Here is a 57671-nt window from a genome sequence, read left to right as displayed (position 1 = left end):
AGAGGGCAAAATATTGTGGTTGACTATGGATATACAATTGTATAAATAAATCATCTTGGGAATTAAGGGTGTGGATAATGAGTTTACTAATTAAAGATTTAACAAAGAAATTTGACGAGCATGTTGCAGTGAATAATTTGAATATCGAGATACCAAAAGGTGAAATATTTGGATTCTTGGGCGGGAATGGAGCAGGTAAAACGACTACATTTCGAATGATACTTGGACTTTTATCGAAATCAAGTGGGACCATTTCATGGAATGGTAAACCTATAAATTATGGTGTTACAGATAAAATTGGGTATCTACCAGAAGAACGTGGTCTTTATGCGAAAATGACTGTCAAAGAACAAGTTAACTTTTTTGCAAAACTAAAGAACATGAAAAGTAAAGATGCAGAAAAAGAACTTCACTATTGGCTGGAGCGTTTTAATATTACTGAGCATCTGAACAAAAAGGTAGGAGAACTTTCTAAAGGCAATCAGCAAAAAATCCAGCTGATAACAGCGATTATACATAAGCCTGAACTCTTAATTTTAGATGAACCATTTAGTGGTTTAGACCCAGTAAATGTTGAAATGTTAAAAGACGCTGTTCTTGATATGCAAAAACAAGGGTCGTCAATTCTTTTTAGTTCACATCGTATGGAACATGTGGAAGAGTTATGCCAACACATTTGTATTATGCACAAAGGTGTACCTGTTGTTCAGGGTGACATTACCAAAATTAAAAGTGATTTTGGTAAAAAGAACGTTGTAATCGTTGGCGATCATAACTTTGACCATTTGAAAGAAATAAAAGGTGTAGAAAGTATGAAGAAACGTAAAAATGCAGTTACTCTTAAAATTTCATATGAAGAAGTTTCACATGTTTTATTTAAAGAGATAACAAAATTAGGGTATGTTAAAAAGTTTGCAGTAGAAGAGCCTACATTAAATGATATCTTTATTGCGAAAGTAGGTGCACAAAATGAATAGTTTCTGGACAATTTTTTTACAAAACTATAAATCTAAAGTGAAATCAAAATCATATTTTGCTATTACAATAATAGTTTCTATGTTAATTATAGGATTGATGAATTTTGACAAGATTTATAACTTGTTTGCAGGTAACGAGGACGATCAAGTTGTTGTTGTTACAGAAAAAGAAGAATTATATTCAACCATTCATCAAGTGTTTAAAAATGTCGATAGTAAGATACAAGTTAAACGTAGCACGGATAAACAAAAAGCAGAATCAGGTGTTAAAAATGGTGATTATACATATGCAATCGTTGTAGAGGAATTGAATAATAAACAATTAAAGGCTACGTATATAACTGAGACGGATGTAAATCAGCAAGATGTTAGCAAGGTTCAAACGATTTTATCTCAAATACAATCTTCTAATTTCGCCCAGCAATTGAATCTATCTCAAGATGAATTAAAGGTGTTAACAACGCCAGTAGAAATTCATACCAAAACGGTTTCAGATAAGGTTAAAGATGGAGAACATACTGAGGGTGTAGGGATTTTAATTAATGTCTTTATCATGCTAAATTATCTAATGATATTAATGTATGCTGCACAATTAGCAACAGATGTTGCAACAGAGAAATCTTCTCGTGTTATGGAGTTAGTTGTTTCAAGTATTTCGCCTACCAAACATTTATATGCGAAGCTATTCTCAACATTATTGGCTGGTATTACGCAAATCATAATTTGGGGCTTGGTCGCAACTGTTGGATATAAAACAGCAATTAATGATTCGAAAAATGATATTTTAAATAGTATTGATTTAAATTCTGTTGCTCCAACTCTAGTGTTTTATGGGATTCTATTCTTCACATTAGGATTCTTATTATATGGCTCATTATCTTGTCTATTTGGCTCTATCATTACGCGTATAGAGGAATCTTCTCAAGCTGTTATGCCGCTGATGTTTATGTTACTTGCTGCTTTGTATATAGCAATTTATGGAATGTCAAACCCAAGCAGCATGGTTGTTACCATTACTAGTTATGTACCTTTCTTCACTCCTATTGTTATGCTTGTACGAATTGGATTCCTCAATATCCCAGTATGGGAGATTGCGCTTGCATTAGCAATTCTAATTGCAACAATATGTATGATGATTGGTTTAACGAGTCGTGTTTACCGCGGTGGCGTATTAATATATGGTAAAGGTGCATTTAGTAATATCAAAAAGGCAATCAAATTAGGGCAAAAATAGGATTCGTCTATTCATTTCTAAACTTAAATTTACAAAGGTCTGCATAGTTAAACTGTGTAGATCTTTTTTGTTGAGAAATTTATATAAATAAATATAAAAATTGCTGTATTAGGCTATTTTTCAAAGAGAATTTTAAAAAGCTCCCAAAAGAGAGTAAAGAATCGAGTTCTAGCGAACAACGTAGAGCGATAATTAATATAATTTATGTCTTTCTCCAAAATGGAGAAAAGAAGTAGGGGAAAATTTAGTTTTAATAATAATCATTTATTTGCTACATAAAGAAAACCCCTTGACTATCAAGGGGTTTTTCATATGACCCCGGAGAGGCTCGAACTCACGACCTCCACCCTGTCAAGGTGGCGCTCTCCCTGCTGAGCTACGGGATCCCAACTATAAATGTTACCATCAGCAATGTATTTTCATTTCATTCGTGTAATCGGAGAATTTGTACAATTTGTTGAGTATTGTAACATTTGATGTATTCCTATAATAGCAACAAACTTTAATGGTGTAAAGGTGCAATTTTCTGAATATTCATATTCTAATTTTTGTATAAAAAAATAAGCCCCGAAGAGCTTATTTTAATAATAATATCAACGCAATTATCAATGATATTTTCAAAAATACAATCATAAATAATGGAGCTTGTTCATAAGCTATCGTCCTGTAACTGTCATTCCTGCTGTGTAAATTGTATCAATAGAACCGTCAGCGCCTTTTATTTCGACTTTATAACGATATGTTCCATCCTCATAAATATCATCGCCATATCCTGTGAAAGTTGCAATTTCATCATTGCTTCCAGCTGGGACCCATTGATTTTGCCAACGGAAGTTGGTTTCAAATTCGCCCCATCTATCGCCATATTTCTTTTCAAGGCTGACATTGTAATGAATTTCTTCAGCTCGGTCATTTGTAATTCTTGCAATTACGCTGTTACCAAAAGTAACTTGTGTAGAGTGTACCTGAACTGTAACACCGTTCACCGTTTCACCAGGACCACAAATGTAATGACAACCATCCCATTCGTCAGCATGTGCTTTTGGTGTTTCAATGTTCATAACCGTTAAACCGCCTAAAGCTAATGCGCCAGTTAATAATACTTTACCAAATGTTTTCACTTGAAATTCCCCCTAAGTATACTCTCAATTCGTTCGATAGATATCACATTAATCTAATGGAACGTTTTTTCCTTAAGTGTATTCGCTATGAATCTTTCATCTTGTAGTAATCTAATCACTACATAAAATTTCATAGTTTTGATTCCATATATGTATCATGATTTACATAGAACAAATCTGTTAATACGCTTTGGTTATTTACTTATTCCACTACTTCTTATTACCTTTTATTGGTAAAACGTTGGTTTTATTATATAACATTATTATCTATTTACAAGAGAAAATAATACTGTATGCAAAAATGCATAATAAAAAACACTGCTTGTATTCTAGATTACAGATTAAATGGAGTGTTGGGTTTCAATTAATATTTGAGTGGAACTTAATGCTAATTTTTTATGCTTAACAGTATGCATATATCATCGTTTATTAAAGTCATAATTGATAAACCTTGTTCAGGGGACGCTCTTCCTGCTGAGCTACAGAATCTTCAAAAGGGAAAGTATAAGCGATTATGCTAGTAATGTATGAAGGAATAATGATGAGAAGCGAATTCAGTAGAAAGTAGTCTTTGGATGTAGTGGTTATATTATTTACGATACCAATCCAAAGGACCTTCAGCACTCAAATCAACAAGAAAAGGGAGTAAGAAATGTAAAGGTAAGCTTATAAGTTCTGGCATAGCGTTCACCGTTTTCTTTGATAGATATTGTCTCATAAAACAATACGGACAATCCTTTTCAAATGTCACGAGTATTGCCCATACATCTTTTATTGTCCACTTCGTTTTACAATACGTACAACGCGTCATGAGGTTCCTCCTCATTTTAAGTTTTCTTCTAGTATACTCCATTCCATTGTAAGAAAGTCATTTGTATTTGGTGTGGTAAAATGTAAGTTGTTTTATTTTTATGTGAATCTATTTAGTCATTTATGAACAATTACATATCATTTGATATTTTTGCAGAATGATAGATTTTCAGTTTCAATATGCCAATTGGCCAATATATCCTTTTTACAATTTACTGAAAATCATGTATAACAGAGATACATGATTATTTTATCTCGCTATTTGCGGGCAGTAAGATCCCTTACTTCGAAATTCAGCAAAAGTAAAGAAGTTAGGTTCGGGTCGGAATGCCTGTAAAAGTCCGATTCGTGAGGGTTGATGAAAGTTTCACTTTATAAATATTCAGAAGTAGAGGGAGAAAAGTTGTAATGGTAAGAAAAACGTTCAAGATGCGCGTGTCTAAAAATAGAACGATTTCGATTAATGGATCGATTCTTGATGTGGATGTTACACATGATGAATTTTTACAAGAGTTTGTTGAGTGGGTTGATTCTAAAGGTTGGTCGTTTATGGGAATAACAGATGAGATTACGCCCGAGGAAGCTAGTCAAAAGTTAATAGATTCGTTGATTGATGAGAAGGATAAGAAAGAGTAATTCCTTCTTATTTTTATTGTATATTTATGTTCTTTATCGTAAAAGTATGATATAGTAAAAAATAGTGAAAATTCTTCCAATATAATACAAATTACATATGATTGGTAGATTTATTATTTTGTTAAGGAGTAAATGGAAAAGGGAGAGTCATATGGTAAATTTTAAGAAAATTTTGGTTTTTATTACAGTTATTTGTTCGTTTTTTTTGACGCCCATAACATTGCGTGCTGAGACGAATATTGGAGTAAATCCAGAACAAGTTGCACCACCACCTGCGGAAGGACCGAATGTTTTTAGTCAGTTTGCAACGACAATTGATGCAAAAACAGGAGATGTTTTGTATGATAAAAACGCATATCACCGAGCATATCCTGCTAGTACGACGAAGGTGTTAACAGCGATTTTACTCATGGAGCATACAAAGCCAGAGGATCAATTTACATTTTCACAATTAGCATTAGATCAAGAGAAGAGTAATTATCAAATTGAGTTTCAACCTGGAGAGACAATTAATAGAAATACTGCGCTTATAATTTTAATGGTGCTGAGTGCGAATGATGTGTCGTATGCGATTGCGGAGCGGATTGGCGGGAGTGTTGAGAATTTCGCTAATATGATGAATGAGAAAGCGAAGCAATTAGGGGCGAAAGATAGCCACTTTGTAACACCGAATGGATTGCATGATCCGAACCATTATACGACGCCGTATGATATGGCTATGATTACGAAGGGTGTGCAAAAGTATCCTGAAATTTTACAAGCGATGAATACGAAAAGAACGACAGTTACGACGTCTAGGCAGACGGTGTCTATTTTTAATAAATCTAATTTTTTTGAAAATCCATATAGCGTTGGCGGTAAGACAGGGTTTACGAATGAAGCACGTAATACACTTGTTTTATTAAATGAGAAAGATGGAAATCGTATTATAAGCGTAGTAATGGCTTCTCAAAGACCTGAAATTTATGAAGATTTGAAGCAGATGGCGGAATATTCTTTCGGTCAATTTACGAAGCAAATGGTGCTTGATAAACATAATTGGCATCAAAAAACAACATATTTAAATAAAGATGTTAATTCTGAGTTGGAACAAAGTGCGGAGCTTATGCTTAAGAAAGATGAAGGGAAAAATGTGAAAACTATTTTCCGGGCGGCTTCATTAGATAAAGAATCTTTATATCATAAAGGAATACATCGTGGTGAGGTAGTTGGTGCAGTTGATATTACGAAAAATAATCAAACAATTGCGACGGTAAATGTTCTTTCAACAGAAGATGTCACTTTTACGATGCCTAAAAAAGATACAACTATGCCTGAAGTAAAAGACTCAAATGTGAAAGTAATAAGTGTTGGGATAGGTGCGATTATATTATTTGGAGCAATTTTATATGTAGTGTTGCGCCGAAATACAAAAGGAATGAAATCAGAAGGTAAATAAATTACTAATAAAAAGACTGTGTAAAATTTTGGCACAGTCTTTTTTCTATATTTTAAATAACTAATAATTGTAAATTTTCTTATTGCAATAACTTAAAGTTCGTTATATCATTTACTTGTGTTCTTATTAAAGAACAAAGTGGATATTGCATACTTCAAATAATATAAAACAACGGAGAGGGAGAGAGACGATGAAATTAATATGGAAGATAATTAGCAACGCGATCTCATTTGTTTTATTTGCATTGATGGTTTTTTTAGCTTTTGTAGTTATTTCTTCAAAAGCAAGCGGTGGTGATCCGACAGTGATGGGATATCAATTTAAGAGCGTTCTTTCAGGATCAATGGAGCCGACGTTTTTAACAGGATCAATCATTGCAATAGAACCAAACAAAGATGGTTCTAAATATCAAAAAGGTGATGTTATTACCTTTAAAGAGAAAGATCAAAAAATTATCACTCACCGTATTATCGGTGTGAAAGATACAAATGGAAAAGTAATTTATGAAACAAAAGGGGATAACAACAACGGACCAGATTTAGAGCCAGTACTTGCAGAAAATGTAGTTGGAAAGTATGCAGATATTACAGTTCCGTATGTTGGTTATTTACTGAATTATGCGAATTCAAAAGCGGGAGCAGCATTGCTTCTTATTATTCCAGGAGTCTTTTTACTTGGGTATTCCGCGATTTCTATTTTTGGTGCTATTCGTAGCATTGACGGAGAAAAGAAAGATAAAAAAGTAGAACAATCCGTCTAGTTCGTTTGGTTATACTTTCCGTTTAGGAAGTTAACAAATATATATTAAGGGGATATGGACATGACTTTAAAGAAAAAATTAGGAATGGGTATTACATCAGCAGTATTAGGAGCAGCTTTAGTTGGTGGAGGAACATTTGCATTTTTCAGTGATAAAGAAGTGTCAAATAATACATTTGCGGCTGGAACACTGGATTTAGCATTAAATCCATCAACAGTTGTTAACGTATCGAATTTAAAACCTGGGGATACAATTGAAAAAGAATTTAAACTAGAAAACAAAGGCTCTTTAAATATTAAAAAGGTTCTACTGAAAACAGATTATAATGTAGAAGATGTAAAGAAAGACAATAAAGATGATTTTGGTAAACATATTAAAGTAACATTCTTAAAAAATGTAGATAAGCATGAGACAATTGTGAAACAAACTACTTTAGATAAATTAAAAGGTGACACACTTACAGCTGTAGATAATGATTTATCGGCTTGGTTCTGGGATGAAAAAGGTATTTCAGCAGGTAAATCTGATAAATTCAAAGTGAAATTTGAGTTCGTTGATAATGGAAAAGATCAAAATCAATTCCAAGGCGATAAGTTACAATTAAATTGGACGTTTGATGCACAACAAACAGCAGGTGAAGAAAGATAATAAGAAAAAGGGCTATCACATGGATAGCCCTTTTTCTATTTTTCTAGTATTTGTCTATCAATTTTAATAGTTCTTTACTATAATATAGATAATGTTCTGTATAAAGAACGTAATGTTCGATGGGAGAGATTAAGATGCTGAAAAGACCGCGTAATTTTAAAAAGATGCTTATATTGCCGTGTATGTGTTCTATTACGTTTTATTTAGGATCTCAAATTATGACGCATACAGAAGCGGCGTTCATTCATGAAACGAAAGTAGAAGCGACGCTTTCTACAGCAATTATATTTCCGAAAACAGTTAATACGTTAAAAGAGCAATCTGAGAAACATAAACAGTTTATTGAGCGTGAGTATGGAACGATGAAGGGAAAATCGAAAGCAACTTCTATTGAAGAAATAAAACAGGCGATTTCTGTATGGCAACAAGGGCGTGAGAAAATTGTTGCTGAGAAGGAAGCCCTGCAAAATGTATATACTGAAATAGAAGCTCCTTACAATCAAATACAAGAAGAATTAAAGGTAAATAAAGATGAATCGATGCAGCAAGTGTCCATATATGTAAATGAAGGCTTCCGCAGTATCAAAGAGAAGCGTGACTATATTGAGAAAGAAATTAGCTTGAAAGCTATTGATGAGCAAATTCAGGCTCTTCAGCAACAATTAAACGTTGCAATTGAAGCGGAAGGACAAAAGAAAGCAGAAGAACAGAAGAAAGCAGAAGAACAGAAGAAAGCAGAAGAACAGAAGAAAGCAGAAGAACAGAAGAAAGTAGAAGAACAGAAGAAAGCAGAGGAACAGAAGAAAGTAGAAGAACAGAAGAAAGCAGAAGAACAGAAGAAAGTAGAAGAGCAAAAGAAAGCGGAAGAACAGAAAAAGCTAGAAGAGCAGAAGAAAGCGGAAGAACAGAAAAAGCTAGAAGAGCAAAAGAAAGCGGAAGAACAGAAAAAGCTAGAAGAGCAAAAGAAAGCGGAGTAACTGCTTTAGTGAAACAGCCGGAAAACAAGAATGTGTTGTAAGAGAGAGTGAACGAATAGGCAAGACTAGTAATATTTATACGAGTGTGAGGGAACGTTAGCCCTCACCTCTTTGTTTTTCTTTTTTCTTATAGTATTAAATGATTTGAGTGTGAAAAAAGTTATAAATTATCATTATTTTTTTTCTGAAAAGTCTAAATGATATTGAGAAATAAAAATAACTGAAAATATTAATAAATATGTGTTGTGTTTATATAGGTTTGTTCGTTATAATGAACATAAGGTTTTTAAAAAAGAACACATATTAGCTAAGCTAATATAGTTTTCTTTACATCTCTTATTGAAAAATAAGTGATAAAAATATAAAAAAAAGCTAGGGGGAATTGATTGTGAGTCTGAAAAAGAAATTAGGTATGGGAGTTGCATCAGCAGCATTGGGGTTAGCTTTAATTGGTGGAGGAACATTTGCATTCTTTAGCGATAAAGAAGTATCAAACAATACATTTGCAGCTGGGACGTTAGACCTTACATTAAACCCTAAGACGCTTGTAGATATTAAAGATTTAAAACCAGGGGATTCTGTTAAGAAAGAGTTCTTATTACAAAACAGCGGTTCGTTAACTATTAAAGACGTTAAATTAGCAACAAAGTATACTGTTAAAGATGCAAAAGGTGATAATGCTGGTGAAGACTTTGGTAAGCACGTTAAAGTAAAATTCCTTTGGAACTGGGATAAACAAAGTGAGCCTGTATACGAAACAACTTTAGCAGACTTACAAAAAGTTGATCCAGATCTTTTAGCTAAAGATATCTTTGCTCCTGAGTGGGGAGAAAAGGGTGGATTAGCAGCTGGTACAGAGGATTATCTATGGGTACAATTTGAATTTGTAGATGATGGAAAAGACCAAAATATCTTCCAAGGTGATACATTGAATTTAGAATGGACATTCAATGCTAACCAAGAAGCTGGGGAAGAAAAATAATAAAAAAAGCGGGTATTCCCGCTTTTTTTTATAAAGAAAAAGAAGTGCTGGTTGTAAGCACTTCTTTCTATTATTATTTTTGATTTTGCTTCCACTTTGTAAATTCAAGAAATTCACGAAATTGTTCTTTGGAGACACCAGAGTTCATTGCATCTTTAACGAGTTGTGTCCATTCGGAGTCTAGGTTAGTTTCCTTTGTTGTTTCATCATGAAGTAAAGTATCAACTGGAATTTGTAGAACTGCTGCGATCTTTTCAAGAAACTGAATGGAAGGGTTTTTTTGTAAATTTCGTTCTATAGAACTAATGTAAGATTTAGCAACGCCAGCTTTTTCGGCAAGTTCAGTTAATGAAATCCCTTTTTGTAAACGAAGGCGTTTTATACGTTCTCCAATCATATTTGCGCACCTTTCTATCAATATGTAGTTGTCTTATGATGTCATTATTATAACATAAACTTCGTTAAAAAGAACAAACCTATTGAGCCTGACTGGATGGCTTCATACGTTGGAAAAATTGCTCGATGTCTTGCATGGCGATACCAGCATCTAGAGCTTCAAGTATTAAATCAATCCATTCTTGATCCAGTGCGTCTGTCTTATCTTTGTACAAATGTAATTCCTCCCTAATTATCGGTCATAATTGCTGCTACAGAATACATGATAATGAAATCCGATTTTGTGTTTTATATAGTGAATTATCAAATATTGTGTAGATGAAACAAAGATAAAATCCCCATTAAACTCCCTCTATGGAAATTATAAATTGTTCGATAAAAACTTTCAATATTTTCAGAAAACATTGTTGAATTGTGATATATTCGTATGCTAACTATGAAATTTTTACAAATATATTAAAAACATTACATAATATGACTAAATATTGAAAAAATATTGAATTTTTAATAAAATTTAATTTGTAATACATATTATTTATTAGGGGAGGAAATAAGGGATGAACAAGAAACCGTTCAAAGTTTTGTCATCAATCGCATTGACAGCTGTATTAGGCCTTTCATTCGGAGCTGGCACTCAATCTGCATATGCTGAAACGCCTGTGAATAAAACAGCTACGAGCCCAGTGGATGATCATTTAATTCCGGAAGAACGTTTAGCAGATGCATTAAAAAAACGTGGGGTAATTGATTCGAAGGCTTCAGAGACAGAAACAAAGAAAGCAGTCGAAAAGTATGTAGAGAACAAAAAGGGTGAAAATCCTGGGAAAGAAGCAGCGAATGGGGACCAACTTACGAAAGATGCATCTGACTTTTTAAAGAAAGTGAAAGATGCGAAAGCAGACACGAAAGAAAAATTAAATCAACCAGCAACAGGCACACCTGCAGCGACAGGCCCAGTTAAAGGCGGTCTAAATGGTAAAGTACCAACTTCTCCAGCGAAACAAAAAGACTATAACGGTGAAGTTCGTAAAGACAAAGTACTCGTTTTACTTGTAGAGTACGCTGACTTTAAACATAATAATATCGACAAAGAGCCTGGATATATGTATTCTAACGATTTTAATAAAGAACATTATGAAAAAATGTTATTCGGCAACGAGCCATTCACATTAGATGATGGAAGTAAAATTGAAACGTTTAAACAATATTACGAAGAGCAATCTGGTGGTAGTTATACTGTAGACGGAACAGTTACAAAATGGTTAACAGTTCCTGGTAAAGCTGCTGATTACGGTGCAGATGCTCCGGGCGGAGGCCATGATAATAAAGGACCAAAAGGGCCACGTGATTTAGTAAAAGATGCATTAAAAGCAGCTGTAGATAGTGGTATTGATTTATCAGAGTTCGACCAATTTGATCAATACGATGTAAATGGTGATGGGAATAAAAATCAACCAGACGGTTTAATCGATCATTTAATGATTATTCATGCGGGTGTTGGACAAGAAGCAGGCGGTGGTAAATTAGGCGATGATGCAATTTGGTCGCACCGTTGGACAGTTGGACCAAAGCCATTCCCAATTGAAGGTACACAAGCGAAAGTACCATATTGGGGTGGAAAGATGGCAGCATTCGACTACACAATTGAACCAGAAGATGGAGCAGTTGGTGTATTCGCACATGAATATGGTCACGATTTAGGTCTTCCAGATGAGTACGATACACAATATAGTGGTCAAGGTGAGCCGATTGAAGCTTGGTCTATTATGAGTGGCGGAAGCTGGGCTGGTAAAATCGCTGGAACGACGCCAACGAGTTTCTCACCACAAAATAAAGAGTTTTTCCAAAAAACAATCGGTGGTAACTGGGCAAATATCGTAGAAGTAGATTACGAGAAATTAAATAAAGGTATCGGTCTAGCGACATATTTGGATCAAAGTGTTACGAAATCAGCAAGACCAGGTATGATCCGTGTTAACTTACCAGATAAAGATGTTAAAACAATTGAGCCAGCATTTGGAAAACAGTATTACTACAGCACAAAAGGTGACGATCTTCATACGAAGATGGAAACACCGTTGTTCGATTTAACGAATGCAACGAATGCAAAATTTGATTTCAAGTCATTATATGAGATTGAAGCAGGTTATGATTTCCTTGAAGTACACGCTGTAACAGAAGATGGTAAACAAACGTTAATTGAAAGACTTGGTGAGAAAGCAAATAGTGGAAATGCAGATTCGACAAATGGAAAATGGATTGACAAATCATATGATTTAAGTCAATTCAAAGGCAAGAAAGTAAAATTAACATTTGATTACATTACTGATGGTGGTTTAGCATTAAATGGATTCGCTCTTGATAATGCTTCATTAACAGTAGATGGTAAAGTAGTATTCTCTGATGACGCAGAAGGTACACCACAATTAAAATTAGATGGTTTCGTTGTATCTAACGGAACAGAGAAGAAAAAACATAACTACTATGTTGAGTGGAGAAACTATGCTGGGGCAGATAACGCGTTGAAATTTGCTCGCGGTCCAGTATTTAACACTGGTATGGTTGTATGGTATGCAGATTCAGCTTATACAGATAACTGGGTTGGTGTACATCCAGGACACGGTTTCCTTGGTGTAGTTGATTCTCATCCAGAAGCAATTGTTGGTACTTTAAATGGTAAACCAACAGTTAAGAGTAGTACACGATTCCAAATCGCTGATGCAGCGTTTTCATTTGACAAAACGCCAGCTTGGAAAGTCGTATCTCCAACGCGTGGAACATTTACGTATGATGGCTTAGCAGGCGTACCGAAGTTTGATGATTCTAAAACGTATATTAATCAACAGATTCCAGATGCAGGACGTATTTTACCGAAGCTTGGTTTGAAATTTGAAGTAGTAGGACAAGCTGATGATAATTCTGCAGGTGCTGTTCGTTTATATCGTTAATACTGTAAAACTACCGAGAGATTTTCTTTCGGTAGTTTTTTTGTGAGCAATGAATTTTATATAGCTGAAAAAGTCATATATAATGTAACCTTAAGAATAGAAATTTGTTATATATGAAGTTTATATAAATAATGAAAGAATTGGATAAAAATAGTGGGAGAAGGTGAGTGAATGAGTATTTCCTCTATTGTAAGTAGGCAAAAGGAATATTTTTTAAAAGGGCATACGAGAAGCATCGAAATGAGAAAGAATAATTTGAAGAAGCTTTATGAAGGCATTCAGCGTTTTGAAGAAGAAATATTTCAGGCATTGAAATTAGATTTAAATAAGTCAGTTCACGAGTCGTTTACAACGGAAGTTGGATATGTATTAAAAGAAATTTCCTTTCAATTGAAACATATGTCATCGTGGAGTAAACCGAAACGAGTTCGAACAGCACTTACTCATTTTGGATCAAAAGGAAAAGTAGTGCCAGAACCGTATGGTGTGACGCTTATTATTGCACCGTGGAACTATCCTTTTCAATTAGCAATTGCACCACTTGTAGGAGCACTGGCAGCTGGAAATACAATCGTTTTAAAGCCGTCAGAGTTAACGCCAAGCGTTTCAAAAGTGCTTAAGAGAATGTTAGATGAATTATTCCCAGAAGAGCTTGTAGCGGTAGTAGAAGGTGGCGTTGAAGAGAGTACATCTTTGCTGAAGGAACCGTTTGATTATATTTTCTTTACTGGTAGTGTTGGCGTTGGAAAAGTTGTAATGGAAGCAGCAGCGAAACAGTTGACGCCGCTCACTTTAGAACTTGGCGGGAAAAGTCCTTGTATTGTACATAAAGATGCAAAGATAGAGATGACAGCAAGAAGAATTGTTTGGGGTAAGTTTTTAAATGCAGGGCAGACGTGTGTAGCGCCTGATTATATGTACGTGCATTCTTCCGTGAAAGAAAAGCTAATTGAGGCACTGCGACATGAAATTACAGAGCAGTATAGTAAAGAACCTTTGCAAAATGAAAATTATGTGCGTATTGTCAGTGAGCGTCATTTTGAACGATTATGTGGATTTTTACAAGATGGTCAAGTCGTAATTGGTGGAAACTATAAGAAAGATACATTACATATTGAACCGACAGTACTAGCGGATATTACATGGCAAGATGCTGTTATGGAAGATGAAATTTTTGGTCCGATTTTACCAATCATAGAGTACGACAATATAGAAAATGTAATTGGCACAATCCAGCAACATCCGAAGCCGTTAGCGTTATATGTATTTTCTGAAGATAAAGAAGTACAAAAGAAAGTGACGAGTAATATTTCATATGGTGGAGGCTGTATTAATGATGTTGTCTATCACCTTGCTACGCCATATTTACCTTTTGGGGGTGTTGGAAGTAGTGGATTAGGGGGTTATCATGGGAAAGAAAGTTTTCGGACTTTTTCACATTATAAAAGCATTTTAGCCCAATCTACAGCATTCGACATGAAAATTCGTTACTCTTCTACAAAAAGTGCTTTAAAATTCATACGAAAGTTGTTAAAATGATGATGGTGTTTATCAGTAGGCGTAGCCGTATGATAATAGCCCCTTCGCAATGGAAGGGGTTTTTCTGTTCGACGTTATGTATCAGGCGAAAATGAATCAAACATACTACATAAAGAATAGAAACGAACGCTTGCTAAATAACCATTTTTGTTTGGATCGAAACAAAAAATAGTCTATAGAACATAAATATTTATTCATGAATATAAAAATTTAAAATTTAAGGTAGATAGGACGGGAAAATGAAAAAGATTATTAAAGTTGAAGCAGTTGAAAAACATTTTGGAAATCAAGTGATTATCCCACCTCTTTCTTTAGATATTAAAGAGGGAGAGTTTTTAACAATTTTAGGGCCGAGTGGCTGCGGGAAAACGACGTTACTTCGTATGATCGCAGGATTTGAAACTCCAACTAAAGGGAATCTTTTATTAGATGATGAAAGAATTAACGATTTGCCGCCATATAAGCGTCATATGAACCTAGTGTTCCAACATTACGCACTATTCCCACATATGACAGTAGAGAAGAATATTTGTTTTGGTATGAAAATGCAGAAAGTATCAGCAGCAGAGCAGAAAGAGCGTGCTGAAGAGGCAATGCGTTTAACGCAGTTACTTGAGTTCCGTAATCGTAAACCTGCGAAGCTTTCTGGTGGACAACAGCAGCGTGTTGCAATTGCAAGAGCGATTGTAAATAATCCGCGTGTATTACTATTAGATGAGCCACTTGGAGCGCTTGACTTTAAGTTACGAAAAGACTTGCAACGTGAATTGAAAAACTTACAACGTAATTTAGGAATTACGTTCATATACGTAACGCACGATCAAGAAGAAGCAATGAGCATGAGCGATCGTATTGTAGTTATGAATAAAGGACATATCGAACAAATCGGAACACCGAAAGAAATTTACAATAAGCCGAAAACATTGTTCGTTGCGACATTCATCGGTGAAAATAATATTGTGAAAAACGGGGAAGGCTATGTAGCAATTCGCCCTGAAAATGTAAAAGTACGTTCGGTTGAAGAGTCAATTTTAAAAGAATACCATCTTGGACATATTGAAGATATCGAGTTTGTCGGAAATATGGAGAAGCTTTATGTACGTGATGAGAAAACATCAGAATTACTAATGGCATATCAAACTGCTGAAGAGGCAGCACAGTGGAGCATTGGAGATAATGTATATGTAGGCTGGGAGCAAGAGGACGAGGTGACCTTAAATTGAAAAAAGGGAAATTACTCGCACTACCTACAGTCGCGTGGCTGTTAATTTTCTTCCTAATCCCGCTCGTATTCGTATTAGGATTCGCCTTCATGCAGCGCGGAGCTTACGGGACAGTAGAAATGCAATTTACGCTGGAGAATATATCCCGTGTGTTTGATCCATTATACTTAGGAACGTTATGGGAAACTGTTAAAATTGCAGTTATTACAACAGTAATATGTTTATTAATTGGTTATCCGTTTGCGTATACAATTACAATTGTTGACCGCAAATACCGCTCTATTCTTTTATTATTGGCAACGATCCCGTTTTGGATTAACTTTCTTGTTCGTTCATACGCATGGATTGTTATTTTACGTTCACAAGGTCTTGTGAATACGTTGTTATTAAAGCTTGGCATTATTAGTGAACCGTTAAATTTATTATATAATACTCCTTCTGTAATACTCGGAATGGTCTATTCTTTATTACCATTTATGATTTTACCAGTGTATGCAGCAATTGAGCAGTTGGATAAGCGTAAGCTAGAAGCGGCTTATGATTTAGGAGCAACACCAATAAAGGCATTTTGGAATATAACAGTGCCGATGACGATGTCAGGAATTGCGACTGGTTCTATTTTAGTATTCGTTTCTTCTATCGGAATGTTTGTTGTATCAGACGTGATGGGCGGATCGAAAGTAGCATTAATTGGAAACGTTATTCAAAATCAATTCTTAGGTGCACGTGACTGGCCGTTTGGATCTGCGTTATCGATTATCGTTGTTCTATTCTCTGTTCTGTTAATTTACTTATATTATCGTGCAACGAAAGTATATAAATATAATGAGAACGGAGGGGAATAGGCAAAGATGAAGAAGTTTTTAGTTTCTTATTCTTGGTTAATTTTGTTATTCTTGTATTTTCCAATGATGGTTTTAATGGTCTATTCTTTCAACGACTCTCGCATTAATGCGGAGTGGGAAGGTTTTACATTCCATTGGTATACAGATTTATTTCAAAAACAAGATGTTATTGATGCATTTGTAAATAGTATTACGATTGCAGTTATAACAACGATTGTGACAACGGTACTTGGTGTATTCTTTGCAATCGCTTTACATCGTTATAAATATCGTTTTGAAGGGGCTATTAATGGCCTTGTATATTTACCAATTTTAATTCCTGATATTTTAATGGGATTATCATTACTAATTCTTTTCAGCCAGTTAGGAATGGAACTTGGACAAACAACGATTATTATTGCACATATTACATTTAGTATTTCGTTTGTTGTTGTTATTTTAGCTGCGCGTCTTTCAAGTATGGGACGTGACTTAGAAGAAGCTGCAAATGATTTAGGAGCAACGCCTTGGCAAACGTTTCGTTATGTAACGTTCCCAGCAATTGCACCGGGAGTTATTTCGGCAGCATTATTAACATTCACATTATCAATTGATGATTTTGTAATTAGTTTCTTCGTATCAGGACCAGGATCAACAACATTGCCACTATACATTTACAGTATGGTTAAGCGCGGAGTATCACCAGAAATCAATGCTCTTTCTACAATTTTAATTGTTGCTATCGTAGGATTAATGGTTCTATCTGAAATCTTCCGGAATAAAGGTGCAGATGGTGAAGAAAACTCTGGAGGACACCTTCCTTTATAATACGAACGATATAGAAAGTACAAGGGGGTAATAAACCGATGAAATTAATGAAAAGAATAGCTGGCGCAGCAATTAGTTTTAGCCTTGTTGCTGGTGTGCTTGCTGGTTGTGGTGAAAAGAAAGAAGAATTAAATATTTATAGCTGGGCTGACAATTTTGATGAGCAAGTGCTAAAAGATTTTGAAAAGAAATATAATGTGAAAATTAACTATGACAAGTACGCAAGTAATGAAGAAATGCTTGCGAAATTACAAGCTGGTGGCGCAAAGTATGACTTAATCCAGCCGTCTGATTACATGGTTAAAACAATGGCGAAAATGGACTTATTAGCGCCGTTAGATAAAAAGAATATCCCGAATATCGAAAATATGGTTTCTAATTTCAAAACACCTGCGTTTGATCCAGAGAATAAATATTCTTTAGTGTACACTTGGGGTGTAACAGGGATTGCATACAATAAAAAGTATGTGAAAGAAGCACCTACAAGCTGGGCGGACTTATGGAATGAGAAATATAAAGGACATGTAACGTTACTGAACGATTCTCGTGAAGTATTAGGAGTGGGTCTTAAGAAGCACGGGTTCTCAAACAGTACGAAAGACGATGCACAATTAAAGACAGCAGCAGATGATTTAAAGAAGCTGCTTCCAAACTTATTAGCATTTGATACAGATAACATTAAACAAAAATTCATTACAGAAGATGCTTGGATCGGAACAGTTTGGTCTGGAGATGCAGCATTTATCGCAAAAGATAATAAAGATGTAGAATATGTTGTACCGAAAGAAGGCGGCACAATTTGGGCTGATACGTTAGCAATTCCAAAAGGTGCAAAACATAAAGAGCTTGCTGAGAAATTTATGAACTACTTACTAGATGAAAAAGTAAGTGTGAAAAACTACGAGTCAATTGGTTACAGTAATCCAAATGAAAAAGCTCATCCTCTTCATAGTAAAGAATACCGTGATAATCACATGATTTTCTTAACGAAAGAAGAGTTAGATCGTACAGAATGGCTTGTTGATGTAGACGATAAGTTAAAAGACTATGATCGTTACTGGACAGAGCTAAAAACAAAAGGTAAATAAGTAAGGAAATGCGGTTTCTAAAGTAGAAATCGCATTTTTTCATAGTAGGAGGAAATCGTTTGAAGAAGAAGTTACATCAGTATGAGGTAATGTGTATCGGTTTGTTATTTGCTGTATTTGGTATTGTTGCTTGGCGCGTACATGCAGGTGGCGTTACAGTGATGGATACATATGTCCGTGGATTAGTAAGAGGGCTACAAACGGAAAGTTCTCTTATATTTTTCTCGTACTTTACAAAATTGGGATCAGCAATTGGGATAGTCACTACGCTCGTTATAAGTTTGCTTGTTTTTTGGAAGAAGCGTTATTATGCTGCGATGATTGTATATCCAATGGGGATTTTAATAACACATCTTGTGAATAAAGGGATAAAAGAGATTGTAAAGAGAGAACGTCCGTCATTAAATGAAGCGCTAGATGCACTTGGATATAGTTTTCCTAGTGGACATGCAATGCTATCGATTATGACATTTGGATTTCTTACTTATATCATTGCTGCTAATTTGAAAAGCGTAGCTGGGAAATGTGTCACAACGATTTTGATGGGTATAGTAATTTTATCGATTGGATTAAGTAGAGTCATTTTAAATGTACATTACCCAACTGATATTTTAGCTGGTTACTGCGTAGGTGGTATTTTGTTAATTATCGCGATTTACTACCATCGTTTACTTACTGAGAGATTAGGGCTTAATAAAGAGAGATAGAAAAACGTCTGGAAAAACTATTATTATAGTTTTTCCAGACGTTTTTTGTTTATATCAAGATGTGATACAGTATAAGTGACAATTGAATTATTTAAAGTAGGTGAAAATGTGTGAAGACAAACGTACATAAAGTTGATAAGTGGGGGAAGTTAGGAGCCTTTTTGTATCAGTTTCGTTATACAGTAATTGTAGCGTTACTGTTGCTCGCAATCGCACTTGGGATTTTTGCTCCAAGGCTACCGGGAGTATTAGGTGGTGACGGTTTCCAAACGGAAGGCGACTATCAAAAAACAAAAGAAATTTTAGATCAAGATTTTAAGAAGTCTCAAGATACGCTTCTGCTCGTTTTTGAGAAAAATAAAGATGCTTCGCATGAGGAATTTAAAAAGCGAATAGATGAAATTGTAAAGAATGTTCAAGAGAAAGAGAGCTATGAATCTTTCCATCACCCAATCCAAAATAAAGAAATGCTACAAGATGACATCGGTTATGCGACAATTTTATTTTCCGGGAAAACAAATAAAGAAAGAATGGAAAAGACATTACAATTTGCTGATGAGATTGAGAAAGAAAGTAATGTAGCATTAAAAGTAACACCTACAGGATTTCCGAAAATTAATCAAGAGATTAATGAAAGAACGCAAAATGATTTAAAAGTAGCAGAAATGATTGGATTACCAATTGCGTTTCTTGTATTACTATTTTCGTTTGGTAGTCTTTTGGCATCAATTTTACCGATTTTGAATGGGACGCTTAGTGTTATTAGTACGATGGGGATATTGTATTTCATCGGTGTTGATAAAGAACTATCTATTTTCGTGTTAAACGTTGCACCGATGATTGGACTTGCATTATCTATTGATTTTGCGCTATTATTTGTGAACCGTTTTCGAGAGGAAGTTGCTAAACGAACGGTAAAAGAAGCGATAGCAATTACATATCAAACGGCAGGACGTGCGATTGTATTTTCAGGATTATGCGTATTTGTTGGGTTATCCGGTTTGTTTTTCTTTAAGATAGATTATATTCAATCTGTCGCGATTAGCGGAATGATTGTTGTCATTATGAGCATTTTATTCTCACTCACACTTCTTCCAGCACTATTATCGTTAATAGGTAAAAGAATATTAAAAAAGAATCAAGTAGCACATACGCCGGCAAAAGCATGGCGTAAATTTGCACAATTTGTGATGAAACATCCAATTGCAATGATTATTGTTGTTACAACATTTATTGTTATTTGCTTATTACCGTTACGTACAGCTAATTTGCAGTTCCCTGGTGTTGAAGCTTTACCTGAAAAGAGTGATACAAGGATTGCATATGAAAAGTATGAAGAAGCATTTAATGAAACTGTCAAAACACACGCTGATGTTACGTTAGTTGTAGAGACGAAAAAAGATATGAAAGAAAAAGAAAGTCTACAAAAGATAGAAGAAGTCGTTCGAAAGTTAAAAGATGATAAGAAAGTACATGAAGTAAGAAGTTTATACGACGGGTTAACTGGAATGAAAGCAGATCAAGTTGTTGGAATATTGCAGTCGCCAGAATCAGCGAAACTAACTCCTGTATTTGAAGCATACACGCAAGGGAATAAGACGACGATAGAAATCTTTTTGAAAACAAAACCACGTACAGAGACTGCAAAACAGTGGGTACGTGACTTTAAAAAGAACTATAAAGAAACGGATGTTACGTATTATCTAGGCGGAATGACGACGTTTCAACAAGAATTAGAAGATGAAATTAAAGATAAAGTTGTAATTGGTATGTCTGTTATATTTGGATCGACCTTTGTTATATTATTATTTGCATTCCGATCTATACTCATTCCAATTAAGGCAATTGTTATGAATATACTTAGTTTAAGTGCAACCATTGGAATTGTTGTTTGGTTATTTGAAGGTGGTCATTTCGGTTTAGAAGCAAGTCCGGTTCTGTTTGTCTTACCAATCTTCATTTTTGGCCTCGTATTTGGGCTTAGTATGGATTATGAAGTATTTCTTATTTCACGTATTCATGAGCTCTATGAAGAAACAGGAGATAACGATCAAGCAACGTTAGAAGGGCTCGTTTCAACAAGTAGAATCATTACATCAGCTGCTTTAATAATGATTGTTGTAACTGGTGCATTCGCATTTACTGATATTTTACCAGTAAAGCAGATGGGTCTTGGCGTTGCATTAGCAATATTTCTTGATGCAACAATTATTCGTCTTATGCTCGTACCAAGCTTAATGAAGTTATTTGGAGACTGGAACTGGTGGTTACCATTTCGAAAAAAACGAGAAAAAGCATCGTAAAAAATGCTCATCAATATGATGAGCATTTTTTATGAATAGCAAAGCCTACATTTTGCAAATAGTATGTGATAAGAACATTACATAATAAGTAGGTGAAGGCAATGTTTCGTTATTTTAAGTTTAAGTTAAATGATACAGTACAGTTTGCCGAGAACGATGGGCATATGTATCGCATTGTCGGTTATCGGTTAGAAAAAGGATTTTATCCAAAAGATGAATGGACTCATATCATTTATGAACTACTTAGAGAATTTGACGGGTATACGATGGATGCAGAAGAGGAAGAACTTGTAAAGGTCGTTCAAGTAGAGGATGAGTATTACAAAATACAAGAAGTATCAGGTTATCGCTATCCAGTAAAAATGAAACAAAAACAACAAGTGATGAAAATAGAAAAGATGGACGATTTATTAGATGCTTACAATGATTATAAAAGGTTGGCGGATTTCTTTAAAGATTTATCGTATGAACAAAAAGCTGAAGAAGTATTATTAGAAATGAAAAGACTTAGAGCTTGAGGGGCAGTCTATTATAAGACTGTCCTCTATTTTTGACAGTGCATCAAAGTGTGTTTTCCGTTACAATGAGAGAATCAATAGAAATAAGGTGATAAACAGTATGGAAACAAAGAAAAAGGGCGAATGGTGTGAAATTATCGTTCCAGCTAAATGGAATGGTATAAGTATTGAATCGGTATTAAAAGTAGAATGGGAAATACCGAAAAAGCTATTACATCAGCTTCGTATGGAAAAAGGTGTTACGGTTAACGGGGAACAAAGAAGATGGAATGAGCTTTTAAAAGAGAACGATAAGTTACAAGTCCATATGTTTGCGGAGGAAGAGTACGGTGTAGATCCAGAATATGGTGAATTACATGTAGTATACGAAGATGATCACGTACTTATCGTAAATAAACCAGAGCAAATGGACACACACCCTGCTGAAAAAGGTGGAACCGGGACGCTTGCAAATCTTGTTGCTTTTCATTTTCAAATGCAAGGTTTAGAGACGAAGGTGCGTCATATTCATCGTTTAGATAAAGATACGACAGGTGGTGTCGTGTTTGCTAAGCATAGAATTGCTGGTGCAATTATGGATCGTCTATTAATGGAAAGAAAAATTAAAAGAACGTACGCAGCGCTCGTTGAAGGGAAAGTAAAGAAGAAACAAGGGAAGATTGATGCTGCTATCGGAAGGGATCGCCATCATGCTACAAGGCGTCGTATTTCTCCAAAAGGTGACCAAGCTATCACATATTATAAAGTAGAAAAGTATTTTAAGAAGCAAAACACGACTTTCGTAACGTTACAATTAGAAACGGGTAGAACACATCAAATTCGTGTTCATATGAGTCATAATGGTAATCCACTAGTTGGGGATGTATTATATGGTGGACAAACAAAATATATGTCCAGTCAAGCATTGCATGCGATGAAGATAAATTTCTTGCATCCAATTACGAAAGAAGCAATTGAAGTTGATGTGCCGTTTCCTACAAAGTTAAATAAAAAAATAAAAGAATTTCAAAAAGAAAATGCGTAAAGTATAAGTTTTAACTTGAAAAAAGTAGATTTTTGCAGGGATTTCTCTAAAAGAAGCGAAGCCGTTAAGAGAAAAGAGAGGTGAGAATCACTTGATCAAATATAAGTATGTACTTGGAATATTTTTCGCTTGTCTTTTACTTACTCTATTTCTCTATCCCTATTTACCAAATCGTATGGCAGTACATTGGAATGTAAATGGTGAGCCAAACGAGTTTATGAGTAAACAAGTTGTTGTAGCATTTATTCCCTGTTTTATTATTTTTTCATATGGATTTTTGTATATTATTTCACATAATATATTTAAGTTTAATGAAAGAGGGCATGGTATTATAGGCGGCTTTATAAAGAAAATTACGTTATTTATGTTGTTTATTCATATGCTTATCCTCTTTATTAATTTTAGGAAGGTGATATCCTTTCAAACAGGATTAACGATTGGGATTAGTATGTTTCTTTTTATGCTGAGTAAAGAATTTAAGAAAATAAAAGGCAAAGAAAAAGATCCAATTAAATTACAAAAAATTCGTTTAGTGAGTAGACGAATTTTTCAAGTGATGGCATGGGGCATATTGTTTTCATTGTTTTTGAACTTAGAGTGGGGATTTTATGTATTGCTTAGTATAATAAGCTGTGGATCTATGTTGTTTATGTTATATATTTTCTATTCATACATAATAGAAAGCTATGAAACTTAAAAAAGAGTCTTCTCATTATGAGAAGACTCTTTTAATCTATTTACTTCGTAATAAATTGTTGTGTCCAGTAGTTGCCGCTTTCTACATAACCAACACCGATGTGAGTGAAGCCGTTATTTAAAATGTTTGCACGGTGTCCAGCGCTGTTCATCCAAGCTTGTACTACTTCTTCAGGTGTACGTTGGCCTTGAGCGATGTTTTCACCTGCAGATGTATAAGAAATACCAAATTTCTTCATCATATCAAACGGAGATCCGTATGTAGGGCTGTTATGATCAAAGTAGTTGTTTTTTTGCATATCTTCAGACTTAATACGTGCTACTTTGCTTAATTCAGTATCGATTTTTAGTGCTGGTAAGCCTTGTTTTGCACGCTCAGCGTTTGTTAATTCAACAACACGTTGTTCGAACTCACTTAAAGATTTTGCTTCTTCAGCAGGCTTTTGCTCAGCTGGTTTTTGAGTATTGTTGTTTTCAGCAGGTTTTTGAGCTTCTGGTTTTTGAACTTCTTCAGCAGGCTTTTGCTCGGCTGGTTTTTGTTCAACTGGCTTTTGAGTTTCTGGCTTAGCTGTTGGTTGCTCAGTTACAACATTTTCAGTAGGTTGTTGACCAGGAATGAAGCAGTTTGGTTGGAAGTTTCCTTGTTGCCATTGTGCTAATGATTCAACTCCCATAGATTGTAAGAATGCTTGTAATTCTTGTTGGTTCATTTGTTTCATCATCACTTTTGAATGCTGAATATTTTGAACCTTTACGTTAGATGGTTGTACTGTTGCAGCTTGTGCATCTAGAGAAGATACTCCTAAAGTAAGAGCTGTTGCAGCAGCTACAGATAATAAAACACGTTTTTTCATGATGTGTGTCCCCCTATATAAAGTTTTAATTTGTTTTCACACGATTTGTTTTTGACAGCCTGTCTGACTGACAAATTCATCGTAGCATACAATTTGCGAGAAAAAAGATGGAAAAAAATTCATAGACTTTAAAATTACCTAATTTATCCTAAGAGAAGGAGGGAGCAAAAATAAGAGAAATATAGAGTATAAAAGGAATTTATAGTGTTTTTATACTTGGTTTTAAGAGGGGGTTTTTGGATAAAGTTACCTAAATAGAAAATGAAGAATCCTATTGTATCAATGGTTTGAGCGATTTTTTGAGGAATATAATGGATTGATTTTTACAAAACTGTAATGTTTCTGTTGTTCTTTTTTATAATAAAGTAACATATTTTTAATGTTGTAGCAGACAAAAAAGCGGCTATCTCTTTACATAGACGAAGGAGATAGCCGTTTTCCTATTATTACGTATGTTACGAGTTATTACGAGTTAGTTTCAATTGCTTCTAATAATAAATCCACAATGTGAATTCCTCTTATCTTATGAGAAAGCCCTTCTCGCTCAATACCCAATTTCATTTGTAATAAACAACCTGGATTTGCAGTAACAATGGTTGTTGCTTCTGTTTCATGCACACGGTCCATTTTGTAATCTAGAAATTCCATTGATAACTCTGAATGAACAATATTGTAAATACCAGCAGAGCCACAGCAACGATCGGCATCTTTCATTTCTCGATATGTTGCACCTTGGATAGCCTCTAGTAACATACGAGGTTCAGAAGATGTGCGCATAACATTGCGTAAATGACAAGAGTCTTGATACGTAATAACTTGCGGCGTGAGTCGTAAGTCAGTTCGCTTATGGAAGTCTAGTTCTACTAGTATAGCAGTAATATCTTTAATCTTAGAAACAAACTGCTTAGCACGTTCAGCCCAATCCGGATCATCCTTTAAAAGATAATCATAGTCTACGAGGTAAGCTCCGCAACCACCTGCATTCGTAATAATATAGTCGATGTTTAAGTCTTCGAATGCTTTTATATTGCGCTTTGCTAATTCTTTTGCTCCACTCTTTTCACCAGCATGTCCATGTAATGCACCGCAGCAACTTTGTGTTTTCGGAATAACGATATCACAACCAGCTAATTGAAGAAGTTTCATCGTTGCGTTATTTGTTTCTAAAAACATCGTATCCATTAAGCAGCCTGTGAAGAATGCAACTTGTTTTTTCTTTGTACTTTCTGCAGGTAAAAATGAAGGACGATCTTTCATCGCTTTCATTTTAGGGACTTTTGGTAAAACGAGATCCATCGTTGCAAGTGTTTCGGGGAATAACTTCATAATCCCTGTTTTATGTGTTAGCGTTTGTAAACCAGAACGTTGATAAAATCCGATTAGTCCAGTTAATGTTCTCATTCGATTTTGATGGGGGAATAATCCTTCAAAAACGACTTTTCGAACAGCTTTCACTGGCACCGAGAATTTTTTATTTTGATTAATAATATCACGAGCTTCTTCTAATAAATGCCCATAATTTACACCAGATGGACAAACAGGCTCACAAGCACGGCAACCAAGACAAACGTTTAATGTATTCTCAACATCTTCATCTGGTTCGATTAAACCATCAACGACAGCTTTCATTAATGCGATACGTCCGCGCGGTGAATGTGACTCTTTATATTCGGATTGAATGTAGGTAGGACAAGTAGGTAAACAAAAACCGCATCGCATACAGTTTAGTAATTCATCTTCACTTAATCGTTCTTTAAATTCTTTTTGAATATTTTCTTTATTTAATGTGGTCATCGCTCAACCACCACTCTTTTTCGGGTGTCTTTCGCGAACATTTTTCCAGGATTCATAATGTTATTTGGATCGAAAGCCTGCTTTATTCCTTGCATAGCTGCAATACCTTCCTTACCTAATTTCATTTCTAAATATGGAGCTTTCATCGCACCAACACCATGTTCACCAGTAATTGTGCCACCAAGTTCAATTGCTTTCGCAAATATTTCAGCAAAAGCTTGTTCAGCTCGGTGCATTTCTTCTGCATTACGAGCGTCTGTCATACAAGTTGGATGTAAGTTACCATCACCAGCGTGTCCAAACGTACAAATAGGAATATTATATTTTTTTGCAATGGTATTAATAGCTTCAACCATCGGAGCTATTTGTGAACGTGGTACAGTTGCATCTTCTAATATTGTAGTAGGTTTTAATCGTGCGAGCGCTGATAGGGCACTACGGCGAGCGGTACGAAGCGCATCTGCTTCCGTCTCATCTTTTGCAACGCGAACATCAACTGCATTCATAGAGTGACAAACGTTAGCCATTTTTTCAATATCTCGATTGACTACTTCGGGTGGACCGTCTTGTTCGATTAATAAAATTGCTTTTACATCTGTAGGTAAACCGATTTGTGCAAACTCTTCTACTACTTCAATTGTCGGTTGGTCTAAAAACTCCAGTGTTGCTGGAATGATTTTATTTGCAATAATAGAAGAAACAGCACGTGCAGCTTCATTAATATCTTCATATAATGCAAGCATTGTTTTCTTTGTTTCAGGCATAGGAACAAGTTTTAATATGGCTTCTGTTACCACGCCAAGTGTTCCTTCAGAACCGATAAATAAACGAGTTAAATCGTAACCAGCTACATCTTTTGCTAATTTACCACCAGTGCGAATAATATCACCATTTGGTAAGACAAGTTCAAGCCCCATTACATAATCACGTGTTACGCCATATTTCAAACCGCGTAATCCACCTGAGTTTTCATTAATATTACCGCCGATTGTAGAAATTTTCATCGAGCTTGGATCTGGTGGATAAAATAAACCTTTTTCTTCTACCGCTTTAATAATATCAAGTGTAATGACACCAGCTTGTACAGTAATTGTTAAGTTTTCTTCATCAATTTCTAAAATATTGTTCATATGGCGGAAAATAAGGACGATACCGCCTTCAAGTGGACATGTTCCTGCGCAAAGATTTGTTCCAGACCCGCGCACATACACAGGAATTTTGTGAGTGTTACATACTTTTAACACTTCAGCTACTTCATTTGTATTACGAGGAGCAATGACTGCATCAGGCATTGCTTGGAAGTTTGGAGTGGCATCATAACTATAAGTTAAACGCCCCATATTGGATGTATCTACATTATCTTCGCCAACAATAGATACGAATGAATGAATAATTTGTTTTTCTAACATTGGAAATCCCCCTCAAACTGTTAACGTGTTTAGTTATAATAAACAACGTGGTAACAGTGCTTTCGTTATAATGATAAAAAAGTCGAGGGATTCTTTCTATGTATAATCATCTAAAGATTAATCTGTTTTATCGTTCTTTTTTGTATGATTATCTAATAGGAGGAGTGCGAAGTATAAAACGTTTAAGTCTTTGAATTGTTTTGGATCAAGTCCTGTATGTTCTTCAATCTTTTTTAGCCTATAATGTAAGGTGTTAATGTGTATATGTAATTGTTTAGCTGTCTGTTTATAAGATTGGTTATAATCGATAAATAAGCGTAAAGTGTGCATAAGCTCAGGAGATGATAGTAAGCTTTCGATGGTACGCTCTAGAAATTGTTCACGCGTTTCGGCAGAAATATCTTGTAAACACATTTCTAAACGTAAATCTTCATTAAATACAATTTTTTTCGTTTCCAATGATACAGAAAGAGCACGTAATGCTTGTTCGTAACATATGTTCATATTGTTTGGGGTAACTGTTTGCCCAATCCCGATATATAAAGGAATAGAAAATAAAGCTTCGCAGTCTTGTTTTAACCGTTTTAAAAACTGATAAGTTTGTTCTTTGGAGCTCATCGCTGTAAATAAAATAAAACGATCATTTCCCCAGCGAACAAATAGATGCTCTTTTGTTAAAATATTTCGTACATGTTGCCATATTTTACGCTGGAGCATTGTGTCATTTTTGCCAATAGAAAACAAAACAAGTTGTTTTTTCTTATATAAATCAATGCCAAGTGTTTTGGCACGATCAAGAAAACTCGGGGACCACTCTGTATTTTGAAGCCAATCAAAGACAAAAGCTTCATAAGAACGGTGCTCAAGTTCTAATTGCTCTAAAAAGTAGTTTTCATGAATTAATAATTCGGTCATCTTACGCAATATTTCTCCGTAGCGTGAAATATTTTCAGGTTCTCCGGTAATCCCAATGACACCAATTACTTCATCATGAAATAATAAAGGAAGATTCATCCCAGCCTTTACACCTTGCAATCGCCTTTCATCTTCTTTTGTAATGATGACGGTTTTCTTTTGTTTAGCGCAGCGGAGTGCACCTTCATGAAATTGGCCAATTCTTTCTGTATCTGTACTTGCGATAATAACGCCTTCTATATTAATGATAATTATATTTTCTGTAATTAGTCTGCGTACTTCTCGTACAATTTTATTCGCTAAATCAGGAAATAGCATAATTGACACACCTCAAATTCTATTTGTTGTATATTATATATGTAAATTGAGTAAGAAAGGGGAATTTCACACTTTCCACACATTTATTTGTTATTTTACAATTATAACGAAATCATCTGAAGATGGAGGGAATCTTTTGAGAAAGTATGTTTTTCTTCTCTGTTTTTTATTTCTATTAGTAGGGTGTCAAGGAAGTTCATATACACCAATTGCTAAAGATAAAAATGTTATTATAACTACGAATATAAAAGAAGGCAGTATTAGTTTTATTGATAAAAAGGATAAAAAGTTAATTACGACATGGGAACTAAATGAGCCAATGGCCGGAATCACACTGCTTCCAAATGGCGATGAAATACTTGTATACGGTAAGCAATTAGAATATATGTATGTATATTCACTAGCGGAAGGAAGGCAAGTGGAAAAATATAAAACTGGAAAGGGCATTGTAAATGTAGTCGTATCAGCAGATAAAAAACAATTATTTGCTGCTGATCAAAATGTTCAAAAGGTAAGGTTCTTTACGATAAATGGGAAAGAGACAGGAAATGTTTCAACAGGAAAAGGGCCTATAACGATGGTAGAGTATCAGAATCGGTTATCTGTACTAAACTTTTATGATACGAAACTAACGACAATTGATACGAAGAAAAAAGAAGTTGTTCAATCCTTTATGATTCCGCCAGCATCAACAGGAGCGACGATTAGTCCTGATGGGAAAGAAATATGGATTGGCGGGCATGGTGATGGAAATCAAGTGAATGAGAAAGTATTAGTGTATTCTTTACAGAGCGGTGAAATGGTACGTTCTTTACACGCTCCATTTATGCCTGTGAACATAACGAAAGATAATAAGTACGTATATGCATTAAGCCACGGTTCGAATATGCTTAGAAAATTTGATACTAGTACGTATAAAGAGGTAGCTTCCGTTGAAATAGGCTCAAATCCATTTGCATTTTTGAAAAGCGGAGCAGAAGGATATGTAGCAAGTTATGATAGTGATGAAGTGTGTGTTATGGATATGAAGAGTATGAAAATAAAACAAACAATTAAAGTCGGAAAAGGACCGTTTCAACTCATAGAGAGGGAAGGGAAGGACAATGAATAAATATAGAGTGCTAGTTGTAGATGATGAAAGTGATATGAGGCAGCTTGTTGGAATGTATTTGGATAACTTTGGATATGAGTGGGGAGAAGCTGAAAACGGAAAAGAGGCTCTTAAAAAACTAGAAACGAATCATTATGATTTCGTTGTATTAGATATAATGATGCCAGAAATGGATGGACTTTCAGTTTGTAAAGAAATTAGAAAAACGTCAGATGTGCCGATTATATTTTTAACCGCAAAAGGTGAAGAGTGGAATAGGGTGAATGGCTTACGTATGGGAGCAGATGATTATATTGTAAAACCGTTTAGTCCTGGTGAATTGGTTGCCCGTATGGAAGCTGTACTAAGAAGATATACAAAGCAAGAACAGCAAGAAGAGATTCAATTTGGACCAATTCTTATCAATGAAAAAAGCAGACGAATTGAGGCGAATGGTGAGTCGATTTCTCTTACTGTAAAAGAGTTTGATTTACTATATTTTCTTTGTCAGCATACAGGACAAGTATTTAGCCGGGAGCAATTACTTGAAAAGGTATGGGGATATGATTATGCCGGAAGTACAAGAACAGTAGATACGCACGTGAAAACGATGCGCTTGAAGCTTGGAGAAAGTGGAAACTACATTCAAACTGTTTGGGGTGTAGGCTATAAATTTGAGGTGTAACATATGTTTACGATGGTACAAAAACTTTGGCTTACAGTAGTATGTGCAGTATGTGTAACAGTGTCCTTTCTTTATTTCGTATCTTTATACTCGTATGAAAAGTTATACGTTGATAATTTAAAAACTTCGTTAGTAATGGAAGGGAAAAGTCTTGCTGCTCAATATGATAAGCGTGAAGGAATATCAACTTTTGAAGAGAAAGTAAGATCGTTTGATCAAATATCTAGTTCAGATGTTATTTTCGTATCTAATCCGCGTGATTTAAGCGCATGTTTGCCTTTTGATGTGCATCATCATTCTCTTATAAGTGAAGGAGATAGGCAAACGCTATTAGATGGGGAAACTGTGACAAAAATAGGATATGAAGAACATTTTGACCGTAATATTATGGGGGTTGTCATTCCTGTATTGGAAAATAAAAAATTAGTCGGAATTGTCTATTCGTATATTCCTTTAAAAAGTATAAAAGATTTAATCTATGATATGGGTCTTATTTTAGCACCGTTAGCAATTGCTATGATTTTAATTACGATATGGGTTGGAAGAAAAATTATAATTGCAATTACGAAGCCACTTTCGCAAATGGAGCGGGTTGCAAATCATTTGGCTACGGGAGATTTTTCGGAGCGGATTACAGTTTCTTCAGAGGATGAAATTGGACGATTAGGAAAAGCATTTAATAAAATGGCAAATTCATTAGAAACAGAAGATGTAAAGCGTAAGGAATTTTTAGCAAATGTTTCGCATGAACTTAGAACACCACTTAGTTATATAAAAGGGTATAGCGAGGCTATTTTAGATGGTGTTGCAAAGGGAGCTCAGCAGGAAAAAGTAACTCAGCTAATTCATAAAGAAGCAGGTCGTATGCAGCGTCTCGTTCATGACTTGTTAGACTTAGCACAATTAGAAGGTGAGCACTTTCCGTTAAAGAAGCAACCTATCGTTTTTTCACAGCTGATTGAAGACGTATTAGATACGTATGAGATTAAGTTTATAGAAAAGGAAATTCATATTTCAACCAATTTAAATCCAGAGGTCATTGTCATGATTGATGAGGATCGTATGCAACAAGTGCTTCATAATGTGTTAGATAATGCGATACGATATACAAATCAAAAAGGAAATATCGTTATAACTTTAGAGCAAATCGATGATTACTGTGAATTAAAAATAAAAGATACAGGAATTGGCATTGATATAGAGCATTTGGAGAATCTTGGGGAACGCTTTTACAGAGTTGATAAAGCGAGAAGTCGTCAACATGGTGGAACAGGTTTAGGCCTTGCTATTGTGAAACAAATTGTTCATATACATGGTGGACAGTGGAAAATTGAAAGTGAAAAAGATAAGGGAACAACGGTTATTATTAAACTGAATGTACAGGATGAGGGGGGCATGTTCTAATTTTTAGGGCATGTTCTTTATATTGAAGAAAATATTTATCCCGCTATTCGCCGGTCAGTAAGACCCTCACCTCAAAATTCAGCAGAAGCAAAGAAGTTAGGTGGAGGCACTGCTGCCCGTAAAAGCCCGATTGGTGAGGGCTAATAATCAGTGGGGGATGAACAAAACCCTCACTGATTAAAGTTTCACTTTATACGTAAAAATATAAATTAATATGTAATAAATATCGAAAATTTGACTATTTTATGAACAAAACATTTGTACTTCTTATCAATTCGGTCTAAAATAGTTATGATGCAAAGTTCTTATAAATCGTTTCAATTGTTGTTTGGAAGATACTGAGGTGATTTAACTGGAGTACAAATCTATTAAACCGAAAAAAATTTACGAAGAAGTATCTGAAGCTATTTTAACAATGATTAAAAATGGTACGTTAAAACCTGGTGACAAACTACTTCCTGTGCATCAATTAGCTGAGCAGTTTCAAGTTGGCAGATCTGCTGTTCGTGAAGCGCTAAGTGCGCTAAGAGCGATGGGCTTAATTGAGATGAAACAAGGAGAAGGTACATATGTGAAGAACTTCGATTCTTCTTCATTAACGAAATCATTAAACAATAGATTATTAATGAAGAAAGAAGATATTTTGAATTTATTAGAAGTACGAAAGGTGCTTGAAGTGGGGGCAGTTCGAGTAGCGGCGGCAAAACGTACGGAAGATAATTTACAAAATATGAAACATTGGTTAGATGAAATGGCAAAGAGCATTGGAGATGAAAAGGCTGGCGAAAAAGCCGATTTTCAATTTCATATGGGAATTGCAGAGTCTTCGCATAATAGCATTTTGCTTGAACTCATGAATCATGTTTCAGAGATGATTGCTGAAACGATTGGTGAATCAAGACGCATTATTTTATATGGTGAACAAACGACATCAGAACGACTTATAGAAGAGCATCAAGTTATATATGATGCGGTGTTAAAACAAGATGTAGAATTAGCGCAGCAAGCAATGCTAGATCACTTAACAAATGTAGAAAATATTGTCACAGGTAAAAACGATATAAATTCGTAATTTAATCTTTTAAAAATTTAATTTTCTGATAAAATAGAGAAAGATTAAGTAAGCGTTTTCTTTAGAAGAGGGAGAGGATAGGCCATGGTTGAGCCTATTTCTTCTCTGCTAAGTCATCTGATGACCATATGTTTGTTGGTGAAGTTGTAAAAAGGGGGAGTAATAGTTATGAAAGTTACTTTATTTGTTACTTGTTTAGTCGATATGTTTGAAACAAATGTCGGCAAAGCAACGGTTGAAGTGTTGGAGCGTTTAGGTTGTGAAATTGAATTTCCAGAAGCGCAAGTTTGTTGTGGTCAGCCTGCTTATAATAGCGGCCATGTAGAAGCAGCAAAAGAAGCAATGAAACATATGATTGAAACTTTCGAAGATGCAGAATATATTGTTACGCCATCTGGTTCTTGTGCGACAATGTTTCATGAGTATCCACATGTTTTCAAAGATGATCCAAAGTGGGCTAAACGTGCACAAAAAGTTGCTGATAAAACTTATGAATTTACACAGTTTATTGTGGATGTTTTAAAGGTTACTGATGTTGGTGCAAGTTTACCAGGGGTCGCTACTATTCATAAATCATGTCATATGACACGTATGCTTGGAATAAAAGAAGCACCAGGAATTTTATTATCAAATGTAAAAGGATTAACTGTGAGAGATTTGCCAAACGTGCAAAATTGTTGCGGGTTTGGGGGAACGTTTTCAGTTAAGATGACTCCAATTTCTGAGCAAATGGTAGACGAAAAAGTAGATAGTGTAATGGAAACAGGTGCAGATTATTTAATTGGTGCAGATTGTGGGTGTTTGTTAAACATTGGCGGACGTATTGAGCGTTTAGGAAAAGAAGTAAAAGTAATGCATATTGCTGAGGTACTGAATAGTCGCTCATGAAGGGGGAACATAAGCTATGTCTATGAAAATCAGTGAGAAAAAATTTAATGATCGCGTTGGTGATGGAATTCAAGATTCGTTTATGCGCGGAGCAGTATCTTCTGCACAAACGCGTTTATATACGAATCGCTTAAAAGCCGCAGATGAACTAGGAAACTGGGAAGAGTGGCGTGAACTAGGTGAACAAATTCGTCAACATACGTTAGAAAATCTTGATTATTACTTAATGCAGTTAAGTGAAAATGTATCAAAAAGAGGCGGACACGTGTACTTTGCGAAAACGAAAGAGGAAGCAGCAAAGTATATTCAAGACGTTGCAAAAAAGAAGCAGGCAAAAAAGGTAGTAAAATCAAAGTCGATGGTAACAGAAGAAATTAGTATGAACCATGCGCTTGAAGAGATTGGCTGTGAAGTGTTAGAGAGTGACTTAGGAGAGTATATCTTGCAAGTAGATAACGATCCACCTTCACATATTATTGCACCTGCACTTCATAAAAATAGAACGCAAATTCGCGACGTATTTAAAGAAAAGCTAGGCTATGAAAATTCTGATGACCCGTATGAAATGACAAAGTTTGTTCGTAAACAACTTCGTGAGAAATTTATGGATGCAGAAATTGGTGTAACTGGTTGTAACTTTGCTGTTGCAAATACTGGCTCTCTTTGTTTAGTAACGAATGAAGGTAATGCAGATCTTGTTATGTCAATTCCTAAAACACAAATAACGGTAATGGGTATGGAACGTATGGTTCCGACAATGGAAGAATTAGATGTTTTAGTTGGTTTACTATGTCGTAGTGCAGTAGGTCAAAAATTAACAAGTTATGTAACAGTAGCGGGGCCAATTCAAGAAGAGGAAGTTGATGGACCTGAAGAATTTCATTTAGTTGTTGTTGATAATGGTCGCTCTCAAATTCTTGGATCTGAATTCCGTTCAGTATTACAATGTATTCGTTGCGCTGCTTGTGTTAATGTATGTCCTGTATATCGTCACGTTGGTGGACATTCATATGGATCGATTTACTCAGGACCAATCGGTGCGGTATTAACACCGCTTCTAGGTGGATATGATGATTACAAAGAGCTTCCTTATGCATCTAGTTTATGCGGAGCATGTACAGAAGCTTGTCCAGTAAAAATTCCATTGCATGATTTATTATTAAAACATCGTCAAGTCATCGTTGAGCAAGAAGGTCGTGCACCACTTGCAGAAAAACTGGCTATGAAAATGTTTAGTATGGGTGCTTCTTCAGCTGCTTTATATAAAATGGGTTCAAAAATGGCACCAGCGGCAATGAGTCCATTTACATCTGGTAATCGTGTATCAAAAGGTGTTGGACCACTTAAAAACTGGACGGATATTCGTGAATTTCCAGCTCCAAGTAAAGAACGATTCCGTGATTGGTATAAAGATCATAAGAAAGGCGGGGATAAATAATGACAGGATTAATTCAAAACCGTGATGCCTTTCTAGATAACATTGCAAAAGAACTTGGGCGCGCGCGTAAAACAGAAGGTGTAGAGCGTCCAGTATGGAAAAGTAATGTGAATATAGAAACGTTAAAAGATTATTCACAAGAAGAATTACTAGAAGTGTTTAAAGAGCAATGTACAAACATTCATACAACTGTAGTAGAAACGACAAACGACCGTTTAGGTGAAGACCTTCAAAAAGTAATCATGGAAAACGGCGGGGGACCTATTTTATTATCAGCAGATGCGCGTTTTGATGCATATGGTTTAACATCTTTATTTAAAGAAGAACTTCCAAAACGAGATGTTGAAGTAAATGTATGGGATCCAGTGAGAAAAGACGAAAATATGCGTTTAGCTGAAAAAGCGAATATTGGTATTGCATTTAGTGATTATACATTAGCTGAATCTGGTACAATTGTTGTACAAAGTCATAAAGGTCAAGGGCGTTCTTTACACTTTTTACCGACTGTATATTTTGCTATTATTCCACGTGAAACACTTGTGCCTCGTATTACACAAGCAGTTCAGGATATGAACTCACGCGTAGAAAATGGGGAGACAGCGGCATCTTGTATTAACTTTATTACAGGGCCAAGTAACTCGGCTGACATCGAGATGAATCTTGTTGTCGGAGTACATGGACCATTAAAAGCAGTTTATTTCATCGTATAAAAGAGGGGAAAGCAGGCCTGGAAATGGCCTGCTTTTTAGTAGAATAAAGGATAATATGAAGTAGAAGTTCTCTCCTTTTTTTGCTATGTTTTTTGGGAAAGGAGAGGAAGGGATGTTCACTTATTTATATGCACTGTTAGCAGGGATGGTGTTTGGTTCTTTTTTTATGCTAGTTGCGATGAGGGTTCCATTAGGTGCTTCTATTATTACCCCGCGTTCACATTGTGATTATTGCAAATATGTGCTAAGGACAAAAGAACTAATCCCCATCATTTCATTTTATATACAAAGAGGCTGTTGTACGAATTGTAAGAGGAAAATTCCAATTATGTATGTAGCATTTGAATGTATAACAGGAGGTATATTTCTTCTTACAGTGTATATGATTGGAATAGAACGAGAGCTTATTATTATTTTATCCCTTTTTTCGCTACTTCTTATTATTTCAGTTACAGATTACTTATATATGTTAATTCCTGATTGTATTTTAATTTCGTTTGCCTTTTTACTCATTCTCGAAAGTGTTTTTGTACAATTAGTTACTTGGACAGATAGTATAGCTGGTAGTGGTGTTATATTTATTTTGTTATATTGCATGCAAAAGATATATCCAGAAGGGCTTGGCGGAGGAGATATAAAACTACTTTCGTTACTTGGATTTATAGTAGGAGTGAAAGGAGTTTTTATCGTTTTATTTTTAGCATCTTGTTTTAGTCTTTGTTTTTTCGGGATTGGTATCGGATTAAAACGTATAGAAGTACGAAAGCCAATTCCATTTGGTCCTTTTATTAGTCTCGGGGCAATATGTTATGTATTGGCCGCATATTCAAATTAGAGAGGGAATCGAAAATGAACGTATATATGGATGATCAAAGAAGTTGCCCGTTCGGGTATGTGCCCGCAACTACAGTAGAATGTGCTTTGCAAATGGTTCGGGATTATGATGTGAATATTCTTTCTCTTGATTTTAATATGGGATGGGGAGCGAAAAATGGACTAGATTTTGTAGAAGCTTTTTGTACAGAGGGGTTATATGTAAATGAAATTCACTTTCATACGAATGATGTCATCGGTATGCACAAGATGAAACAGAGAATGGATAAGGGAAAGGAAGAAGGAGAAATTACTCCTCACCTTGTTATTAAATACGTGGGAAGCTAAAAACTCCAAAGTAAAACTTTGGAGTTTTTAATGTTTCATATGGGCTTGTAAAGGAATAATCTCTTCTTGTTGAGCTGTTGCGATTTCAGTTTCTTCCTGTTGAACTTCAGGCGTTTTCTTTGTTAAGTAGTGGTATACCATACCGACAAATACTGATCCGCCAATAATGTTACCAATTGTAACAGGAATTAAGTTATGAATAGCACCTGAAAAAGAAATTGTCTCAGGATGCGGTGAAACTAAAGATAAAGCAAAGAGTGATAAGTTTGCAATACTATGTTCGTAACCAGATAAGAAGAATGTGAAAACAAGTAGCATCATGACCATTATTTTTGCTGTGTCACCTTTAACCTGAGAAGGTAAGAAGCAAGCAAGACATACGAGCCAGTTACATAAAATGGCTTTAAAGAATAACTGCATCGTAGGTGTATTCATCTTTCCTTCAACGACTTTACTCATTAAGTGACCGTGATCAATTGCTTCAAAAATTCCAGTTGCGTAAAATAGTAAGGCAAAGAATAATGCGCCGGCTAAGTTACCTGCATAACAAGCAACCCAGTTACGAAGTGTATCAGAAATCGTTGTTTCTTTTCTTAAAGTTGCGACAGTAAAGTACATTGTGTTCCCAGTAAACAATTCAGCACCGCCATATATAATAAGTACGAGAGCAATCCCGAAAAACATAGAAGCGGCTAAATAAGTTGCTGGTGAATCTGCAATGTGAAAAAAGTTACCTAATTTAAAACATAGTACAATAATAAAACCGATATAAATACCAGCAAGTGCAGCACGAATGAAATATTGCATTGGGTTTGTATCTAGTATTTTCTTTTTGCTTTTAGCCAGTTTGACAACATAATCTAGTCCTTGTTCTAGCATGAGTAATACGCTCCTTTAGTAAATCTTCTATAAATACTCCTTATATGAATAAAGTACATGGAATTGTTCTTACTTTCAACAAGTTTGTGCAATGTTTCACAAAAAGGACATACATACATTAAGAAAACGTTTACAAAAGGTAGTATAATGGAATTTTTTCTGGACATTGCGAGGAAGAAAGGAAAAAGAAAAAGCGCTGTAATTACAGCGCTTTTTCGTCTAAATTCTTTTCCACTTTTACTTCTACTTCTTTTGAGAAGAACCAACCACCAACTGCGATTCCGACTAATACAATCCAGAATGTAAGCTTCCACGGAGTGGATTCTGGGAATGAATGTGGAATTACATTTAATGCAGGATGTGCTAATGTATAAACTGCTAGCTTCACACCAACCCAACCTACAATTAAGAATGCTGCAGTTTCAAGCCCTGGTTTACGTTTTAAGATTTGTACGAAAGCAGTTGCTGCAAATCGCATAATGATTAATCCGATAAGTCCACCTACAAAGATAACAACGAATTGCCCAGTATCAAGACTACCAATTGTACCTAGTCCTGTTTTTGGTAAAGTCATTGCTAGTGCAACAGCAGCTAAAATTGAATCAACTGCGAAGGCGATATCAGCAACCTCAACTTTAAATACAGTCCACCAAAAGTTCTCTTGTTTTTTCTTTGCTTCTTTTTCTTCTGTTTCTTCATCTGTATTCTTTTTAACATATGTTTTAAATAAGTGATTACCAGCGATAAACATAAGGTAGATGGCACCGATTGCTTGCACTTGCCATACATCGACTAAGAACGAAATCATAAATAACGATCCAAATCGGAAAACGAATGCCCCCGCTAATCCGTAAAATAGTGCTTTCTTTCGTTTTTCTTCTGGTAAATGTTTTACCATAATTGCAAGAACAAGAGCGTTATCAGCCGCTAAAATCCCTTCAAGTGCAATTAGGATGAGTAATACCCAACCATACTCCAATAATAATGATACATCCATGTACATTCTCCTCTCATCTCTATAACTTCTAAATAAGTGAAGAATTTCCCCACTATTTAGTTTCCCCATACTCCTGCCTATTAACTTTGGGAGAATCTGGAAATGAATGCAAAAAAGACCTCTGCCGTTAATAGGCAAAGGTCTTGCTAGACATATGTAATAAAAATGCCAACAAAGCCGGAAGAACTAAGTTCTACGTAATGACGACTTTGTTTCCAAGATATATTCTTGGACGCTACTCCCCTTTGGAGATATGTTATTGTATTCTCATTATATGGATAATTTATACGGTTGTCAACCTGTTAAAATATCTTCATTCGGATATTTTATTTTTCGGTTCTTTTTACGAGCAAATGAAAATGCCAATGTTAAAGGACCCATTTTCCCAAAAAACATCATAAAAATAATAATCGCTTTTCCAATTATAGTTAAGTGGGGTGTTAAGTTCATACTGAGGCCAACAGTCCCAAATGCTGAAAATACTTCGAAAGCACTCATCAATAGAGGAACTCGTTCAGTAATACTCAAAATTAAAATAGCAAAAAAGATAAATGAAATAGAAATAATAGTAATGGTTAATGATTTGACAATGAGAGTATCTTTAATGGATTTTTTAAATACGACAATATCTTCTTGTTGTTGTAAAAATTTAAATACGCCAAAAAATATGATTAAAAATGTTGTTAACTTAATCCCCCCACCCGTTGAAGCACTACCAGCACCAATAAACATAAGTAGCATCATTAATAGTAGGGAAGGTTTTGACAATGTAGAAATATCAACTGTATTAAAACCGGCAGTTCGCGTTGAAATTGCTTGGAAATAAGAGGCCATTCCTTCTTCAAATGGGGTAAACCCTCTCATAGAAAGGGAGTTATGGAACTCGAATATAAAAATAAAAAGGGTAGCAATAATGTTGATGATTAGAGTAGAAGAGAGCATAAGTTTTGAATGTAGTGTAAGGTTTTTAAAGTTTTTCTTTCTTTTTATGTCTACGATCACTGTAAAACCAATTCCACCTAAAATGATGAGAGAGGAAATGACGAAATTGACAATAATGCTATGAGAATGGGACATTAAATTATCGCTCCACACAGAAAAACCAGCATTGTTAAAGGCTGAGATTGAATGGAAAAAACTATAATAGATCCCTTTGGTAACCCCGTATTTTGGTACCCACTCAAAAGAAAGAATTAAAGTAGCGATACATTCGACTGTAAAAGAGAATAAAAATAATGCTTTGGCAAGACGGATGACGCCGCCTATATTCGTTTGATTTAATGCTTGTTGCAGTAAAATCCGATTTTGAAGACCGATTTTTCTTCCGAGCATAATCGCAATTAAGACAGCAAAGCTCATAATACCAAGCCCGCCAACTTGTATAAGCGTTAAAATGATACATTGTCCAAACAAAGTAAATACTTTTCCAGTGTCCACAACACCAAGCCCTGTAACCGTACAAGCAGAAACTGTTGTAAATAAAGCATCGAGCCATGAAATAGACGTTGTTGTAGCAATTGGAAGCTTTAATAAGCATGTACCTATAATTGATAACATGATAAAAGACAAAGTAAGAACGCGGGGAGGACTCATACGAATGTTAATCCGTTTCATGTTATATATCGTTCCTTTCTGTTTGCTCTTACTAGTATGTGAAAAAGTCCGATTATGTATGTGAAAAATAGAAAGAGGCAGAGAATATCTGCCTCTAAGCCATATGTTATATTATTATCCACGTAATTGTTGTTGAGCTAAAGAAACAAGACGTTTTGTTACTTCACCGCCAACTGATCCGTTAGAACGAGATGCTGTATTAGACCCTAAGCTTACGCCGAATTCTTGTGCAATTTCATATTTAAATTGATCAAGTGCTTGTTCAGCACCTGGAACTAGTAATTTGTTTGTTTTTGCCATGATGATACACATCCTTATGAGTAATCCAGTCCAGATAAGTACTTATCTGAATTGGTACTGTTATTTTATGTGGAACCGGCGTGCTCATACGCGGAAGTAATCGGTGTGATTAGAAGTTATTGGATAGAAAAAAGAGTAGCAAATTTGCTACTCTTTTTTTAGTATTGTCGCTGTACCTTCCACGACAATATCATCCGATTGATTATATATATTTGTTTGCAACGTAATGATTTTTTTATCGTCACGCTTCTTAATAACCTCTGCCACAACGCGAAGTGTATCACCGATTTTGACAGGGGCACGGAATGAAACATTTTGGGATAAATAAATCGTATTTTTGCCTGGGAGTTTCGTTCCAAGGATGGTAGAAATAAAACTCGAAACGAGCATACCATGGGCAATACGTTCTTTAAACATTGTCGTTTTCGCAAAAGAATCTAAAATGTGAATAGGATTCACATCTCCAGTCAATTTTGCAAAATTGATAATATCTTCATCTGTAATTGTTTTTGTAAGGGATGCTTGATCACCGACTTGAATCTCATCATAGCGAAGCTCCGGAACAGTTTGTGCTTCTTGAAATGGATTCATTTTGTCCTCCTTCTTTTCCATATCGAAAAATGTTAGCCATCTTGATGTAGTAGGAGGAAGAAAGAGTTTTGTTTGTGCTGCGGTTAGCTCCCACATTTTTCTTACTTGATGGAAGTAAATAGATTTTTTGAGTTTTCCTCGAACTTTTTTGCGAGTTCCAACTGTTTTGACTTGAACTCTTCCAAAAAACCCTCTAACTGTTTTTGAGCCTCTTCACGTTGTAATTGTTGTTGCTCAATAAATTGTTTTGTTGTTTCTTCAAATTGACCGCTTGTTTGTGTAAGAATTGACAAAGATGTTTTTGTAGGAGAAACAGTAAGTTGATGCATATGAGCAGAAAGTTCCTTCCATTTGTCCTGCCACTCGTTAATTTGATCATTTAAGGAGTTTCCAGTTAATTGTTTCACGTAATCTGTATATTGGTTGTTGAACTGAGCAGTGAGTTGTTGTAGTTCTTTTTCTAGTTCATCTACTCCTGATGTTAATTTATGCAAAGCGTCTTGTTGTTGTTTTAATGTTTCTAAAGTAAGCTGCTCTAATTGTTTCCCAGCTGAAGAGAAAAGGGAAAGTGATTGAGACCAGTTTTTCCAAAATGCATCGACTAATTCGTATGGTTTAGTTTCCATTGTTTGACCCCCAAATGTTTTTTTGCATATTGTGAACGCAGATTACTCTGCTGTACCACCAGGTGAAGATGAAGAATCCTTTTCATCCTTTTCTGGAGAAGTAGAAAATGGAAAGAATGCATTGGTGTATAACGTGAAAAACGTTCGCAACATATTTTGATAATGTTCAAAAGAAGTCGCACATGTTGTTAAATATTGCTCTCCATATTCAGTTAAAGAATAAATTCTTTTTGCCGGCCCTCCATCGCTTGTATCCCAAGTAGAAGAAATAAGGTTTTCTTTTTCTAATTTGCGTAGTGTTCTATAAACATTACCTTGGTCAACAGAAGAAAAGCCGATATCCATTAGCATTTGAATAAGTTTGTAACCATGAAGACTCCAGTCTTTTAGACAGAGAAGTAAGAAGGGAACTAAGAAGTTTTTTGGCATGGAGTTTGGTTGCTTCGCTTGGTTGCTCTCCAAACTTTCGCGTTGTTCTGGTTCATTTTGTAGCATGATTGTGCATCACCTCATGAATCAGTTAGATGGAATTTTTTGCTTATAAGTGCAATTTACACCTATCTGTTTTTAAAGTCAACACATTTGTTAGAAAATAGAAAAAAATAAAATATAGACTTGAAGTTTTATTCAGAATATCAGAAAATAGTGAATAGGTTGAATTGTTTCAAAAACGAAAAAGGGAGTGTAGGTAAAGTGATTGATCAAAAATTCGATCCACTACAAGCATGGAAAAATGCTTATGAACAAACCGAAACATTTTGGGGAAAAGCGCTCAATGAAACAATTAAAACAGAAGAATATTCTGCTTGGATGGGCAGCGTTCTAGATTTGAATTTGTTTTATCAAAAAGCATTAAATGATACGACAAAAAACTATTTAGAACAAGTAAATGTGCCGACGAAAGAGGATATCGCAAGAGTAGCTACGCTAGTTATTAACTTAGAAAATAAAGTAGATAACATTGAGGAGTTTCTAGAGGAGAAAGTCGATTCTTTAGGACAAGCTCCTACATTAAAGCGTGATGTGACGAAAGTGAAACAAGATATTCGTACGCTTGAAACAAAAGTAGATCAAATTTTAGAATTGCTAGAAAAGCAAAATGCAGTACTAGCTAAACTACAAGTACCTGTAAAAGAAGAGGTAAAGCCTGCGAATAAGCCAGAAAATAAAAAATGATAAAAGCGCTTGTTTATAACAGATAAAAGAGAGAGGGAGAATCTCTTTTCACGTATAAACAGCGAAACATAATTATATATGGACTCTATAGTATGAGTACCAAAATGATTCATAACAATCGTTCACAAATTCATTTAAGGGGGAAAAGAAATGGTTCAATTAAATGGAAAAGTAGCAATCGTAACAGGTGGAGCAAAAGGAATTGGAAAAGCAATTACAGTAGCATTAGCACAAGAGGGAGCAAAAGTAGTTATTAACTATAATAGCAGTAAAGAAGCAGCTGAAAATTTAGTGAATGAATTAGGAAAAGACGGACATGATGTTTATGCAGTGCAAGCGGATGTTTCTAAGGTAGAAGATGCAAACCGACTTGTAGAAGAAGCTGTGAATCATTTTGGTAAAGTTGATATTCTTGTTAATAATGCTGGTATTACAAGAGATCGTACATTCAAAAAGTTAAATCGTGAAGATTGGGAGCGCGTAATTGACGTGAATTTAAGTAGCGTATTTAATACGACAAGCGCTGTTCTTCCATACATAACAGAAGCGGAAGAAGGAAGAATTATTAGCATTTCTTCTATTATTGGTCAAGCAGGTGGATTTGGCCAAACAAACTACTCAGCAGCAAAAGCGGGTATGTTAGGATTTACAAAATCATTAGCGTTAGAACTTGCAAAAACAAATGTCACTGTAAACGCTATTTGCCCAGGATTTATTGATACTGAAATGGTAGCAGAAGTACCAGAAGAAGTACGTCAAAAAATTGTTGCAAAAATCCCGAAAAAACGTTTTGGTCAAGCTGATGAAATTGCAAAAGGTGTAGTATACCTATGCCGTGACGGTGCGTATATCACAGGTCAACAATTAAACATTAACGGCGGATTATATATGTAATGAAGTAAGAAAAAAGTGCATATCCATAGCAGGAATGCACTTCTTTTTTTAGAAGGAAATCGACCAAAAAGGAGATAGAAAAATGACTACATTCGCAACAGAATGGGAAAAGCAATTAGAGCTATACCCAGAAGAGTACCGAAAAGCATACCGCCGAGTGAAAAGGGCGAGTGAAATTTTATTACGTGAACCAGAGCCGCAAGTCGGTTTAACGCCGAAAGAGGTTATTTGGACGAAGAATAAGACGAAGCTTTATCGCTACATTCCAAAACAAGAAAAAACACAGAGAGTTCCAATTCTATTAATATATGCTCTTATTAATAAACCATATATTATGGATTTAACTCCTGGAAATAGTTTAGTGGAATATCTAGTGGATCGTGGTTTTGATGTGTATATGCTTGATTGGGGCACATTTGGTTTAGAAGATAGTCATTTGAAATTTGATGATTTTGTGTTTGATTATATTGCAAAAGCAGTAAAAAAAGTAATGCGAACTGCAAAATCGGACGAGATTTCTTTACTTGGTTATTGCATGGGTGGAACGCTAACTTCTATTTATGCAGCACTTCATCCGCACATGCCAATTCGTAATTTAATTTTCATGACAAGTCCTTTTGATTTCTCTGAAACAGGATTGTATGGCCCTTTATTAGATGAGAAATACTTCAATTTAGATAAAGCGGTTGATACATTTGGAAATATTCCGCCAGAAATGATTGATTTCGGAAACAAAATGTTAAAGCCAATTACGAACTTTGTTGGTCCATATGTTGCTTTAGTAGATCGTTCAGAGAATGAGCGCTTCGTCGAAAGCTGGAGATTGGTTCAAAAGTGGGTTGGTGATGGTATTCCGTTCCCAGGTGAATCATACAGACAGTGGATTCGTGATTTTTATCAAAATAATAAGTTGGTTAAGGGTGAACTCGTTATTCGCGGACAAAAGGTAGACCTTGCAAATATTAAGGCGAATGTCTTAAATATTTCCGGGAAACGTGATCATATCGCTTTGCCATGTCAAGTAGAAGCATTACTAGACCATATTTCTAGCACAGATAAACAATATGTATGTTTACCAACAGGGCATATGTCTATCGTTTACGGTGGAACAGCTGTAAAACAAACATATCCGACGATTGGAAATTGGCTTGAAGAGCGTTCTAATTAAAAATAAAAAAATCCAACTAGCCTATGTTAGTTGGATTTTTTTATGAAAAATAACAAAACATAGAAAGGAGAAATTTATATTTTAGGAGTATAATTATGAAACTTATGATGGGTAAGTTGTTTTGGAATACAGGAGTTTCTGTACCTTGTTATCCACTGTTAGAAAATGATATGATATGTGATGTGCTCGTAGTTGGAAGCGGCGAAGCCGGTGCTCATATAGCGCATTCGTTAGCGAAAATTGGCATGAGTGTTACACTTATTGAAAAAAGAGCAATTGCGTGTGGTAGCACAGCTGCTAATACAGGTTTACTACAATTTCTTCATGATAAATCGTTAACCTCTCTTATCCATACATTTGGTAAAGAAAAAGGGGTACGAGCATATAAGCTTTGTTATGAAGCGCTAAGAACAATGGAAGAGGTTATACCGACTCTTGATATTAATCCCCATTTTATTCCGCGAAATAGTTTATATTATGCAAGTAAAAGTGAGGATGTCTCATTTTTACAAGAGGAATATAATACGTTACAGAATTATGGATTTCCAGTTGAATATTTTACAGAAGCTGATATTAAGAAACGTTATTCTTTTGCAAAACAAGCAGCGTTATATACGCAAGGTGATGCTGAGGTGAATCCGTATTTACTAGCGTATAGTTTTTTGCATAAAGCAAACCAAATGGGAGCTAATATATATGAACATACAGAGGCAATACATATAAAAAAACGCAAAAATGATTTAATTTGTTACACGAAAACAGGAAATCAAATTGTAGCAAAGAATATTATTATGGCGACAGGTTATGAGGCGCTTTTTGGAAAGAAAGAAAAAAATACAACAGTAGACACCTCTTATGCAATTGTAACAAATGAAATAGATCAATTTGAAGGCTGGCATGAGCGATCGTTAATTTGGGAAACGGCACGGCCCTACTTATATTTTCGAACGTATCGAAACCGCATTATTGTAGGCGGATTAGATGAAGCGCTACAAATTCAAACAATTGGTGATACGAAATTATTGCATAAGCGTGATATCCTTATTAATATTGTAAAAGAGATGTTCCCGCAGTATAAAAATATACAGGCAGACTACTATTGGGCAGCCGCATTTGGTGGTACTCATGATGGTCTCCCCATTTTAAAAGAAGACGAAAAGATACATAATTTGTTTTATGCATTGCCGTATGGAGGTAATGGAACTGTATATGGAATGGTCTTTGCCAAATTATTTGAGCAGTTATTTACAAATAAAGAAAGTAAAGATTTTTCTTTATTTAATCGATAGAAAAAAGGTAGCGAAGTGATGGAATGAGAGATATAAAAAAGTTTTTACAAAAATTACGTCCTGTACAACTCATCGTTTTGTTTTATTTATTAGCGGTAGTTGTATCGGTGATATTGCTTAGTTTACCGTTTGTTACGAAGCCTGGTGTGAAATGGACATTTATAGATGCGCTTTTTACATCGGTTAGTGCGGTAAGTGTTACGGGACTGTCTGTTATTACGATTTCAGATACGTTTACTACAGCAGGAATTATTGTTTTAGCTCTTATTTTACAATTAGGCGGCTTAGGAATTATGGCGCTTGGGACATTTGTTTGGATCATTACGGGGAAAAAGATTGGTTTGCAAAGAAGAAGATTAATTATGGCAGACCATAATCAAGGAAATTTATCGGGTCTCGTAGAATTGATGCGTTCTATTTTAATTGTAATTATTTCAATAGAACTTATTGGAGCAATCTTATTGGGGACAAGATTTTTACTTTACTTTCCGACTTGGCAAGAAGCTTATTTTCACGGTTTCTTTGCAGCTGTTAGTGCGACTACGAACGGCGGATTTGATTTAACAGGACAATCATTAATTCCGTATAAAAAAGATTATATTGTTCAAATGATTCATATGTTACTAATTATTTTAGGAGCGATTGGTTTCCCTGTGCTAATGGAAGTGAAACAATTCCTTAGTAAAAGGAGACAACAATTATTCCGTTTTTCATTATTTACAAAATTGACGACAACAACATTTTTTGCACTCGTTGTTGTTGGTACAATTATGATTTTTTTACTGGAGAGAAATCATTTTTTAGTAGGAAAGTCATGGCATGAAACTGTATTTTATACATTATTCCAATCTGTGACGACGCGAAGTGGTGGACTTGCAACAATGGATATACGTGAATTATCACAACCGACGCTTTTATTTATGAGTATATTAATGTTTATAGGGGCATCTCCAAGTTCGGTTGGGGGCGGAATACGTACAACTACATTTGCTGTTAGTATATTGTCACTATACACCTTTGCAAGGGGCGGTAGAACAGTTAGAGTCTTCAAACGTCAGCTACATGAAGAGGATGTACTGAAAGCATCTGTCGTTATGACGATGGGGATTTTGTTATGTGCTACTGCGCTATTCATTTTATCTATTACGGAAAATGTACCGCTTATGAGCTTAATTGTTGAAGTTTGTTCTGCTTTTGGAACGACGGGACTATCAACAGGTGTTACGCCTGATTTAACAACTGTTGGGAAACTTGTACTTATTGTGCTTATGTTTATCGGACGCGTTGGTATTTTAACATTTATTTTAGCTAGTGGTGGAAGGGAACAACCACCTCGCTATAAATACCCGAAAGAGCGGATTATTATTGGATAGTATGAAACCATTCTACCTACGTTAGGTAGAATGGTTTTTTAGTCGTTAATGCCAAATTGTGGATGCATAAAAGCTTCATTTTTATTATCCACTTCGTTTTTTAGTAACTCTTGATTTTCTTCTGAAATCCACCCAATATCATTTGTCGGATGGATCCACTCATCGCCAGCCATAATGGCAGGATCTACTTCATCACTCCAATTGTTAAGCGGACTGTTCTCGGAATTATATTTACTGTCTCCAATTACAACATTATATTGATTCACAAAAGGTTGTTGCATCGTTTTTCCTGTTCCTTTAAAAGATGGAAAATTCATTTGATGCGGGAGCGTTTCGTCTAAAATGGGTGATTGAATCTTTTCTTTTTTCTTCAAAATTATCGCTCCTTTTTATAATGATTTCTTCATATGTAGTATTTCCATCTAACGCCTCTTATGTACTTGTTAACACTTGCCAGTAATAATTATTTTAAGTTGTTTCAAACTAGAGTAGAAAGTGATTTCTTGAGAGCAGGTGAATGTATTGGTAAAAAGAAAAGTGAAACAAAATGCGGCAATCAATAATAATAAAACTCCGAAAGAAAGCTTACCAGATGCAGAATTTGCATTAGAGTATGAAGGAGAAAATAGCGCAAAGTATGCGAATCGTAATTCAAAAAAAGGGAAACAAAAATGAGGCGTTTTTTACAAACGCCTCATTTTTTTGTGGGATTATAAAGGTTTTTTTAATTATTTGTAAATTTAGTGTTTTCTATTAGCAGAAAAATGCGAAAAAACATAGAAGTAGCAACGTATTACACAAAAACAAACAACAAACAAAAGATTAATGTTGGTTTAATACTGCTTTTACACTAGTTGTTTATATTTGAGTTGTACATAAGATTTGTAAAAGGAGAGAGAAACAGTGAAAAAAACAATCTTTAAAGCTGTAGCGACTGGAATGGTATTTTCGTTATTAATGGGGTGTGGTGCAAAGAAGGAAGAAAGTGCTGGAGCGAAAGTGAAAGATGACAAATTATCTGGATCATTAACTGTTTACACAGCAATTGAAGAAGAGCTTGTACCAATTTATCTTGATTCCTTTAAAAAGAAATATCCTGATGTGAAATTGAACATTGTACGTGATTCAACAGGAGTTATTACTGCGAAATTACTAGCTGAAGGGAAAAATACACAAGCCGATGTTGTATGGGGAACTGCGGCATCAAGTCTATTAGCTTTAGATAAAAAAGATATGTTAAAAGGATACTCTCCAAAAGGAGCAGATCGTGTTCTTCCACAATTTAAAGATGATAAGCAACCTGAAAAATGGGTAGGAAATACTGCATTTATGACGGGGATTGCTGTAAATAAAGAAGAGTTAAAGAAGAAAAATTTACCGATGCCAGAATCATATGAAGATTTAACGAAACCAGAGTATAAAGGAACACTTGTTATGCCACATCCAGCATCATCTGGAACAGGATTTTTAACAGTTTCTGCATGGCTACAAATCATGGGTGAAGATAAAGGCTGGGATTACATGAAGAAACTTCATGATAATATGGCAAGTTATACGCATTCAGGATCAAAACCAGCGAAATTAGCAGGAGCGGGTGAATATCCAGTTGGCGTATCAATGGTTTATAGTGCTTTGAAAGAGAAACAAAAAGGTGCACCAGTTGAAGTTGTATTGCCGAAAGAAGGATTAGGTTGGGAAGTAGAAGCGAACGCACTTATTAAAAAAGATAATGCAAAAAATGAAAAATTAGCGCAAGCATTTTTAGATTGGGCGATTACTGATGATGTAATGAAGTTATACTTCGAGAAAAATGGATTTGCGACAATTAAAAATGATTATAAACTTCCAGATGGATTCCCTAAAGATGTAACAGAAAAGTTATACAAAAAGAATGACTTTAAGTGGGCAGCAGAAAATCGTGACAAAATTTTAGAAAAATGGGAAAAAGAGTTTGGCCAAAAAGCAGAACCGAAAAAGTAAGTGAGTGGGAGAGAGAAAAAATGAGCGAATATTTATCAATTCAACACATTCAAAAACAGTTTGATGCATTTACAGCGTTAAAAGATATTTCTTTTACTGTGAACAAAAATGAGTTTGTATGTTTATTAGGCCCAAGTGGTTGTGGGAAAACGACATTGCTTCGAATTTTAGCAGGTCTAGAAGAGGCAACAACAGGTAGTATAGCTGTGAATGGAAAAGATATTACAGCATTACCTCCTGGAAAGAGAAACTTCGGAATGGTGTTTCAATCGTATGCATTATTTCCGAATTTAACAGCACTTGAAAATATTGAATACGGCTTAAAGACAAAAAAATATGGAAAAGCAGAAGTAAAAGAGAAAGCGCTAGAGGCGTTAAAACTTGTAGATTTACTGAATGTAAAAGATAAATATCCTGCTCAAATGTCTGGTGGACAACAGCAGCGAGTGGCACTTGCACGTGCGCTCGCTCTGTCTCCAGATATTTTGTTACTTGATGAGCCGTTATCTGCTTTAGATGCGAAAGTACGTGAAAAGTTACGTAGAGAAATGCGTGATTTGCAAGAGAAAGTAGGAGTAACAACTATTATGGTCACGCATGATCAAGAAGAGGCATTAACGATGGCTGATAAAATTGTTGTAATGAATCATGCGGAAATTATGCAGATTGGAACACCAGAGGAGATTTATCAAAGACCAGCCAATCCGTTTGTGGCAGATTTTATTGGTTCTATTAATTTCTTTTCGAAAAATAACGAAGAGCATGCAATTCGTCCTGAACATGTAACAATTGTACAAAAGGACGGTATTAAAACAGTTGTGGAAAGTATGGAATTTCGTGGATCTGTATATCGAACGGAAGTGCGAGTCGTAGAAGAAAACACACACCTTTATAATGAGAAAATTGTAGTGGATATATTAGCATCAGAAGTAGCTGATATTAGAAAAGGAGAGCCGATTCAAATCTCTTTCTCAGAAAATCATATGTTGTCATATGGAAAGAAGGTCATTGTATAGATGGAGATGTTAGAAAACTACAAGGTAGAAAGTGCGAAAAAAAAGATTAAGAGAAGTATAGGGAAAGAGGAATGGATCCAAAGGCTTGTAATTATCGGTATGATTCTTTCCTTCCTTGTCATACTTGTATTACCACTATTACAACTATTTACACAAGCTTTTTATAATAAAGATGGAGTTTTCATTGGTTTAGCGAATTTCAGTAAATATTTTACAACACCAACTTTAGTTCAGTCTTTACAAAATACGGTATGGATTTCGGGCGCAACAACAATTATTTCAGTTTCAATTGCATTCGTTTACGCATATGCAATTGCCCGTACGAATGTTTTTGGAAAGCGTGTATTTCAGTATGTAGCGTTATTACCATTGTTTGCACCAACGATGATGCACGGTATAGCACTTACATATTTATTTGGTAATCAAGGGCTAGTAACGAAAGGAATGTTTGGGTTATTTGAAGGTATACAAATCCCTTTATATGGACCAGTAGGAATTGTAATAGCTGAAGTTATGTATACATTTCCGCAAGCCTTTCTCATATTACTAATTGCCTTTCAAGGATCCGATTATCGTTTATATGAAGCTTCTAATATGCTAGGGGCGAGTAAAACAAAACAATTTTTCACGGTTACTTTACCTAGTGTAAAGTACGGATTAATTAGTGCAATGTTTGTTGTGTTTACACTTAGTTTCACTGATTTTGGGGCACCAAAAATTGTTGGTGGACAATATAATGTGCTTGCTACTGACGTATACAAACAAGTAATTGGACAGCAAAATATGTCGATGGGTGCAACAGTTGGAATGATTTTATTAATCCCAGCTATATTCGCATTTGCAGTTGATCGTATTACGCAAAGAAAGCAGGCGAATTTCTTATCTTCAAAAGCAGTACCATACAGAATAATAGCTAATAAGAAAAGAGATGTCATCTCATTCATATACTGTAGTGTGATTACATTTATGATCATTCTGTTATTTGTGGCAGTTGGTATTGCTGCAAGTGTGAAAGTATGGCCATATAATATGAGTTTTACATTTGAGCATTTTAATTTTTCGAGTTTAACAGGAGATGGACTTGAAGCATTTAAAAATAGCGTAATTGTTTCAGCAGTTACAGCAGTTATTGGGGCGATTTTAACATTTGTATTTGCATATGCAATTGAGAAAATAGACCAGCTACAATTCTTCCGAAAAACAGGTTACTTTTTCTCTATCGTTCCTTTAGCCATACCAGGTTTAGTACTCGGATTAGGATATGTCTTTTTCTTTAGTCAACCAACGATTCAAATTTTGGGACTATCAGTAACGAACCCGTTTCATTCTTTATACGGAACAATCGCTGTGTTAGTACTAGTAAATATCATTCATTTTTATTCTGTAACATTTGTCACGGCAACGACTGCTTTAAAGAAATTAGATCGAGAGTTTGAGCTTGTTTCGCAGTCGATGGGTATTCCGTTTTATAAAACATTCTTTAGAGTAACGGTACCAATGTGTTTACCAGCAATTTTAGAAATGGTAATGTACTACTTCGTAAATTCAATGGTAACTGTATCGGCAGTTGTATTCCTATATGCAGCTGATTTTAAACTAGCTGCCGTATCAATCGTAAATATGGATGATGCAGGAAATGTGGCGCCAGCAGCTGCAATGAGTGTGCTTATTGTTGTTACAAATATTGTAGTAAGAGTTGTATATGAATGGGGAACGAAAGCACTTCGTAACCGAACTTCACAATGGCAAAAAAGATAAGTAAGAAAGGTGATGGACAGAATGAAAATTGAAGCAGTTATTTTTGATTGGGCAGGGACAACAGTTGATTACGGATGTTTTGCACCACTAGAAGTATTCATGGAGATTTTTCATAAACGGGGTGTAGCAATTACAGCAGAAGAAGCTCGTAAGCCAATGGGGTTATTAAAAATAGATCATGTAAGGGCACTTACTGAGATGCCTCGTATTGCGAGTGAGTGGAATCGTGTTTTCCGACAATTACCAACAGAAGCAGACATTCAGGAGATGTATGAAGAATTTGAAGAGATTCTCTTCGCTATTTTACCGCGCTATGCTTCGCCGATTAATGGAGTAAAAGAAGTGATTGCTTCTTTACGTGAAAGAGGAATTAAAATTGGTTCAACGACTGGTTATACGAGAGAAATGATGGATATTGTAGCAAAGGAAGCAGCGTTACAAGGATATAAACCTGATTTTCTTGTTACGCCAGATGATGTTCCAGCAGGCCGTCCATATCCATGGATGTGCTATAAAAATGCAATGGAACTTGGTGTGTATCCGATGAACCATATGATAAAAGTTGGGGACACAGTATCAGATATGAAAGAAGGTAGAAATGCTGGAATGTGGACAGTTGGTGTAATTCTTGGCAGTAGCGAGCTCGGTTTAACGGAAGAAGAAGTGGAGAAGATGGATTCGGTAGAACTTCGTGAAAAAATAGAAGTAGTTCGCAATCGTTTCGTTGAAAATGGGGCGCACTTTACGATAGAAACGATGCAGGAACTCGAAAGCGTAATGGAACATATCGAGAAACAAGAACTTATTATTTCATAAAAGGGGAATAGGATCATGACTGAAAATCACTACTTATTATTAACACCAGGACCATTAACGACAACAAAATCAGTAAAAGAAGTTATGCTATACGATTGGTGTACGTGGGATGATGAATATAATACGATGGTGCAAGAAGTAAGAGCTAAACTTGTATCGTTAGCGACGAAGGAAGAAGAGAAATATACAACAGTGTTAATGCAAGGAAGCGGTACGTTTTCAGTTGAAGCAGTAATTGGTTCTGTTATTCCGGCAAATGGGAAGATTCTCGTTTGTACAAATGGTGCGTACGGTAAGCGCATTGTGCAAATGGCAGAGATGTTACAGATTGATGTAGTGGTCAGTCAAACAGAAGAGTGGGAACCTACTAATATTGTAGAAGTAGAGAAGTTATTGCAAGAAGATAAAGAGATTACGCATATTGCAGTTGTTCATTGCGAAACGACGACAGGCATTATAAATCCAATTGTAGATGTATGTAAATTAGGAAAACAGTATGGAAAGGTTACAATTGTTGATGCGATGAGTAGTTTCGGCGGGATTGAAATAGACATTGCTGATTTACAAATTGATTTTTTAATTAGTAGTGCGAATAAGTGTATTCAAGGGGTTCCTGGATTCGGATTTGTAATCGCAAAACGTGATGAATTATTGAAGTGTAAAGGGCAAGGACGCTCTTTATCTCTTGATTTATATGATCAATGGGAAACGATGGAAAAACAAAATGGGAAATGGCGTTTTACTTCACCTACACATGTTGTACATGCTTTTTATCAAGCACTACTTGAACTAGAAAAAGAGGGAGGAGTAAGAGCGCGTTACAATCGATATTACAACAATCAAAAACTACTAGTAAATAGAATGGGAGAAATCGGATTTAAGCCACTAGTAGATGAGGAATACCAATCTCCTATTATTACATCTTTCATTTATCCAAAAGAGGGATTCGAGTTTCAACAGTTATATAACGAATTAAAGCGTTATGGATTTGTTATTTACCCTGGGAAAATTTCGAAAGTAGATACGTTCCGCATTGGAAATATCGGTGATGTACATGAACAAGATATTAATCGCTTAGTTGATAGTATTGCTAAAGGAGCTGTTATTGGGTGAAAGTGTTTTGCTTAGGTGGAGCAGGTAAAATTTGTCGCGAAGCTATTTTGGATTTAGTTCAATTTTCATCTTTTGAGACAATTACAGTAGCTGACTTTAACGAGGTAGAGGGCCGTAAAGTAGTAGAATGGCTCAACGACCCTCGTGTTGATTTTGTAAAAGTAGATGTAACGGATCACGAGGATACGGTTGCAAAAATGATTGGTTATGACATTGTAATGGACGGTACGACGATAAAGTTAAACAGATTGTCGACCCGCTGTATTGCAGAAGCAGGATGTCACGGTGTGAACTTAAATGGATTTGGTGAAGAAAATGAATCGCATGCTATATTTGTTGAAAATGAAAAGATATGTTTACCTGGATTTGGCATGACGCCGGGTGTAACGCAAATGATGGCAATGCATGCAGCAAATCAATTGGATACTGTAGAGTCTGTCCGTGTAAGTCACGGTTCGTATCGTCCGATTGCTTTTTCTGCATCAATTACAGAGACAACGACATATGAATATGATCCATATTTACCATCGCGTACAGTGTATGAAGATGGTGAATTTAAGCAAGTACCTCCGTTTGCGCGTCCGAGAGAAATAGAATTGCCAGAGCCTTATGGTAAGGCAACGCAGTATATCATTCCGCATTCTGAAACGATTACGCTAGCAAAGGCATTAGAAAATAAAGGTGTCAAACTGATAGAGACGAGAGGAACTTGGCCACAGCAAAATATGCAACTTGTACGTGCTTTATATGATTACGGCATATTGCGTAATGATCAGATTGAAATAAACGGGAAAGAAATAGGCATTATGGATTGTATTTCACAGTATTTATTGCAATCGAAAGAAGGGCAAGAAACAGAGCTTTATGGTTATGCACTTCATGTAGAAGTAATAGGTATGAAAAATAATGAGAAGCAAAGACATGTGTTATATCATACACATCCGTTATCTGATGGTTCTGTTGTAGGATGGGAAAAATTAAGAGCGTATACGAGAAACGTCGGTATTCCATTTGGGATTGCTGCAGAGTTAATTGCAAATGGAAATGTAAATAGGGTGGGTGTTGTTACGCCTGAAGAAGCCTTTGAAAATCCACAATTAATTTTTGATGAGCTAGCAAAGCGCGGTATTCATATTCATGAAGAAGTTTCTACTTATAAAGAAAATTATAGCTTTGTATAAGTAAGGACGTTTATAAGGGAGATATAAATGAGGTGAAGCTATGTCTGTAGTAGGAGAAGAAAGAAAGCGAACCATTCTTGAAAAGGTAGAATTTAAAGGGAAAGTAAAGGTTTCAGAATTAGCGAGAGAATTTGCTGTATCAACAGAAACGATTCGTCGATATTTAGAAGAATTAGATCGTGAAAAGAAGCTGAAAAAAGTGTATGGTGGAGCTGTTCAACTTCCAGGCGCTGGAGTAGAGGCACCAATGTTAGAAAGAGAAATGCTACATATAGAAGAGAAGAAAAGAATTGGTTATAAAGCAGCGACATTTGTAGAAGACGGTGATGTCATTGCAATTGATGATGGAAGTACACCGCTTCAAATGGTTCCATACCTTGTTCATCGTAAAAACTTAACGATTGTAACAAGTTCATTTCCAGTCGCAACACAATTAATTTCTTCTATTAATAAAAAGATGTTTCACGGTGAAGTTTTGTTTATAGGTGGAAAAGTATCTCCAAAGCATTCGCGTGTATCAGGGTCTATTTCTCAGCAAGTCATACAGCAATTTCATTTTCATAAAGCGTTCGTTTCGATTGATGGGTTATTACCTAGTTTTGGAGTTTCCAGCTTTGAATTAGAGAAAGCGAAATTGTCAGAGGCGATGATGAAATTAGCTGAGAAAACATATATTTTATGTGATCATACGAAGGTAGGCGTGAAAGGGAATTATCGTATAGCAGCAATTTCGCGTATTCAACACGTAATTTGTGATAAAAAAATGCCATATAGCTTTGAAGAAGAACTTAAGAAGCATAATATACAGTGGACAGTTTGTTAAATACAGTGAAAGCACATAAACTCCCGCCTAATTTTTAGGAGGGAGTTTTATTATCTGTAAATCGTAAAATAAAAGATTTGCAGTTATGCAAAAAGTGGACACATTTTCTCACCTCTTTCATATAATTTACCAATACAAAAAAAGTTGGTCGAAGGAAAGAAGGGAGAACATGTCAGAACGAATATATAATAAACTTGTATTGTACGCGAATATTTTGCAAAAAATCGGTGTCATCAATGAGAAGGAAAAAAGTGAAATTCTTCATACGATAGGTAAAAAAGCCCTTTGAATAAAGGGCTTTTTTATTTTTTATCTTTAAAAATATAAATTTAATGTAATATTCTCATTGACAATGATAATGATATTCATTATCATTTATTTGTGGGTAATTGATAATACTTATCAATTTTAAAGATTATATATGATAGGGGATATTATTTTGAAAAAAAATTACATGAAGGCGCTAGTAGTAGCGACAACATTAGCAATTCCATTTGCTACGTACTCTACTCCAGCATTAGCGGCATTAAAAGTTGAAGCAAATCAATCGGTAGCAGCAGCGAGTGATCGCACGTATGATACTGAGATTAAAATATATAAGGACCAAAAAGATGAGCCATCTATGGTTTCTCAATATATAAAAGATCCTAAAGTAACGATTG

Annotated in this window: 59 protein-coding genes, 1 tRNA gene and 1 riboswitch (2 of these 61 running past the window's edge); of the genes, 43 read left to right on the top strand and 17 right to left on the bottom strand. The window is 35.3% G+C overall.

Annotation, left to right across the window (positions count from 1 at the left end; translation table 11 throughout):
* The 3 genes in view from QO049_RS08715 to QO049_RS08705 are tightly spaced (at most 32 nt apart) and all read left to right on the top strand, a layout consistent with a single transcriptional unit that may run on beyond the window.
* Positions 1-45: the end of an SDR family oxidoreductase gene (locus QO049_RS08715; protein ID WP_224765010.1), read on the top strand. The gene continues 168 nt to the left of window position 1, outside the view; 45 of the gene's 213 nt are visible here — the last part of the coding sequence; its start codon lies beyond the left edge, outside the window; the stop codon is at positions 43-45.
* 32 nt (positions 46-77) lie between these two features.
* Positions 78-977, top strand: a complete 900-nt coding sequence (locus tag QO049_RS08710) for an ABC transporter ATP-binding protein (RefSeq protein WP_000054723.1) — start codon at positions 78-80, stop codon at positions 975-977.
* Positions 970-2211, top strand: a complete 1242-nt coding sequence (locus tag QO049_RS08705; RefSeq protein WP_001084160.1) for an ABC transporter permease — start codon at positions 970-972, stop codon at positions 2209-2211. The genes QO049_RS08710 and QO049_RS08705 overlap by 8 nt, the downstream gene beginning before the upstream one ends.
* A gap of 313 nt (positions 2212-2524) precedes the next feature.
* Here QO049_RS08705 and QO049_RS08700 read toward each other — a convergent pair.
* The 3 genes from QO049_RS08700 to QO049_RS08690 all read right to left on the bottom strand — a co-directional run bounded on the left by QO049_RS08700 (position 2525) and on the right by QO049_RS08690 (position 4143).
* Positions 2525-2597: transfer RNA gene (locus tag QO049_RS08700), tRNA-Val, on the bottom strand.
* A gap of 270 nt (positions 2598-2867) precedes the next feature.
* Positions 2868-3332, bottom strand: coding sequence for a hypothetical protein (locus QO049_RS08695; RefSeq protein ID WP_000846655.1), 465 nt, complete (start codon positions 3330-3332; stop codon positions 2868-2870).
* Between the two features lie 589 nt (positions 3333-3921).
* Positions 3922-4143, bottom strand: coding sequence for a hypothetical protein (locus QO049_RS08690; RefSeq protein ID WP_000196288.1), 222 nt, complete (start codon positions 4141-4143; stop codon positions 3922-3924).
* Between the two features lie 407 nt (positions 4144-4550).
* Between QO049_RS08690 and QO049_RS08685 the strand changes: the two genes are divergently transcribed.
* From QO049_RS08685 to calY, 6 genes are all read left to right on the top strand, one after another.
* Positions 4551-4778: a hypothetical protein gene (locus QO049_RS08685; protein ID WP_000251856.1), complete on the top strand. Its 228-nt coding sequence runs from the start codon at positions 4551-4553 to the stop codon at positions 4776-4778.
* Positions 4779-4929: 151 nt separating this feature from the next.
* Positions 4930-6216, top strand: a complete 1287-nt coding sequence (locus QO049_RS08680) for a D-alanyl-D-alanine carboxypeptidase family protein (protein ID WP_246962361.1) — start codon at positions 4930-4932, stop codon at positions 6214-6216.
* A 190-nt stretch (positions 6217-6406) separates the two neighbouring features.
* Entirely contained in the window at positions 6407-6976 is a 570-nt protein-coding gene (sipW, locus tag QO049_RS08675) for a signal peptidase I SipW (RefSeq protein WP_000767791.1), read from the top strand.
* Positions 6977-7036: 60 nt separating this feature from the next.
* The gene (locus QO049_RS08670) at positions 7037-7624 is read left to right on the top strand and encodes a CalY family protein (RefSeq protein WP_000172854.1); all 588 of its coding nucleotides are present in this window, start codon (positions 7037-7039) and stop codon (positions 7622-7624) included.
* 134 nt (positions 7625-7758) lie between these two features.
* A complete protein-coding gene (locus QO049_RS08665) occupies positions 7759-8601 on the top strand; it encodes a DUF4047 domain-containing protein (protein ID WP_246962363.1) in 843 nt (280 codons plus the stop codon).
* A gap of 388 nt (positions 8602-8989) precedes the next feature.
* Entirely contained in the window at positions 8990-9583 is a 594-nt protein-coding gene (gene calY, locus QO049_RS08660; RefSeq protein WP_000053713.1) for a biofilm matrix protein CalY, read from the top strand.
* Positions 9584-9656: 73 nt separating this feature from the next.
* Here calY and QO049_RS08655 read toward each other — a convergent pair whose 3' ends face one another.
* Positions 9657-9980, bottom strand: coding sequence for a helix-turn-helix domain-containing protein (locus QO049_RS08655; protein ID WP_000578885.1), 324 nt, complete (start codon positions 9978-9980; stop codon positions 9657-9659).
* A gap of 79 nt (positions 9981-10059) precedes the next feature.
* On the bottom strand, positions 10060-10194 hold the full coding sequence (locus QO049_RS08650; RefSeq protein ID WP_000276219.1) for an anti-repressor SinI family protein: 135 nt from the start codon (positions 10192-10194) through the stop codon (positions 10060-10062).
* Between the two features lie 342 nt (positions 10195-10536).
* Between QO049_RS08650 and inhA1 the strand changes: the two genes are divergently transcribed.
* The 11 genes from inhA1 to QO049_RS08595 all read left to right on the top strand — a co-directional run bounded on the left by inhA1 (position 10537) and on the right by QO049_RS08595 (position 23678).
* Entirely contained in the window at positions 10537-12927 is a 2391-nt protein-coding gene (gene inhA1 / locus QO049_RS08645; protein WP_001035946.1) for a M6 family metalloprotease immune inhibitor InhA1, read from the top strand.
* A gap of 171 nt (positions 12928-13098) precedes the next feature.
* The gene (locus QO049_RS08640) at positions 13099-14466 is read left to right on the top strand and encodes an aldehyde dehydrogenase (protein WP_246962364.1); all 1368 of its coding nucleotides are present in this window, start codon (positions 13099-13101) and stop codon (positions 14464-14466) included.
* Between the two features lie 239 nt (positions 14467-14705).
* Positions 14706-15689, top strand: a complete 984-nt coding sequence (gene potA / locus QO049_RS08635; protein WP_000720336.1) for a spermidine/putrescine ABC transporter ATP-binding protein PotA — start codon at positions 14706-14708, stop codon at positions 15687-15689.
* On the top strand, positions 15686-16534 hold the full coding sequence (potB, locus tag QO049_RS08630; RefSeq protein WP_000715500.1) for a spermidine/putrescine ABC transporter permease PotB: 849 nt from the start codon (positions 15686-15688) through the stop codon (positions 16532-16534). The genes potA and potB overlap by 4 nt, the downstream gene beginning before the upstream one ends.
* 6 nt (positions 16535-16540) lie before the next feature.
* Positions 16541-17341 carry a spermidine/putrescine ABC transporter permease PotC gene (gene potC / locus QO049_RS08625; RefSeq protein WP_000714192.1) on the top strand — a complete coding sequence of 267 codons (801 nt, stop codon included), beginning with the start codon at positions 16541-16543 and terminating at the stop codon, positions 17339-17341.
* A gap of 38 nt (positions 17342-17379) precedes the next feature.
* Positions 17380-18429: a spermidine/putrescine ABC transporter substrate-binding protein PotD gene (gene potD / locus QO049_RS08620; protein WP_000772485.1), complete on the top strand. Its 1050-nt coding sequence runs from the start codon at positions 17380-17382 to the stop codon at positions 18427-18429.
* A 59-nt stretch (positions 18430-18488) separates the two neighbouring features.
* A complete protein-coding gene (locus tag QO049_RS08615; RefSeq protein ID WP_000727790.1) occupies positions 18489-19136 on the top strand; it encodes a phosphatase PAP2 family protein in 648 nt (215 codons plus the stop codon).
* Positions 19137-19246: 110 nt separating this feature from the next.
* Positions 19247-21439: an MMPL family transporter gene (locus QO049_RS08610; protein WP_284489255.1), complete on the top strand. Its 2193-nt coding sequence runs from the start codon at positions 19247-19249 to the stop codon at positions 21437-21439.
* 101 nt (positions 21440-21540) lie between these two features.
* Positions 21541-21957, top strand: a complete 417-nt coding sequence (locus tag QO049_RS08605) for a hypothetical protein (protein WP_000490301.1) — start codon at positions 21541-21543, stop codon at positions 21955-21957.
* 100 nt (positions 21958-22057) lie between these two features.
* Complete coding sequence (locus QO049_RS08600) at positions 22058-22981, top strand: RluA family pseudouridine synthase (protein ID WP_000448320.1); 924 nt, start codon at positions 22058-22060, stop codon at positions 22979-22981.
* A 91-nt stretch (positions 22982-23072) separates the two neighbouring features.
* Positions 23073-23678: a DUF1648 domain-containing protein gene (locus QO049_RS08595; RefSeq protein ID WP_000598997.1), complete on the top strand. Its 606-nt coding sequence runs from the start codon at positions 23073-23075 to the stop codon at positions 23676-23678.
* A 40-nt stretch (positions 23679-23718) separates the two neighbouring features.
* Here the strand turns inward: QO049_RS08595 and QO049_RS08590 are convergent, their stop codons facing one another.
* The 4 genes from QO049_RS08590 to QO049_RS08575 form a co-directional block, all read right to left on the bottom strand.
* Positions 23719-24531, bottom strand: a complete 813-nt coding sequence (locus tag QO049_RS08590; RefSeq protein ID WP_000747592.1) for a CAP domain-containing protein — start codon at positions 24529-24531, stop codon at positions 23719-23721.
* Positions 24532-24996: 465 nt separating this feature from the next.
* The gene (locus QO049_RS08585) at positions 24997-26325 is read right to left on the bottom strand and encodes a (Fe-S)-binding protein (RefSeq protein ID WP_284489254.1); all 1329 of its coding nucleotides are present in this window, start codon (positions 26323-26325) and stop codon (positions 24997-24999) included.
* Positions 26322-27734 carry a glycolate oxidase subunit GlcD gene (gene glcD / locus QO049_RS08580; protein ID WP_000890754.1) on the bottom strand — a complete coding sequence of 471 codons (1413 nt, stop codon included), beginning with the start codon at positions 27732-27734 and terminating at the stop codon, positions 26322-26324. The genes QO049_RS08585 and glcD overlap by 4 nt, the downstream gene beginning before the upstream one ends.
* A 117-nt stretch (positions 27735-27851) precedes the next feature.
* Positions 27852-28976 carry a CdaR family transcriptional regulator gene (locus QO049_RS08575; RefSeq protein WP_001999325.1) on the bottom strand — a complete coding sequence of 375 codons (1125 nt, stop codon included), beginning with the start codon at positions 28974-28976 and terminating at the stop codon, positions 27852-27854.
* A gap of 127 nt (positions 28977-29103) precedes the next feature.
* Here QO049_RS08575 and QO049_RS08570 point away from each other — a divergent pair, with 127 nt between their 5' ends.
* The 9 genes from QO049_RS08570 (at position 29104) to QO049_RS08530 (ending at position 37415) form a co-directional block, all read left to right on the top strand.
* The gene (locus QO049_RS08570) at positions 29104-30078 is read left to right on the top strand and encodes a YncE family protein (protein ID WP_001234147.1); all 975 of its coding nucleotides are present in this window, start codon (positions 29104-29106) and stop codon (positions 30076-30078) included.
* Positions 30071-30742, top strand: a complete 672-nt coding sequence (locus QO049_RS08565; protein ID WP_001046405.1) for a response regulator transcription factor — start codon at positions 30071-30073, stop codon at positions 30740-30742. The genes QO049_RS08570 and QO049_RS08565 overlap by 8 nt, the downstream gene beginning before the upstream one ends.
* Before the next feature lie 3 nt (positions 30743-30745).
* A complete protein-coding gene (locus QO049_RS08560) occupies positions 30746-32146 on the top strand; it encodes a sensor histidine kinase (RefSeq protein WP_098762651.1) in 1401 nt (466 codons plus the stop codon).
* A gap of 382 nt (positions 32147-32528) precedes the next feature.
* Positions 32529-33218, top strand: a complete 690-nt coding sequence (locus QO049_RS08555) for a FadR/GntR family transcriptional regulator (RefSeq protein ID WP_254905699.1) — start codon at positions 32529-32531, stop codon at positions 33216-33218.
* Positions 33219-33386: 168 nt separating this feature from the next.
* The gene (locus tag QO049_RS08550; protein WP_000869150.1) at positions 33387-34106 is read left to right on the top strand and encodes a (Fe-S)-binding protein; all 720 of its coding nucleotides are present in this window, start codon (positions 33387-33389) and stop codon (positions 34104-34106) included.
* Positions 34107-34122: 16 nt separating this feature from the next.
* A complete protein-coding gene (locus QO049_RS08545; RefSeq protein ID WP_098876433.1) occupies positions 34123-35544 on the top strand; it encodes a LutB/LldF family L-lactate oxidation iron-sulfur protein in 1422 nt (473 codons plus the stop codon).
* Positions 35544-36254 carry a LutC/YkgG family protein gene (locus tag QO049_RS08540; protein WP_284489253.1) on the top strand — a complete coding sequence of 237 codons (711 nt, stop codon included), beginning with the start codon at positions 35544-35546 and terminating at the stop codon, positions 36252-36254. The genes QO049_RS08545 and QO049_RS08540 overlap by 1 nt, the downstream gene beginning before the upstream one ends.
* A 112-nt stretch (positions 36255-36366) precedes the next feature.
* Positions 36367-37089: a prepilin peptidase gene (locus QO049_RS08535; protein ID WP_000495716.1), complete on the top strand. Its 723-nt coding sequence runs from the start codon at positions 36367-36369 to the stop codon at positions 37087-37089.
* A gap of 14 nt (positions 37090-37103) precedes the next feature.
* A complete protein-coding gene (locus tag QO049_RS08530) occupies positions 37104-37415 on the top strand; it encodes a cyclic-phosphate processing receiver domain-containing protein (RefSeq protein ID WP_001103760.1) in 312 nt (103 codons plus the stop codon).
* A 27-nt stretch (positions 37416-37442) separates the two neighbouring features.
* Here the strand turns inward: QO049_RS08530 and QO049_RS08525 are convergent, their stop codons facing one another.
* The 7 genes from QO049_RS08525 to phaQ form a co-directional block, all read right to left on the bottom strand.
* Positions 37443-38294 carry a formate/nitrite transporter family protein gene (locus QO049_RS08525; RefSeq protein WP_000893027.1) on the bottom strand — a complete coding sequence of 284 codons (852 nt, stop codon included), beginning with the start codon at positions 38292-38294 and terminating at the stop codon, positions 37443-37445.
* A gap of 202 nt (positions 38295-38496) precedes the next feature.
* Positions 38497-39291 carry a TerC family protein gene (locus QO049_RS08520; protein ID WP_000383326.1) on the bottom strand — a complete coding sequence of 265 codons (795 nt, stop codon included), beginning with the start codon at positions 39289-39291 and terminating at the stop codon, positions 38497-38499.
* An 82-nt stretch (positions 39292-39373) separates the two neighbouring features.
* Positions 39374-39547: riboswitch (yybP-ykoY riboswitch) on the bottom strand.
* A 38-nt stretch (positions 39548-39585) separates the two neighbouring features.
* Positions 39586-40905: a TrkH family potassium uptake protein gene (locus QO049_RS08515; protein WP_000822330.1), complete on the bottom strand. Its 1320-nt coding sequence runs from the start codon at positions 40903-40905 to the stop codon at positions 39586-39588.
* A 114-nt stretch (positions 40906-41019) separates the two neighbouring features.
* Positions 41020-41205 carry an alpha/beta-type small acid-soluble spore protein gene (locus QO049_RS08510; protein WP_001140707.1) on the bottom strand — a complete coding sequence of 62 codons (186 nt, stop codon included), beginning with the start codon at positions 41203-41205 and terminating at the stop codon, positions 41020-41022.
* Between the two features lie 147 nt (positions 41206-41352).
* Positions 41353-41796 (bottom strand): MaoC family dehydratase, encoded by a 444-nt coding sequence (locus QO049_RS08505; protein ID WP_193411527.1) that lies wholly within the window; start codon positions 41794-41796, stop codon positions 41353-41355.
* A gap of 101 nt (positions 41797-41897) precedes the next feature.
* Complete coding sequence (phaP, locus tag QO049_RS08500) at positions 41898-42422, bottom strand: polyhydroxyalkanoic acid inclusion protein PhaP (protein WP_000448594.1); 525 nt, start codon at positions 42420-42422, stop codon at positions 41898-41900.
* Positions 42423-42464: 42 nt separating this feature from the next.
* Positions 42465-42917, bottom strand: coding sequence for a poly-beta-hydroxybutyrate-responsive repressor (gene phaQ / locus QO049_RS08495; protein ID WP_000939955.1), 453 nt, complete (start codon positions 42915-42917; stop codon positions 42465-42467).
* Positions 42918-43115: 198 nt separating this feature from the next.
* On the opposite strand from phaQ, the gene phaR reads away from it, so the two are divergent.
* The 5 genes from phaR (at position 43116) to QO049_RS08470 (ending at position 48322) form a co-directional block, all read left to right on the top strand.
* Positions 43116-43598, top strand: coding sequence for a polyhydroxyalkanoic acid synthase subunit PhaR (gene phaR / locus QO049_RS08490; protein ID WP_000566942.1), 483 nt, complete (start codon positions 43116-43118; stop codon positions 43596-43598).
* Positions 43599-43748: 150 nt separating this feature from the next.
* Positions 43749-44492, top strand: a complete 744-nt coding sequence (locus QO049_RS08485) for an acetoacetyl-CoA reductase (protein ID WP_000250407.1) — start codon at positions 43749-43751, stop codon at positions 44490-44492.
* An 82-nt stretch (positions 44493-44574) separates the two neighbouring features.
* Positions 44575-45660 carry a class III poly(R)-hydroxyalkanoic acid synthase subunit PhaC gene (gene phaC, locus QO049_RS08480; protein WP_000206336.1) on the top strand — a complete coding sequence of 362 codons (1086 nt, stop codon included), beginning with the start codon at positions 44575-44577 and terminating at the stop codon, positions 45658-45660.
* Between the two features lie 95 nt (positions 45661-45755).
* Positions 45756-46949, top strand: coding sequence for an NAD(P)/FAD-dependent oxidoreductase (locus QO049_RS08475; RefSeq protein ID WP_000772518.1), 1194 nt, complete (start codon positions 45756-45758; stop codon positions 46947-46949).
* Between the two features lie 23 nt (positions 46950-46972).
* Positions 46973-48322, top strand: a complete 1350-nt coding sequence (locus QO049_RS08470; protein WP_001204707.1) for a TrkH family potassium uptake protein — start codon at positions 46973-46975, stop codon at positions 48320-48322.
* A 38-nt stretch (positions 48323-48360) separates the two neighbouring features.
* On the opposite strand, the gene QO049_RS08465 is transcribed toward QO049_RS08470, so the two are convergent.
* Positions 48361-48696 (bottom strand): DUF3905 domain-containing protein, encoded by a 336-nt coding sequence (locus tag QO049_RS08465; RefSeq protein WP_000726028.1) that lies wholly within the window; start codon positions 48694-48696, stop codon positions 48361-48363.
* 148 nt (positions 48697-48844) lie between these two features.
* On the opposite strand from QO049_RS08465, the gene QO049_RS08460 reads away from it, so the two are divergent.
* The 9 genes from QO049_RS08460 to QO049_RS08420 all read left to right on the top strand — a co-directional run.
* The gene (locus tag QO049_RS08460) at positions 48845-48997 is read left to right on the top strand and encodes a hypothetical protein (RefSeq protein ID WP_000240799.1); all 153 of its coding nucleotides are present in this window, start codon (positions 48845-48847) and stop codon (positions 48995-48997) included.
* A gap of 228 nt (positions 48998-49225) precedes the next feature.
* Entirely contained in the window at positions 49226-50302 is a 1077-nt protein-coding gene (locus QO049_RS08455; protein ID WP_000750895.1) for a putative 2-aminoethylphosphonate ABC transporter substrate-binding protein, read from the top strand.
* A 20-nt stretch (positions 50303-50322) separates the two neighbouring features.
* The gene (locus QO049_RS08450) at positions 50323-51318 is read left to right on the top strand and encodes a putative 2-aminoethylphosphonate ABC transporter ATP-binding protein (protein ID WP_098876430.1); all 996 of its coding nucleotides are present in this window, start codon (positions 50323-50325) and stop codon (positions 51316-51318) included.
* Positions 51319-53076, top strand: coding sequence for a putative 2-aminoethylphosphonate ABC transporter permease subunit (locus tag QO049_RS08445; protein WP_000425518.1), 1758 nt, complete (start codon positions 51319-51321; stop codon positions 53074-53076). It begins immediately after the preceding gene.
* A gap of 21 nt (positions 53077-53097) precedes the next feature.
* Entirely contained in the window at positions 53098-53892 is a 795-nt protein-coding gene (phnX, locus tag QO049_RS08440; RefSeq protein WP_000687365.1) for a phosphonoacetaldehyde hydrolase, read from the top strand.
* Between the two features lie 15 nt (positions 53893-53907).
* Positions 53908-55005, top strand: coding sequence for a 2-aminoethylphosphonate--pyruvate transaminase (gene phnW, locus QO049_RS08435; RefSeq protein ID WP_000138230.1), 1098 nt, complete (start codon positions 53908-53910; stop codon positions 55003-55005).
* On the top strand, positions 55002-56186 hold the full coding sequence (locus QO049_RS08430; protein ID WP_000862174.1) for a saccharopine dehydrogenase family protein: 1185 nt from the start codon (positions 55002-55004) through the stop codon (positions 56184-56186). Before phnW ends, QO049_RS08430 begins: the two co-directional genes overlap by 4 nt.
* Before the next feature lie 40 nt (positions 56187-56226).
* A complete protein-coding gene (locus QO049_RS08425; protein ID WP_000117667.1) occupies positions 56227-57009 on the top strand; it encodes a DeoR/GlpR family DNA-binding transcription regulator in 783 nt (260 codons plus the stop codon).
* Between the two features lie 421 nt (positions 57010-57430).
* Positions 57431-57671, top strand: partial view of an NEAT domain-containing leucine-rich repeat protein gene (locus tag QO049_RS08420; RefSeq protein ID WP_246962375.1) — the beginning only. The gene runs 2060 nt beyond the window's last position; 241 of the gene's 2301 nt are visible here — the first part of the coding sequence; the start codon lies at positions 57431-57433; its stop codon lies beyond the right edge, outside the window.

Source organism: Bacillus sp. RB3 (assembly GCF_030164735.1).
Classification (GTDB): domain Bacteria; phylum Bacillota; class Bacilli; order Bacillales; family Bacillaceae_G; genus Bacillus_A; species Bacillus_A cereus.
The sequence above is the reverse complement of the archived record's forward strand: the minus strand, read 5'-3'. Positions and strand labels throughout refer to the sequence as shown.

Excerpts from the sequence above, each read along its gene's own strand:
- QO049_RS08710 (WP_000054723.1), top strand. The coding sequence starts at position 78 with ATGAGTTTACTAATTAAAGATTTAACAAAGAAATTTGACGAGCATGTT.
- QO049_RS08705 (WP_001084160.1), top strand. The coding sequence starts at position 970 with ATGAATAGTTTCTGGACAATTTTTTTACAAAACTATAAATCTAAAGTG.
- QO049_RS08690 (WP_000196288.1), bottom strand. The coding sequence starts at position 4,143 with ATGACGCGTTGTACGTATTGTAAAACGAAGTGGACAATAAAAGATGTA.
- QO049_RS08685 (WP_000251856.1), top strand. The coding sequence starts at position 4,551 with ATGGTAAGAAAAACGTTCAAGATGCGCGTGTCTAAAAATAGAACGATT.
- QO049_RS08680 (WP_246962361.1), top strand. The coding sequence starts at position 4,930 with ATGGTAAATTTTAAGAAAATTTTGGTTTTTATTACAGTTATTTGTTCG.
- sipW (WP_000767791.1), top strand. The coding sequence starts at position 6,407 with ATGAAATTAATATGGAAGATAATTAGCAACGCGATCTCATTTGTTTTA.
- QO049_RS08670 (WP_000172854.1), top strand. The coding sequence starts at position 7,037 with ATGACTTTAAAGAAAAAATTAGGAATGGGTATTACATCAGCAGTATTA.
- QO049_RS08665 (WP_246962363.1), top strand. The coding sequence starts at position 7,759 with ATGCTGAAAAGACCGCGTAATTTTAAAAAGATGCTTATATTGCCGTGT.
- QO049_RS08655 (WP_000578885.1), bottom strand. The coding sequence starts at position 9,980 with ATGATTGGAGAACGTATAAAACGCCTTCGTTTACAAAAAGGGATTTCA.
- inhA1 (WP_001035946.1), top strand. The coding sequence starts at position 10,537 with ATGAACAAGAAACCGTTCAAAGTTTTGTCATCAATCGCATTGACAGCT.
- QO049_RS08640 (WP_246962364.1), top strand. The coding sequence starts at position 13,099 with ATGAGTATTTCCTCTATTGTAAGTAGGCAAAAGGAATATTTTTTAAAA.
- potA (WP_000720336.1), top strand. The coding sequence starts at position 14,706 with ATGAAAAAGATTATTAAAGTTGAAGCAGTTGAAAAACATTTTGGAAAT.
- potC (WP_000714192.1), top strand. The coding sequence starts at position 16,541 with ATGAAGAAGTTTTTAGTTTCTTATTCTTGGTTAATTTTGTTATTCTTG.
- potD (WP_000772485.1), top strand. The coding sequence starts at position 17,380 with ATGAAATTAATGAAAAGAATAGCTGGCGCAGCAATTAGTTTTAGCCTT.
- QO049_RS08605 (WP_000490301.1), top strand. The coding sequence starts at position 21,541 with ATGTTTCGTTATTTTAAGTTTAAGTTAAATGATACAGTACAGTTTGCC.
- QO049_RS08600 (WP_000448320.1), top strand. The coding sequence starts at position 22,058 with ATGGAAACAAAGAAAAAGGGCGAATGGTGTGAAATTATCGTTCCAGCT.
- QO049_RS08590 (WP_000747592.1), bottom strand. The coding sequence starts at position 24,531 with ATGAAAAAACGTGTTTTATTATCTGTAGCTGCTGCAACAGCTCTTACT.
- QO049_RS08585 (WP_284489254.1), bottom strand. The coding sequence starts at position 26,325 with ATGACCACATTAAATAAAGAAAATATTCAAAAAGAATTTAAAGAACGA.
- glcD (WP_000890754.1), bottom strand. The coding sequence starts at position 27,734 with ATGTTAGAAAAACAAATTATTCATTCATTCGTATCTATTGTTGGCGAA.
- QO049_RS08565 (WP_001046405.1), top strand. The coding sequence starts at position 30,071 with ATGAATAAATATAGAGTGCTAGTTGTAGATGATGAAAGTGATATGAGG.
- QO049_RS08560 (WP_098762651.1), top strand. The coding sequence starts at position 30,746 with ATGTTTACGATGGTACAAAAACTTTGGCTTACAGTAGTATGTGCAGTA.
- QO049_RS08550 (WP_000869150.1), top strand. The coding sequence starts at position 33,387 with ATGAAAGTTACTTTATTTGTTACTTGTTTAGTCGATATGTTTGAAACA.
- QO049_RS08545 (WP_098876433.1), top strand. The coding sequence starts at position 34,123 with ATGTCTATGAAAATCAGTGAGAAAAAATTTAATGATCGCGTTGGTGAT.
- QO049_RS08540 (WP_284489253.1), top strand. The coding sequence starts at position 35,544 with ATGACAGGATTAATTCAAAACCGTGATGCCTTTCTAGATAACATTGCA.
- QO049_RS08535 (WP_000495716.1), top strand. The coding sequence starts at position 36,367 with ATGTTCACTTATTTATATGCACTGTTAGCAGGGATGGTGTTTGGTTCT.
- QO049_RS08530 (WP_001103760.1), top strand. The coding sequence starts at position 37,104 with ATGAACGTATATATGGATGATCAAAGAAGTTGCCCGTTCGGGTATGTG.
- QO049_RS08525 (WP_000893027.1), bottom strand. The coding sequence starts at position 38,294 with ATGCTAGAACAAGGACTAGATTATGTTGTCAAACTGGCTAAAAGCAAA.
- QO049_RS08520 (WP_000383326.1), bottom strand. The coding sequence starts at position 39,291 with ATGGATGTATCATTATTATTGGAGTATGGTTGGGTATTACTCATCCTA.
- QO049_RS08515 (WP_000822330.1), bottom strand. The coding sequence starts at position 40,905 with ATGAAACGGATTAACATTCGTATGAGTCCTCCCCGCGTTCTTACTTTG.
- QO049_RS08510 (WP_001140707.1), bottom strand. The coding sequence starts at position 41,205 with ATGGCAAAAACAAACAAATTACTAGTTCCAGGTGCTGAACAAGCACTT.
- QO049_RS08505 (WP_193411527.1), bottom strand. The coding sequence starts at position 41,796 with ATGAATCCATTTCAAGAAGCACAAACTGTTCCGGAGCTTCGCTATGAT.
- phaP (WP_000448594.1), bottom strand. The coding sequence starts at position 42,422 with ATGGAAACTAAACCATACGAATTAGTCGATGCATTTTGGAAAAACTGG.
- phaQ (WP_000939955.1), bottom strand. The coding sequence starts at position 42,917 with ATGCTACAAAATGAACCAGAACAACGCGAAAGTTTGGAGAGCAACCAA.
- QO049_RS08485 (WP_000250407.1), top strand. The coding sequence starts at position 43,749 with ATGGTTCAATTAAATGGAAAAGTAGCAATCGTAACAGGTGGAGCAAAA.
- phaC (WP_000206336.1), top strand. The coding sequence starts at position 44,575 with ATGACTACATTCGCAACAGAATGGGAAAAGCAATTAGAGCTATACCCA.
- QO049_RS08475 (WP_000772518.1), top strand. The coding sequence starts at position 45,756 with ATGAAACTTATGATGGGTAAGTTGTTTTGGAATACAGGAGTTTCTGTA.
- QO049_RS08470 (WP_001204707.1), top strand. The coding sequence starts at position 46,973 with ATGAGAGATATAAAAAAGTTTTTACAAAAATTACGTCCTGTACAACTC.
- QO049_RS08450 (WP_098876430.1), top strand. The coding sequence starts at position 50,323 with ATGAGCGAATATTTATCAATTCAACACATTCAAAAACAGTTTGATGCA.
- QO049_RS08445 (WP_000425518.1), top strand. The coding sequence starts at position 51,319 with ATGGAGATGTTAGAAAACTACAAGGTAGAAAGTGCGAAAAAAAAGATT.
- phnX (WP_000687365.1), top strand. The coding sequence starts at position 53,098 with ATGAAAATTGAAGCAGTTATTTTTGATTGGGCAGGGACAACAGTTGAT.
- phnW (WP_000138230.1), top strand. The coding sequence starts at position 53,908 with ATGACTGAAAATCACTACTTATTATTAACACCAGGACCATTAACGACA.
- QO049_RS08425 (WP_000117667.1), top strand. The coding sequence starts at position 56,227 with ATGTCTGTAGTAGGAGAAGAAAGAAAGCGAACCATTCTTGAAAAGGTA.